The following is a 57,671-nucleotide window of genomic DNA, read 5'->3' as shown; positions in this document are numbered from 1 at the left end:
CTATCTAGCTATTGCACCAACCAAATAGTCTGAAAAAAAGGGGGAGAAAAACCACCAACTAATCGCCTTTTTAGAGAACGGATTAATCCAGTTAGTTCTGATTAATAGTCTGTATTTGGCTGACAATGATGAGGCTATTAGAGACATGCCACTTAATATCATAATGGTAGAGTTCGATCGCGTATTCTTTATCGTCAGTACTATCTTTTTTATATGCTGGGCGAGGATCTTGCGCTAGGATTTGCTCAATTAATGCTTGTAGCTTTTCGGAGTTGGGTTGCTGCGCTAATGTTACTTGTGCTTGCTCACTAAATTGTACTTGCATTAACTGTGTCGGGGGCTCTTGAGCATAACCTCCACTAGCCTGAGTCAAACTGTCAGAGTAGGGGATATAGGGTTTGATATCAAAGATAGGTGTGCCATCGAGTAGGTCTATGCCGCTTACTTCAATACTCGCTCGATTGTTTTTTATAATGACTCGCTCCAACTTGACTGCTGACATACCTAAACCGTTGGGCCTGAACGTTGAGCGTGTAGCGAGTACTCCAGTTTTTTTATTACCGCCAAGGCGTGGGGGTCTAACTAGCGATTTCCAACCATGAGTGATGTTTTGATGAAATTGAAATATTAACCAGAGGTGAGAAAATTGCTCTAAATCGCGAACCATATTTGGTGAATCATAGTTAGGCTGTAGTTCAATAATGGCAGTAACGGCTGAAGCAAGGCTTGGCTGGCGTGGAATACCAAATTTTTGCTTAAAAGGAGAGTGAACGATACCAATAGGCTCAATGGTCGTCGCTAAATTGCTATTAGTCATGACTTGTTTGTTTAAGTGATATTTATGACGGGCAATAAAAAAGGGCAAGAAAAATTCTTACCCTTAATATCATGCTGTTAGTTTAAAATTAAACTACAGTGATGTTCTCAGCTTGAGGACCTTTTTGACCTTGAGTTACAGTGAACTCAACTTTTTGGCCTTCAGCTAATGTTTTGAAGCCTGAACCAGTGATTGCGCTGAAGTGAGCGAAAACGTCTGGACCTGATTCTTGAGAGATGAAACCGAAACCTTTAGATTCGTTGAACCATTTTACTGTACCAGTAGTAGTAGACATATTAATATCCTATTTATTCAAGAGTAATTGAAGCCTATTGTTAGGCTAAGTATTGCTGTAAGTGTTGCTATTACTTATGAAAACAAGGCGAGGTCTAAGGTACTTAAAAGTAGAATAGAACATCGGATTTTGAGCATAAATATAAGAAGTACTTGCAAGCTAGAAATCATTATATAGGGCTTTGTAGGTGAGTCAAACTTTATTCTTTAAATAAATGCTGTTTTTTTGAACTAAAACGAGATTAAAGGGGACTAAGGCGTAAAAAAGCCAGTAACCACAAGGGATACCGGCTTATTTTAAACTTTAGTTTAGTATCAAAAGTAAGACTACTTTTGACCTTTTTGTTGATATTTATCATAAAGCTGGCGATGGCGGTTATTCAAGTCAACCACTCGCCCGTCGATAAACATTTTTTCGACATGGTGAGTTTGGTAATCAAGAACATCACCAGCACTAATAATCACCGACGCTGACTTTCCAACATCTAACGACCCAAGCTTATCACTGACTCCTAAAACCTTCGCTGGGGTTAATGTGATGGCCTCAAGTGCTGCTGCTTTACCCAAACCATATTTTGCTGCCATTCCCGCTGCAAAAGCAAGGCTGCGGCTATCCCATGCACTTTCGTAACCGATAACCGTTGTTACACCTGCTTGCTTTAATAGATGAGGGGTTTTAAAGGCTTGATCAATATCTTCATCACCACGTTGTGGTAAACCAAAGGCGTGAGTGTAAATCACAGATACATTCTGCTGAGCTAGTTCCTGAGCTGCCATCCATGCATCACTGCCGCCAACGATAACCATTTTAAAACCGTGTTGTTGATTAAAGCGTAGCGCTTGCTCAATTTCATTGATGTCTTCAGCATGAACATACAGTGTTTTTTCACCTTGCCATAAGCCAAGCATTGCATGCCATCGAACATCTTGAGGAATACTTGAGTCGGCTTGGTAAGCTGTATAATAACGCTTTGACTGCTCGACTAAATCATTTAATCGTGTAAGTTTTTGGTGATAGCGCTTCATGGCTTTAGGTCGGCGCTTTTCTGACACCCACGAAGGTGGCTGCGATGGCCAGAATAAATGCACACCGACGGTACTTTTAACAAGACCGTCTTCAATGTTCCACGCATCTAGGTTGATCACCGACGATTGTCCACCAAATAAATGACCTGCTGGTGTTACTTGAACGTGAGTAATACCGTTAGACCGAATAGTTGGAATGATTTCAGAGTCTGGATTATAAGCCGCTTCAGCTAATAAGTGAGGGTTATCATCACCGACCTCTCGGATATCAACCGTTGCTTTAACTGCTTCTATTTCACGTAAGCCTAATTGGCTGACTGTTGAAATTAGCCCCGGGTAAACATGCTTATTGGTGCCGTCGATGATTTGACTATTTTGTGGGATCGTAATGTTTTGTCCAATCGCGGAAATTTTACCATCAACCATTAATAAGTCACTATTGGTTAACACACCATTGGTGACCGTATGTAAGGTCGCGCCTTTAATAACAATTGGCTGACTTTGCTTTGCACCCGGCACCATATCATGGGCCAATGCAGATTGACTGAAAGCCAAAGCACAGGCCGATAAGGTCAAAAGGGTCTTTTTAAATGTTGTTAGTGAACTCATTAGAAATGTACTCCATGGTCGATATGTTGTTGCCATGTGTCATGGTTGTCATCACAATGCCAAGCGGGTTGGATCATTTTGTCGCTGGCACTTAACGCAGTTGAAGAAGAAGGTGCTGACTTGTCGGCCATTAGTTTATTCAATAGGGCCGCTTTTTCGATGCGTTGACTTTCACGTCGCTCTTTATCGATAGCTAAGTCGAAATATTTCTTGCCCGAAATCCATGTTTGCTCGGCACGTGCATATACCGATAATGGGTTATGATCCCACACAACAAAGTCAGCTTGTTTACCTTTTTTGATACTGCCAATTAAGTGATCAACTTTTAATTGCTTCGCAGGGTTAAGTGTTACCATTTTCCAAGCTTCTTCAGGGCTCATGCCACAATAAGTAATAGACTTAGCAGCTTCTTGATTTAAGCGGCGCTGTAAATCATTACTGTCAGAGTTGATACTGGTTAACACACCACGCTGGGCCATGAGACAAGCGTTTTGTGGAATGGCGTCATAAACTTCAAATTTGTAGCCCCACCAATCAGCAAATGTTGAGCCACCCGCGCCATGCTTAGCCATTTCATCTGCTAATTTATAGCCTTCTAAAATGTGAGTAAACGTCGTGACTTTAAAGTCGAAAGACTCTGCTAAACGTAAGAACATTAAAATTTCAGATTGTACGTACGAATGTATATGAACATGACGTTCTGAGTTTAAGATTTCCACTAGGGTTTCTAGTCGGTAATCACGGCGCAGCGGCGCCGCTTTTCTTTTCTCACTTCGACTTAAGTTCTCATAATCACGTTTTGCTTGAGCATATTCACGAGCGTGTTGAAAGGCATCTTTCATTACCGCTTCGACACCCATACGTGTTTGCGGGTAACGAGTGGTAAAACGGGCACCCCAGTTACTTTGTTTTACGTTTTCACCTAGCGCAAATTTAATTGTCCCAGGCGCACGCTGTAACTTCATTCCTTGGGCTGATTCACCCCATTTAAGTTGGATGGTTTCACCTTGTCCACCAATCGGGTTGGCTGAACCGTGTAATAGCTGCGCTGTTGTTGTACCACCAGCTAATGAACGGTAAATATGAATATCATCAGGGTTAACTACATCACCAATGCGCACTTCAGCTGTAATGGCTTCCGAGCTTTCATTGACTCCACGAGAAATGGCAATATGAGAATGCTCATCAACGATGCCAGCAGTAATGTGTTTTCCTGTAGCATCTACCGCTTGGTAACCTGATGGTGTATTGAGGTTTTTACCAATCTTAACAAACTTGCCATTGGCAATTAACAGGTCGGTCTCTTCCAACGTTCCACGCGCTTCTGACGTCCAGACAGTGGCATTTTTAAAGTGAATTTTTTGTGTTTTCGGGAGTGTTGTTTGGCCAAAAGCACGATTAGGCCAGCTCAGTGTACTGACAAATTCAATGTCGTTAGCTGGGTTCTTTTTACTTTTTTCTGCGGTTTTAATTGCTGAGGCACTAATTAACTGCTGCTGTTGCTGCACATCGATTTGACGACCGCTTAACCCACTTTCATCGGCTGATTTCCAAAATTGATAACGAACCGGTTGACCTTTTTCAGTAATGACGAAACTAAAGCTATCAGTCTGTTTAGTTACTTGAGAGGCCTTGAGCTTTTTGTCACCTTGCTTCACAACAACCTTTGCGTTTTTGCCTGTAAGGTCAACGTTTAAGGTTAAATTTTCATTGCTAGTCGTGCTCGTGAACTGATAATTGCCACTTAAGTCAAGATGAGCTTTATTAATTAATTGATGACGCTGACCTTGAGTCCAAACTGAAACAACTTGACCCTGTTCGAAGATGTTGCCTTTAGTTACAATAAAATCAGCCATATAACCTGACTTTAATTGACCTGCTTTATCGCTGATCCCAGCAATTTTGGCTGGAGTCGTTGTTAATGCTGCTAAAGCTGCTTGTTGACTTAAACCATACTTAACCGCTTGACGTAAGTTTGTTAAAAACTCGCTCCCTTTTACACCATGGCTAGTAATGGCTAAATTTAGGTTTGCATCTTCAAGGGTGGCTAAATTTGCAGGACTACGTTCCCAGTGACGCAAGTCAGCTAGTGAAATATCACGACCTTGAGATTCACCTAAATTAGGCTTTTTAGCAAAGCTTAGTGGCATTACAATGTTGCCTTTAAGCTGATTTATTTCATCTAAACGCGCGTATTCAAAACCTGAACCCAAGAACGTTGACTTAATATCAAAGTCATTAAGTAGTCTTGCTGCACGTAATAGTGATTGTTCATTTTGGGTAGCAAAAAGCACACCTTGCTTTTCGATATCGCCAATTGCACCTAGTGCTGCATTAAATTCAACTTTTTCGCCCGCAGGAGTAACTGCTTTGTCTTGTGCTTTTTCATACCAGTTAGCATCTGAAAAGGTTTGACGTAATAACGCTAAACTACCCATTAATGAGGTTGGGTAGCTTTGTGCTGACGTTCCTTTATTAAAAGAAGCAAAGTGTTGACTATGACTATTATAAACAAGGTCGTTAGCAATAAAATCTGCTAAAGAAACCGTGACAGCACGGCCACGTAAGATACCATCAAGATTAGCAGTTTGTACTGAGGTGAAACCATTTGAACGATACGATTTTGCTGCTTTCTGATCTGGAGCAAAGTGCTCTATCCAGTTCATTTGCGAATGAATCGCAGCATTGGCAGCATTACCTCCAACACGGTCTATACGATAAACGGGGCCTTTAGACTCCTGTTTAGGGTATTTATGCTCAATACCATATTGTGAGTAGGTATCAATGAACCCTGGGTAGATTGAGTAGCCATTAAGATCGATTACGGTCGCACCCGTTGGTGTTTTTCCGCGTTGGCTAACGGACTTAATGTGTCCGTTTTCAATGATTAAAGTCGCCCCTTGGAGGACTTTGGTTGGTGTTTGGTAAATGGTCGCATTGGTAAATGCGATTAAACTTGGCGTTTTATGATGCATCCCTAAGGTAGGAGATGTTTGATCTGCAACGGCAGAGTGGCAAACAACACTACTGAGTAAAGTGATACTGAGCGCTCTTTTTATCATGGCTGACTCTCTTAAAGTTAATGATGGTGATACGCGTTTCATTATTATAGTTTCTTATCACAAAATGATTGTTAAACATCGCGATAACGGGCTACTTTAATTGAAATGTTATAAACTGTCATACGAAAGTGTTTTAAGCTTATAACTCAAATGTAAGTAAATGTTTCACCTTAACTTTACACTAGGAAGTCAACTCTATGGCACACACAATCTATGAATATTCACCCGTTTTGTTAAGTGGAGAGGTTCAATCGCTTTCGCAGTTTCAGGGGCAGGTATTATTGATTGTTAATACGGCAAGCGAATGTGGATTTACTTATCAATACCAAGGGTTAGAGAAACTATATCAACAACTAAAAGGGCAAGGTTTTACTGTGTTAGGGTTTCCTTGTAATCAGTTTGGTGAGCAAGAACCAGGAGACAGCAACAGTATTGCTTCATTCTGTCAGGCCAATTATGGCGTGACATTTCCAATGTTCCATAAGGTCGATGTTAATGGCGAGCAGGCCGAACCATTATTTACCTTTCTAAAAGAGCAGGCTAGAGGCTTGTTGTTTACTAAGCGTATTAAATGGAATTTTACCAAATTTTTAGTCAATCAACAGGGGCTAGTGATTAGGCGTTATAGTCCGACGACAAAACCGCACACAATCGAAAAGGATATTAAAGCGTTACTCGAAAAACAGTAGAGAGGAGCGGTCTAAAAATAACCATTGTTATTTTATAAACGATCGGTCTATAATCATTTATGAATAATAAACGTACAAATCAGCAAGCGACTGTTCGGCGCGGAAGACCGCCTAAACAACCGCACCGTGATACTCGGACCGAGTTAATTCGCCAAGGTTTAATAATGGTAACAGAGCTAGGTTTTGTTGCCTCTGGGGTTGAGAAAATCTTAAAACAAGCCAAAGTACCTAAAGGTTCTTTTTATTATTACTTTGATAGTAAAGAGGCGTTTGGCTTAGCGGTGATTGATAATTATCACAGTTATTTTAGCAACAAGTTATCAAAGCATTTACTACAGCAAGAAGCTTTACCATTACAACGCATTGAGAACTTTGTATTAGATGCGCAGCAAGGTATGGCTAAATATCAGTTTCGTCGTGGTTGCCTGATAGGTACGTTAGGGCAAGAAGTTGATGCGCTTCCGCTGAGTTACCGTGCTCGGTTGATTGACGTTTTTATCGCTTGGCAACAACAGTTGACAGAGTGCTTGGAAGAAGCAAAAAGTGCTGGTCAGTTGGCTAAAACTGCTGACTGTGCTGCATTGGCTGAGCTGTTTTGGATAGGTTGGGAAGGGGCTGTAAGCCGAGCTAAACTTGTGCAAAGTGAGCAACCGCTGCAACGGTTTTTAAATCATTTTATCGCTGGGTTACCGCGATAATTTTTTCTTTTATTAATAGACGATCGGTCTATATTGGAGGAGTTACAGATGTTCAAAGGCATACTTATCGAGAAAGATGACCAAGGGTATCGCGCTGGTTTGCAAGATATTGATGATAGTGTTTTGATGGCTGGTGATGTATCTGTTGATGTGCTTTACAGTACGCTTAACTATAAAGATGGCTTGGCGATCACAGGAAAAGGTCCGGTGGTTAGAAACTTTCCAATGATACCTGGTATCGATCTCGTAGGTGAGGTCACCAATAGTGATAGCGATAAATTTAGCGTTGGTGATAAGGTCTTACTAAATGGTTTTGGTGTCGGCGAAGTGCACTGCGGCGGGTTAGCCACTAAAGCGCGTTTAAACAGTGATTGGTTAATCCCTCTACCTGATGGATTATCACCACGTGATGCTATGGCAATCGGTACCGCAGGGTATACGGCAATGTTATGTGTCATTGCGTTGGAGCGTCACGGCATTACCCCACACAGTGGTGATGTTTTAGTTACAGGGGCAAATGGCGGTGTTGGTAGTTATGCTATCGCGCTACTTGCTAAATTAGGTTATCGCGTGGTTGCGTCAACAGGCAGGATTGAACAAGCTGAATATCTACGTTCGTTAGGTGCTGCGGATATAGTTTACCGTGAAATGTTAGCGGAGCCGGGACGACCATTGGCGAAAGAGCAATGGGCCGCAGCGATTGATTGTGCAGGAAGTCATACCTTAGCTAATGTCTGTGCTGGCTTAAAATATGGTGGTGTTGTCGCAGCTTGTGGCTTAGCACAAGGCATGGATTTTAATGCGACCGTTGCTCCGTTTATTTTACGCGGCGTCACGTTAGCGGGCATAGACAGTGTGATGCGTCCATTAGCAGACCGTATTGAAGCATGGGATCGCTTAACCACGTTATTAGATACCGGCGTTTTTGCAGAAGTGAGTGCTGAGATTGGTTTAGCTGATGTGGTTACAACTGCTGAGCAGTTGATCGCTGGCCAAGTTCGTGGTCGTGTGATTGTTGATGTGTCACGAGATAGCTAGACTTGGTTACTGCCGGAAAAGAAAATGCCGCTTAGTCTCGCTAAGCGGCATTTGGCTTCAAAAGGACTAGGGAGTTAAAGGCCTAACACTTCCTTACCTTGTTTAAAGTCAATATCTACTGGAATCGCCGCAGCTTCAAGTTTAGCTAAGTCAGCGGCAAGCTGTGGCTTGATTAAGCCTTGCTCTTTAATGAGTTGATCAACTTTTGCATAATCCCCTGTGCCCTGAATCGTGAGAATTAACTGTGATAAGCTGGTCATCGCTTGGGTCATCTTGTTGATGTTAACGCGGTACAAACCTTGTGCGTCACGCTCGAACGCACCTTCTTGTTGGAAGTAGTTAAAACGCATCATGTTTGCTTTTCCGTGAGCACTTGCTGCCCCAAAGCGTACTGAACGGAATATACCCGCCATAAAGGTCACGTAGTTATCTTCAATGGTTCCTTCACTAATTTGCCCTTGCTTAAATAACTCTGCAATCATGTATAGACCAAGAATATCCGCTTTACCTTCTTCAAGGGCTGAGGCGTGTTCTTTGAGGGCTTGGCGGACGGTTCCTTTATCGTTGATGGTATTCTTAATACCTAACCCATGAGCAACTTCATGAAACATGGTATTAGCGAAGAATGCATCAAAGGTTACATGTTTTTGCTGCTCTGGTGCGATTAGCACCGTTGCGATTGGCGCTAAAATATGATCAAACTTTGCTTGCATGGCATTTTTAAGTTGCAGACGTCGCGTCCCTTTTTCAAGCTGTACTTGCTCGTCATTTGGCAGGTTAATCGCGATGGTTTTACCACCCGCGTTAGAATGACCAGCGTAATAGATAACGTCGTAAGCATTTAAGTCAGCATCTGTGCCAGGTGTTTCTTGTTTAAATTTATTATCAACGGGCAAGCCTTTTTGCAGAGCAGGTAAAAAGCTAGCAAATTTCGCTAAGCGCTCAGACCAAGCTTGATCTTTCACTAAGACATAAGCTTCGAATGCAGAACGATAACCGACTAATTGATCTTCATAAGTTTCGATAGGACCTATAACCACATCAATTGGGTTATTCTTCATGTCCATCCATGCAAAATCAGAAGCTTGGTAATTATCAGATAAGAATGCTTGGCTGCGCATTGTTAGATAGTTGGCAAATTCTTTATCATCAGCTAATGCCGCTGCTTCAAGCAGTAATTTACTCGCGGCTTTAAGCTCTTTCTTATACATTATTGAATAAGGAATGCTTACAAGGTTTCCTGATTTATCGCGGCGAATTACCGAGTATAAACCTGTTGCGTCAATTGACTGTTCTGCTTGTTGTAATTGTTGTTTAGTGATGTCTTGAGGGTAGAACTGTGCTCCTAGCGCTTTTTCACTATATCCACTTAAAAATGGTTTATCAGCATCTAAGCGGTCCCAAGGACCATAATTTATCTCAGCAAATTGGCGAACCTTTTCGTTATCAATTTTAGCCAGAAAACTTGATTTATCCTCACCAAAAGATTGCTTCCAAAATAAGTCATCCATAATCTCTGCAACATCGATTAGTTTGCCGAGCATTGCTTTTTGGTTGTCTGATAAATGTGATAAATCAGTGTTGAGTGTTACTTGATGATAAATATCAAGGCGATCGTTAAACTCAGGCAGTAAGATGGTAACAACCTTTTGAGGCGCGGTTGTTGGCTCAGCTTTTTGTGTTGTGGCACTATCATTACACGCCACAAGTGTGGTCATTGCAGCAACTAATAATGCAAGTGGAGTCTTTTTCATCATAAATCTCTATTTATTATTATGGTTTGATGGGGTTGATTCTTCCGATTTTTCATCATTCTTTTCTGATGTTGTCTCTGAAGATTGCTTGAAATGTTGTTTTGTTTGCTCAGGTAATTTGAACTTATTACTGTATTTTAAGAGCGCGAGATTAGACCCAATCACGCCAAGAACCAAAGCGATGATTAAAATTATTTCAAACGTTGTCATTATACAATCACCTCTGGTTCGGCAATATTAAAAACATATTGGGACATAATTTCTTCGATATTGGCCAAAATTTGTGTCTTTAATTCAATGTCACTGTGATTAATTGCTTTGTAAAGCATTGCCCTGGTTAACTTGTCTGCAGCAACCTGAGCTGTACTAATATGGCTAAGATGCCACGGTTCAATAGCGACACCGCCTCTGTCTAGATTATAAGGCATAAAGAAGCCATGGTGGTGTGAATTTTCGCGTAACCACTGGCCTAACAGCGCCATTGGCCCATTCGCTTGATATTCCCATGGCTCAAGTTGTAACTGATCGATACTAAGCATAGATGGCGAATAGACATCAATGTCGGTGCCCCAGTGATGGCGACTCGCACCAGGAAGGGCTGACCATGTCAAAATACAGTCGAGTAATTGTTGTGGATTTAATGTGTGAGCATCGACACTCTGGTTATTACGGTTTTTTAATGGACGTTTACCTAAGGCTTTATTATTCCAAATTAATAGTTGGTGTGAGAAAGAGCGAAAACCACTGACAATTTCAATGTCGATACCATCATGTCGAGCGGCTTGAGTTAACTCAAGCCAATCATTTTTGATTGCTTGGTGGATTGCCGTCTGTTCATTGAGTTGAAACAAATGGCTGTCGCACTGACCAAGAACTTGCTGTTCGGTAAAAGAAACACGCATATTAATCTACTAATAATTCTTCCAAAATACGCTGATAAACATCAGTGAGTAATTCTAGATCGTTAAATTTCACGCATTCATTCACTTGATGAATGGTTGCATTGACTGGTCCTAATTCGACTAATTCCGCACCCGTTGGTGCAATAAAGCGACCGTCCGATGTGCCACCACTGGTTTGTGGGTCTGTGTCTGTGCCAGTCACATCCTTGATGGCCGTTTTAACTGACTCAAGCAGATCACCGTGATCGGTTAAGAAAGGTAATCCGTTAAACGTCCAGTCAATGTCATAGTTTAGCTGATGTTCGCTTAATATGTGATTAACCCGTTCGATGATGTCGTCACTGGTCAACTCAGTTGAGTAACGTAGGTTAAACTGAATTTTCAGTTCCCCTGGAATAACATTACCTGCACCTGTGCCACCGTTAATATTAGAAATTTGAAAGCTCGTTGGTGGGAAAAATTCATTGCCGTTATCCCACACTGTTTTACTTAGCTCATCTAGGGCGGCAGCGGCTTTATGGATTGGGTTTTCTGCTAGGTGGGGGTACGCCACATGCCCCTGTTTACCATGAACGGTTAGATCGCCAGTTAATGAGCCGCGACGGCCATTTTTAACGATATCACCGAGCGTGTTTGTACTACTCGGTTCGCCAACAATACAATACTGAATTTTCTCGTTTCGAGCTTCTAGGGTATCGATGACTCGTGTGGTCCCATTGATAAAAGGACCTTCTTCGTCACTGGTGATCAGAAAGGCAATCGATCCTTTGTGGTTTGGGTGTGCTTTGACAAAACGCTCAGTCGCAATAACCATTGCGGCAAGGCTACCTTTCATGTCGGCAGCCCCGCGCCCATGAAGCATGCCATCAATAAGTTTTGGCGAAAAAGGTGGGTTATCCCACCGGTCCGCATTACCAACAGGAACGACATCAGTATGACCGGCGAAACAAAATAGGGGGCCTGAACTACCTTTACGTGCCCACATATTAGTGGTGTCTTCAAACACCATCGATTCGATATTAAACCCTAAAGGTTCAAGGTATTGCGCCATTAGTTCTTGGCATCCTTGATCGAGTGGAGTAATAGAGGCACGACTTAATAGATCGCAGCTTAGATCAAACAGGCGTTGATCGTTAATTGATTCAGTCACAGTGATACCTTGTAGTAGTTAACGGTTATAGTTTGAAAAACGTTTGATATTGTTCCGGCTTAAAGCCAAGGTGAGACTCAGTGTCTTTGACAAGTAGTGGGCGTTTGATCAACGTTGGTGTCTCTAAAAATAATACTTTTAGCGATTCGTTATCGAGGGTCGCTTTTTGCTCATCACTTAGAGCGCGAAAACTAGTGCTACGTTTATTTAGCATTTGTTGCGGGTCTGCAAACTGACAAAGTTGTGTCAGTAACTGTTCGTCTAAACCGTCAACGCGATAATCGTGAAAGCGATATTTGATGTTGTTGTTATCAAGCCACTTTAATGCTTTCTTAATGGTGTCACAGTTTTTAATACCGTAGATTGTGGTGCTCATGTTTAGCTATCTCAATGAATAATTTGCCAAGTATTAAAGCATATTATTATTGTGATTTCAGTACCTTTAACGGTGTGGGAATAAAGGGAGCAGACTATGTATCACTTTTCTTTACAATGAGCTGTAGAAGGGGATCTTCTCCTGCGCGTTTTGTGCCTAATAGGGGAGTTAATTTCAGCGCACCTTTACTAATTAATACTGCAACGTCAACGCTTGGCAGCGATTGTTTTAATTTTAAGAGATCTAAATTAATCAATTCTTGCCCCTGAATTACTTGTTGACCGCTTACTACTTTTACTGTGAACCCTACACCGTGTGTTGAAATAGCGTTATCACCAATATAAATATCAATGATTACATTATGCTCGGTTAATAATGTCAAATGATGGCCTGTAGGAGCTATGTGTTTAACGATGGCGCGACAAGGTGCAGTGACTCTACTACCTACAGGTCTGATAGCAATACCGTGGCCAAGAAGTTGGTGACTAATAAGTGGGCAATGATGCTCGGTCAGCAGAATCGCTTCACCACTGATCGGCGCATTGACTGTTAAAGTGGCGAGCTTTAGTTTTGGTTTGGCTTTCACGGTTGGCATGTGGTTTAACTCAAAGTAACTATTGTAAGGTCTGTTAACTACTAGCTCTTAATATTACTATATTTAACAGTAATCACGGGAAAAAAAAAGGATGAGCTCTCACTCATCCTTTATCTGACTAATTAAAGTTAATCATTACATTGTAAATTTATTGTACGTTTTCTTGCTCAGTAAAGATGTCAGCGAAAAGTGCAGTTGACAGGTAACGCTCACCCGAGCTTGGTAAGATAACGACGATGTTCTTATCTTTAAACTCTGGACGTTCAGCAATACGGTTTGCCGCAACAACTGCAGCACCTGAAGAAATACCCGCTAAGATACCCTCTTCTTCCATTAAACGCTGAGCCATTTCAATGGCTTCATCGTTATCAACAAGCTCAACTAGGTCAACAAGATCCAAATCTAGGTTACCTGGAATGAAGCCAGCACCGATACCTTGGATTTTGTGTGGACCAGGCGTTAATGCTTCACCGGCTTTAGCTTGAGTAATGACTGGTGAGTTTACTGGTTCAACAGCAACGGTAGTAATTGCTTTACCTTGTTGGTTTTTAATGTAACGGCTAACACCTGTGATAGTGCCACCGGTACCAACACCTGCAACGAATACATCAATTTCGCCATCGGTATCGTTCCAGATTTCTGGACCTGTTGTTTTCTCGTGAATTTCAGGGTTAGCAGGATTCTCGAATTGTTGTAGCAATACGTATTTTTCTGGATCGCTGCTTTCAATTTCTTGTGCTTTAGCGATAGCACCGCCCATGCCTTTAGCGCCTTCAGTTAATACTAAGTTAGCACCTAACGCTTTTAATAATTTACGACGCTCAAGGCTCATTGTGTCAGGCATCGTTAACGTTAGTTGGTAACCGCGTGAGGCAGCAACGAATGCTAGCGCGATACCTGTGTTACCACTGGTTGGTTCGATGAGTTCTTTTTCTTTCGTTAAACGACCTGACTTCTCAGCATCCCAAATCATATTGGCACCGATACGACATTTAACGCTGAAACTTGGATTACGGCTCTCAACTTTAGCAATCACGTTGCCGTTTGAAACTCTGTTAAGACGAACTAGAGGGGTATTACCTACTGTGAGTGAATTATCTTGTGCTATGTTAGCCATAATCATTCCTTATCGTTTATCAACACACGTCAGCCACTTGGCTTACGTGCTATTATTTGGTTATAAAAATATCTATCTTCCCTAGCTTAAAGCAAAGAAAAAAGAAGTGAAGTGACATTTTGTTATATCGTTATGTAATAAAAAACTAAGTTCTTATTCCAATATGTCACAGGAGGAAGCGGGATAATGTGGTAATGTTAAAACATCTGTTTAAACTGAAAAAAGAAATGCTATGCCTTTTGATACTACCACTAACTATGTTGTGAGTGACGAGCTAAAACTAGCGGTTGAAGCTGCGGTAACTCTTGAGCGTCCATTATTAATTAAAGGCGAACCAGGCACTGGCAAAACCATGCTTGCCCAAGAACTTGCCCAAGCGCTCAATGCGCCACTTATTCAATGGCACATAAAATCGACCACCAAAGCACAGCAAGGCTTGTATGAATATGATGCGGTATCAAGACTGCGTGATTCACAATTAGGTGATGATCGAGTGAAAGATATTGCAAACTATATCGTTAAAGGGAAAATGTGGCAGGCCTTTGAAAGTGAAGTGCGTCCAATTTTACTCATTGATGAGATTGATAAAGCTGATATTGAATTTCCAAATGATCTGTTACAAGAACTCGATAAAATGGAATTTTTTGTATATGAAACACAGCAACTTGTGAAGGCGAAAGTCAGGCCCATTGTTATCATCACTTCAAATAATGAAAAAGATTTGCCCGATGCGTTCTTGCGCCGTTGTTTCTTTCATTACATTCAATTCCCTGATGCAGTGCAAATGCAACAGATTGTTGATGTTCATTTTCCTAACATCAAACCGCAACTGTTAGAGCAAGCATTAACACGCTTTTTTGAAATGCGTCAGGTTAATGGTTTGAAAAAGAAACCATCGACTTCAGAATTACTTGATTGGTTGAAGTTATTACTTGCTGAAGATATTGCTCCTGAGGTGTTACGTGATAAGCAACACGATAAGTCACTCATGCCACTGTATGGCGCGTTATTAAAAAATGAACAAGATATGACGTTATTTGAAAAAATTGCTTTTTTGGCTCGTAGGCAGCAATAGGCATGTTAGTTGATTTCTTTTTCACATTAAGAAAGCACGAGCTGAGCGTCAGTGTCCGCGAATTACTTGACTTGCTTAATGCATTAGAACGACAAGTGGTGTTTGCTGATATTGATAAATTTTATCAGCTCGCCAGAATCGTGATGATAAAAGATGAGAGCCAGTTTGATAAGTTTGATCGAGCTTTTTCAGAGTATTTTAAGGGTATTAATGAGCTTGAACTTTTCTCGAAAGATATCCCCCAAGACTGGTTACGTAAAGAATTAGAAAAAATCCTTTCTGATGAAGAAAAGGAGCAGCTTAACGCCCTAGGCTCTCTTGATGAGCTGCTTGATACCTTACAACAACGCTTGAAAGAGCAAAAAAAACGTCATCAAGGTGGTAACAAATGGGTGGGCACAGGTGGTACATCACCGTTTGGAGCTTATGGTTATAACCCTCAAGGGGTCCGTATTGGTCAAGAAAGTAACCGAAATAACCGAGCCGCTAAAGTATGGGATAAACGTGAGTTTGCTAACTTAAGTGAACAACAGCTATTAAGTGCTCGCAATGTTCAAGTCGCGTTAAGGCGCTTACGTAAGTTTGCACGAAGTGGCGCTCAAGATATCCTCGACCTTGACCACACCATTAAAGCGACGGCCAATAATGCAGGTTACTTAGATTTAAAGATGGTCGCTGAGCGCCATAATGCCGTTAAAGTGTTAATGTTTTTTGATGTGGGTGGCTCAATGGACCCCTACATCGAACAAGTGGAACAACTTTTTAATGCGGCGCGTGGTGAGTTCAAACATCTAGAATACTTTTATTTTCATAATTGTGTATACGAAGGCGTGTGGCAGGACAATGCAAGGCGTCACCATGACAAAAAATTAGTGTGGGATATTCTTCGTACCTATGGCAAAGATTATAAGGTGATCTTTGTCGGTGATGCTTCAATGGGCCCCTACGAAATATCTTACCCCGGTGGCAGCGTTGAACATTGGAATGAAGAGTCTGGTGAAGTGTGGCTGACACGCCTAATAAGTCATTTTGACCATGTAGTCTGGCTAAACCCAATAGAGCAACAACATTGGCGCTACACCATGAGTATTGACTATATTAAACAGTTAGTGAATCAAAATATGCATGAAATGACCGTAGCTGGGTTAGAACAAGCAATCAAATCACTCAAGTAATAGTGAAGTAATTAAAAACGAACACGGTAAATAACCTGTGTTGGTCTGTCATTAAAAAAATCAACATCATGTTGATGGAGCAAGGTATGTCAATCGTAATTAGTGGAACGGGCTTATATACGCCTCCTTATACTATCTCAAATGATGAGTTAGTCTCGGCGTTTAATGAATATGTCGCAAAATATAATAGCGAACATGCAAAAGCCATTGCACAGGGTGAAATTGAAGGGTTAAAACCCTCAAGTAGTGAGTTTATAACCAAAGCATCAGGGATTGAAAACCGCTATGTAATGTCTAAAGATGGTATTTTGGATACCGATGTGATGATGCCATTAATCGCAGAACGTGATAACGAACAAGTGTCTATTCAAACTGAAATGGCGGTTGCCGCAGCCCGCGAAGCGATGGCTTCGGCAAATAAAACGAGTGATGATATCGACTTAATAATTGTTGCTTGTTCTTATACTCAGCGTGCTTACCCTGCTATAGCTATTGAAGTTCAGCAGCAGTTGGGGTGCAAAGGGTGGGCGTACGACATGCTGGTGGCTTGTTCATCAGCAACCTTTGGTATCATGAATGCCTCTAATGCATTGTTGGGTAATACGGCAAAAACAGTCTTGGTGATTAGCCCTGAGATTGCCTCTCCTCAAATCAATTACCGCGACCGTGATAGTCATTTCATTTTTGGGGATGTTGCTACGGCAGTAGTCGTTGAAAAGCAAGAAACAGCAACCGCACAACATTGTTTTAAAATTTTATCGCAGCAGCCGATGACCAGCTTTTCAAACAACATCCGTAGCAATTTTGGCCACCTTAATCGTTGTAACCCTGAGACTGCGGATAGCAGTGATAAACTATTTGTACAGCAGGGGCGTAAAGTGTTTAAAGAAGTACTCCCTATGGTCTATGCGCTAATTGATCAAGAAATGGCAAAAAATAATTTACAAGCCAGTGACCTTAAACGTTTATTCTTGCATCAAGCTAACATTAATATGAATACCTTTGTGGCCAAGAAAGTACTCGGACGAAACCCACAAGGTAATGAGGCACCTATTATCTTAAATGAGTTTGCAAACACGGCATCTGCGGGCTCAATTATTGCCTTTCATCGTCATCATGATGATATGGTGAGTGGTGATAAAGCGATTATTTGTTCATTTGGTGCCGGTTATTCAGCAGGATGCTTAGTGATAGAACATTTATAACGATAAACTGGTATCATACTGAGTAATTAAAAGCTGCTTTATCATATTAAAGCAGCTTTTTTATTGTTATCTGAAATATTTGCTATGGTTAAAGTAACAACATGAGATTAGATCGGTTTTTAAGTGAGAACACAGCCTTAACTCGAAAGACGGCGAAGCAAGCATTACATCGCGGTGATGTGCTGGTTGATGGCGTTGCCGTGAAAAAAGGTGATATAAAAATAAAAGATCAACAAGTGAGCTATTTAGGTCAGATTGTTAGTGAAATAGGTGATCTTTATATCATGCTGCATAAGCCTCAAGGTTATGTTTGTTCAGCGGTTGATGATGATGGTTTATCGGTACTGCATTTAATTGATGAACCTTTTAAGAATGATTTACACATTGCAGGTCGCTTAGATAAAGACACAACTGGCTTAGTATTGCTAACCAACGATGGGCAATGGTCTCACCGAATTACATCGCCTAAATCACAATGCTCAAAAGAGTATATTGTAGGGGTGAGTGAACCATTATTGCCAGAGTTAATTGAGCAGTTTGAACATGGCGTTCAATTGAAAAGTGAAGAAAAGCTAACTCGACCTGCATTGTTAGATATTGTATCTAGCCACCAAGCTAGGTTAACCATATCTGAAGGTAAGTATCATCAAGTTAAGCGAATGTTTGCTGCTGTAGGTAATCATGTCGCTACTTTGCACCGGTCTAAAATAGGGGCTGTTTCATTAGAAAGTAGCCTAGAAAGTGGCCAGTGGCGCCATCTAACTAAGAAAGAATTCTTAAGTTTGGGCCAATAGTAGTTTTTTTTGTTCATATTCTATAGTAAGTTATGAATATAATTTTGATTGTGAATGCTCTAGGGATAATAAATAAACGATGTCAAAATTGTTAATCATCGAAGACAGTCAATTAATTCGAAAAATTATCAATCATTTAGCGACTTCACAGTTAAATTGTGAATTTGACTTTGCTTGTGATTTAGCTGAAGCAAAAGGGCTTATTGATAATCCTGGCAATGACTACTTTATGGCGCTTGCCGACCTTCATCTACCTGATGCACCTAACGGTGAAGTTGTAAAACTGACTCTCGATGCGGGTATATCAACCATTGTTCTAACAGCGTCTTTAAATGAAGAGTTGCGTGATAAAATGCTCAAGATGGGCGTGTTAGATTATATCTTCAAAGAAAATCGTGATTCTTATGTAACAGCAATTAAATTTGTTAATACGCTATTATTAAATCGAGATATTAAAGTTATTGTTGCTGATGATTCACCTTCATTGCGTGCTTATGTTTCAGCTCAAATGAGCAGTTTGTTATATCAAGTGATAGAAGTTGAACATGGGCTAGCAGCGCTCCAAGCCTTAAAAGATAACCCTGAAGTAGGTTTGCTGGTTACGGATTATAATATGCCAGAAATGAATGGTATCGAATTAATCCGTAGCATTAGACAAGAACGCTCTCGTGAAGACTTTCCAATTATTGGGTTATCTTCGTTAAAGGACCCGACGCTTTCTGCTCGCTTTATTAAGCATGGCGCTAATGACTTTTTACCAACTCCCTTTATTCAAGAAGAGTTTCAATGGCGTATTTTGAAAGCCATGGAGCAGATAATGCTGATTGCTGAAATTCGAGATGCAGCAAATCGTGATTATTTAACTAAGTTATATAATCGACGTTATTTCTTTCATAATGGTGAAGATTCTTTTAATCAAGCGGTCAAAGATAACAGCCGTCTAACCGTTGCACTACTTGATATTGATTACTTTAAAAAAATCAACGATAACTACGGTCATGATAGTGGAGATGCCGTACTTAAATTGCTGGCTGAAAAACTGCGGTATTGGTTTAAAGATATGACTGTGGCACGTTATGGTGGCGAAGAGTTTATTATTCTGATCCCTGGTTTATCACAAGAACAAACGGATAAGATACTCAATACGTTCAGAGTCGATATCGCAGAAAGTGAATTTGATACTAGTAAAGAGGTCATTAACTTATCGGTGAGCATTGGTGCTGCAACGCGTGCTGCTGATTCTAAGTCGTTAGAGGCTATGATTAATGAAGCCGATATCGCTCTTTATCAAGCGAAAGAGGCAGGGCGTAATCAGGTGGTGTGGCAAAAAAATTGACCTATTTAGAGACTGAAAAGTTGATATAAAAAAAGCTATTCAAATGAATAGCTTTTTTTTATTCTGGAATCAACGGGTTGCTTAAAGCACTCCGCGGCGTTCTTGATCTCGCTCGATTGATTCAAATAGCGCTTGGAAGTTTCCTTCGCCAAACCCTTGGTTTTCTTTACGCTGAATAATCTCAATAAAGATAGGGCCGAATAAGTTTTGAGTGAAGATTTGTAATAGATAGCCTGACTCATCACCGTCAACTAAAATTTGATGATGCTTAATGCGATCACGGTCTTCAGTCACTTGCGGTACACGATCGTAAATAGTGTCGTAATACTCTTCGATGATGTCTAGTGTTTTTATGCTAGTGCCTTCCATTGCATCAAGAGATGCAACGATATCACGACTTTCAAAGGCTAAATGCTGAACACCAGGACCATTGTATTCATTTAGGTACTCATCAATTTGGTTCTTATCATCATCTTTACCCTCATTAATTGGGATACAGAAACTGCCATCAGGTGAACGAAGTGCATAAGAAATCAGGCCAGTTTTAGCACCATTAATATCGAAGTAACGGACTTCACTAAAGTTGAAAATATCTTTATAAAAGTTAGCCCAATGCTCCATCGTCCCTTTATAAACATTATTGGTTAAATGGTCGACTCGTAAGAAGCCTTTTTCTGTTACTACCTGAGGCTCGGCGAGAGGCACGAAGTCACGGTGATAAATATTGTCATTGTCAGTAAAGCGGTCAATGAAGTAGATAATGCTATCACCAATACCGTAGATAGCCGGGTAAGGCATATCTTTAGCATCTTCAGCTACGGCTTTTGCCCCGCGATTAACCGCTTCAGTGAATGCGGCCTCTGCGTTAACAACGCGCCAACCCATTGAACAAATAGCAGGGCCGTGAGATTTAGCAAAATCACGTGAGAAGCCTTGCTTTTCGCTATTAAGTAGGAAGTTGATATCGTTTTGTTGGTAATGAAAGATGTCTTTACTTTGATGCTTATTAATTTTAGAAAAACCAAAATCGATAAACACTTGATGCATAAAATTCTGATCTGTTGTTGCAAATTCAGTAAATTCGATACCACATAGTCCAATCGGGTTATTTTGATCAGTCATATTGTTACACTCTTCTTAATTTATTTGTTATGGTGCTGTCTGTTGTAATTTATTATTAGAACAACACTGTTAGTAAATTAACTTTACTACCAATCTTGTTCTAAAAATATAATTATGTTTTAATTAACTCCATTCAACTTTTAGATGGTTATGAGATGCGGTTAGATATAGAAACCCTTAAGATATTAGATTTAATCGTTCGTTTGGGCAGCTTTGCTAAAGCAGCTGAACAATTAAATAGAGCGCAGTCAGCGATTAGTTATCAAATTAAGAAGCTTGAGCAACATCTTGGTGTTGCACTTTTCGATCGTAGTAAGTACCGCGCTGAGTTAACTGCTGAAGGTAATGCAATCTTGACTGAAGGGCGAAGGCTGCTTCAGCAGGCACATAATCTAGAAGTGTTGGCAGAGCGTTTCAGTCAAGGCTGGGAGCCACGCTTGGAAATTATTATTGATGGCGCGCTTCCTATGGAGCCTGTGATGCGAGCACTCAAACGTTTATCTGAAATGGACGTGTCTACAAGAGTGCAGCTGCGCACTGAATTTTTAAGTGGTGTTCAGCGCTGTTTTGAAAAAAATAGTTCAGACTTAATGTTGGTTAAAGATTTTCAATCTAACCCTTACCTTAATGCAAAGCCGTTAAAGCCGATGAGTACACGCTTAGTGGTTGCGGCAGGGCATCCTTTAGCATCGATAAAAGGGATTGAATTGAAACACCTCCATGAGTATATCGAACTAACCATTGCTGATTCAGGTGAGGTCGATCTTCATTATCAAGATGATTTACAGTTTGGTGGTGAGCGAGTGTTTTACCTTAATGGCTTTATTGCGAAGAAAAACTCAATCTTATTAGGGCTTGGTTATGGTTGGGTGCCTGACTACTTGATTGAAAAAGAACTAGCCAATGGTGAGTTGGTTGAACTTGATTTTGTTGGGGGAGCTAGTCATAGCTTTACTCCTAAATTGGTTCATTCTTCAGAGCGTCCTTTAGGTCGAGCGGGTCAGTTATTGAGTGACTTAATTATTGCAGAATTTGGGGCCTAATTTAACCTCCTTGAGCTACAGCGCCAATTAGTTGTGACGCTGTAGCTTTGACCGGCTTTACTCTTCGGCCCCAAAGCTGATTAATGCACGGTTCTTTTCTAACAACTTCTTACCTATTCCTTTGACTTGTAATAATTGCTCATAGGAGTTGATTCGGCCATGCTGTTGGCGGTAAGCCACAATCGCTTGAGCTTTCTTCTTGCCAATACCGTGTAATGTTTTGACAAGTTGTTGACTCGAAACTTGATTAATATTGACTTTGATAGGTTGCTGATTTTGCTCAACAACGATGTTTTGTTTGACTGTGGGGTCATCGATGACCATTGCCATCACTGGTTTGTGCATTAATAAAAGTGCAGTTGCGGTGATACTTAGTAAGTAAAATTTTAGCTGAGTGAATGTTTTCATAGATAGATTCCTTTCAAAGGTTATTAATAAAAAAGCATCAAGGGTTCTAGATGCAGCGGAAAGTATAGTCATGATTTTGAAATTGGCGTTAAATTAATCGAATAAATTAAATTTTTAAAAAATTGCCAGTAAAGACTTGCCTAATGCCAAGTGTTTAATAGATAATGCGCCTCGGTGACTAGTTGGTCCCCTCGCAATGATAGATAGTGAACTCGGCCAGGCCCGGAAGGGAGCAACCGCAGCTATCGACTCGTGTGCCGAGGTGTTGGCTGGCTAGTCGCCACTCATTTCATACTTCTATAATGCCCTCTAAACATTTATTTCTATTAAAATAGAACTAGCCCGATAATCGGCGCAGCTTTTATTAATCCTGTTGCTATTTCCTTATTACTCTCAAGTTTAGTTTGTCCCCAAATGACTACACTGGTATGTGTATTTACCGCAGGAAGTCATAAATTATTATGATCCACAACACGCTACTTTTAGTATAAAATATTCTAAAAGAAGTATTTATACCAATTCCATTAATGAAGTGATCAATTTTGTAACGAGGATTAGCGGATTAAAGCTCAGTTCTACGTTTCAATTGAACCTAAGTACGGACATCCATGCCGGCAAGGCATTTATTATATAGTTGTTAGATATAGATAATAAATAACGCTGCTATCATCCGTTTAGACTGCGAACAGTGCTCAGGTCATTAATGTAATTAGTATAACCTCTAGGTTTTTAGCCGGCGGGCTTAGAGCGCTATTGATTGTATTAAACAATGAGGCTAATGTTGTTTTAATGCTAACGTTATCGCAACAATTCATCATTAACTATTGAGTTTGTTTATGGAAGTAACACAGAAGTTTTTATCACTACACCAGTCACTCACCGATATTGGCCATCATAATGGCACGCTAAGTGAAGATACTGATGAATTGATCGAGAAGGTGCTAAAGACGTGTGCTGACAAGCTAGCGGTAGGTCGAGTGAGTTTATGGTATTTGTCACCGAGCAATGAGCAATTGATTTGTCAAAAGCTTTATGCGCTAGAGAGTCAACACTTCGACGCTGGTCATGTCATTGAACGAGACTATTGCCCAAAATATTTTCAACGATTACTCGAGCAAGAGATTTGTTACTGTGAAAACGTTGAAGAATATGACTTTCTTAGCGAGCTACTAAGCTTCTATTTTCAACCGCTTAATATCAAATCAATTTTAGAGGTTCCAATCTTTGCCGAGGGTGCGTTCAAAGGCGTTCTCTGTATAGAGCAAACTGCAACAACGCGTCACTGGGACGTTGCGGATATGGCCTATGCTGCTTCAATTGCTGAAATCCTCTCCCTTACTCATGTTAAGAAGTCTTGGCGAGCAGCTTTGCGTCAATTAAGTCACCTTGAGCAAATTGATCCTTTAACTAATTTAGAGAATCGCTTGTTTTTTGATAAGCGAATTCGCCAGTCATTAGCGTCGGCCGGTGAGGATTACCCTTGTGCCGTGATACTTATTGGCATCGATAACTTTACCGCTGTTAATGATAACTTTGGTTATCTGTTTGCTAATAATGTGTTGTGTAAAGTGGCTAACCGTATGGAAAACCTAAAGTCTAATGAGGTGTTTTTTCCTGCGCGTGTTGATGGTGATGTCTTTGGTGTGTGGTTGCCAAATCAACATAACGAACTCAAGCTAGAGCCTTTTTTGTTGCTGCTTAAAGCGCTATTTTTAAAGCCATTTATGACCCCAGGTGGTGAACTTGTCAGCTTGAGTGCCAGCATAGGCGTAATGGTTAGTAATAAGTCTGACCTAGTTGAACAAGACCCTATCAGACGTGCAGAGCAAGCAATGGTAAAAGGTAAAGAAAATAACCCAGGTGTCATTACTTATTTTAAACCTGAGTGGCTAGAGCAACATCAGCAAACCTTAAAGTTTGAGCGGGAATTTAATGATGCACTCACATCTGGCCAAATAGTACCTCATTATCAACCCATCCTTAACCGTACCTACCAACAAGATGGCATTCGGTTAGAAGCGTTGGTTCGTTGGGTTCACCCGATGGATGGTTTGATTGCGCCTTTTAAATTTTTACCACTGGCTAAACGCCTTGGGTTAATGCAAGAGCTTGGCGATGTGGTCATTGAGCAGGTGTGTAAAGATATAAAAATACTTATAGCCGAAGGTCTCCCTTTATTAAGTGTGGCGGTGAATGTGTCATCTGAACAGTTACTGTCACCGACATTTTGTCAACGAGTGGAGGAGCTTTTAACTGAATACGAGATAGCACCTTCGCTAATTGAGATTGAAATTGTCGAAGAACTCATCGCTGGGGATTCAACAGCCATTAATAAGCAACTCGATAGTTTAAGTGAACTGGGCTTAAAGCTTTCGATAGATGACTTTGGAACAGGATATTCATCGCTATCTCGACTTAAGAACTTTAATATCTCAAAGCTAAAGATTGATAAGTCTTTTGTTGATGGGATCCTAACCAGTGAAGAAGATATCTGTATTGCTCGCTCTATTATTGGACTAGCGAAAGGTATGAGAATAGAAATTGTTGCTGAAGGGGTAGAAACTAAAGCTCAGGCAGAGTGGTTGCTAGAGCATGGGTGTGACTTTTTGCAAGGGTATCTGTTTTCTAAACCTATTGCGCCCAGCGAGCTCTTTAACTTCTTTAGCGCTGAGTCTGCTTTTCCAACGTTTGAGCCGGCAACGTATCACATTGATAATCAATCGAGTGTGATGGCGGTTAAAGCAACAGGTATTTGGGAGGAGCAAATTACTCAACGCTGCTTTAGAGAAGTGGAAGCTGAGCTCATTAAAGCGCCTCAGCCCAAATGGGCCTTCTATATTGATGCTACGGAAATGGATGTAGGTACACTAGACTTTCAGTATGGGGTTAAGCAAGGCATTGGTCGATTAAAACAACATAACTTGCGTGCGACCGTTTTTTTAGTGAGTAACAATGATCTTGTTCGTTATCAATTAGAGATCCTTAACGTTGAAACCCCTGATTACCAACGCCGTATATTTACCGATGCCAATTTGGCGCATGAGTGGCTAGTTAATCATGGCTATATCCATGGTTCTGAGAGCTGATAATGCGAAAAATTAATACTATCGGGGTCTTAACCAGTGGCGGTGATGCGCCAGGGATGAATGCCGCTATTCGTGCCATCGTCTTAACAGCACAGCATCACGGAATTTCAGTGACTGGATTTAAACGTGGTTTTAATGGACTGCTAAATGGTGAACATTTTCAGTTAACCGAATGCTATGTTAGAGATATCATTCATCATGGCGGTACGGTATTAAAAAGTGCACGTTGTCAGGCTTTTACGACCGAACAAGGGCAGTTACAAGCCTCTGAAGTTTTAAATCGGTTAGCGATTGATTGCTTAATCGTGATTGGTGGTGATGGTTCATTGCGCGGTGCTGAGTTGCTAGCGGATTATTGGAGCGGACAAATAATTGGGTTACCAGGTACCATCGATAATGATGTTGCAGGAGCGGATAAAACGATAGGCTTTGCGACTGCAGTTAACACTGCAGTTGAAGCGATAGATAAAATACGTGATACAGCTGATGCATTCGAGCGTACTTTTCTCGTTGAAGTGATGGGGAGGGAGAGCGGTTATATTGCAATGAGTGTTGCCATTGCTTGTGCTGCGGAGCAAGTGCTTACTTTTGAATCGCGTCAGCTCCCTTCGCAACAGCTAGCAAGTATTGTTAATCATATTACGAATGCACAGAAATCACGGGGTAACTCCAGCTATATTATGGTCATTGCAGAAAACCTATGGCCAACCGGAACGATTGAGCTAGCAAAAGAATTAACCGAACAATCAAATATTGAATGTCAGCCATGTATCCTTGGCCACATTCAACGTGGTGGACGGCCGGTATTTGAAGACCGAATATTAGCGACAAAACTTGGCGTAGCTGCAGTCGAGGCAAGCGTTGATGGCGCTCATTTAGTGATGCTAGGTGAGGTTAATCAATCGATTACAGCAACACCACTGTCAAAGTTGGCATTAGAGCATAAAACTATTGATACGTTTTTATTTAATGCCCAACAACAAATTTTTGAATATCACGACTTTCACGATTAACGGCTTTAAATCGTGACCGTTTCATTGAGCTCTGGCACACGAACGTTGCAATGAAATGCCCTTTCTACTTTTAATCGCATACAGTCAGCAGCACAGCTTTCACCATGAGTAATGTAGACCTGTTGTGGTCGTTGCTTGATTAGCCCTAACCAATGAATAATTTCAGCATAATCCCCATGAGCAGATAAACTACCTATGTTATGAACTTGGGCTTTAACTTGAAATGTTTGGCCATGAATTTTTGTTTCTTTAGCACCGTCAACAATCGCTTGACCACGGGTGCCAGCCGCTTGGTAGCCTGCAAAAACCAAGCTATTGCGATGATTGGGTAAAATGTTCTTCATATGATGAATCACTCGCCCACCACTTGCCATTCCAGAAGCACTGATGATAATGGCAGGATAGGTACTCTCATTTAACCTAATTGATTCTTCTTGAGTTCGAACATAGCGCGTAATATTATCGATTTCGGCGCAGTCTTGCTGTGATAATTTTAATTGCCGGTTAAACTTTTTATAAAGATCGGTCGCGCTGATAGCCATTGGGCTGTTTAGGTAAACAGGGATAGTGGGTATTCGATGCTCTTTTAACAGTTGTTTAATATGATAAAGCAATAACTGAGCTCGGCCGACAGCGAAGGATGGAATAAGCACGGTGCCACCACGATTAACCGTTTCGTTAATTATATCGGCTAATGCTTGCTGAGTATCTAGTTGCTGGTGGCGTCTGTCACCGTAGGTGGATTCGACGACCATTACATCGGCGTGTTCGATGGCGTCAGGGTTATGCATAATAGGGTCGTCGTATCTGCCAATATCACCACTAAAGACCAAACGTTTATGGCCATCATCAATATGAACCGCACAGGCGCCTAAAATATGGCCAACGGGAGTAAACATAAATCTACAACCTAGCTGGTTATGCTCGCGATTTGACTTGATAGAATGAAATTGATTCTGAGTCATTGGCTTAAATTGCTTAAGGACTTGCCGAGCGTGCTGTTCTGTATACAGGGGCTTAGCAGGGTGGTGTCGGCTATATTTATGTTTATTAGCAAAATTTGCTTCTTCTTCTTGCAAATAGCCAGCATCGGGTAAGAGAATTTGACACAATTGGCTGGTTCCTTTACTCGCGTAGACTGGGCCTTCATACCCTTGTTTCATTAACGCAGGAAGATAGCCGCTGTGATCAATATGGGCATGCGTTAGGATGACTGCATCGAGCTTTTTTACCTCGATGGGAAAGGATTGCCAGTTGCGACTGCGTAGCTTTTTAACACCTTGATAGAGTCCGCAATCAATAAGGATAGTTAACCCATTGCATTGGAGTAAGTATTTTGAACCAGTGACAGTATCTGCTGCGCCAAGAAAAGTTAACTTCATCATCATTACATGCCATTCACAAAGGTTGTAACCTTTAGTATTGACGCAAATGATTGAAAAAGAAATTTTGACTCAAATATAATTAGCTAAATTAATTATTTTCTTCCCGTTGCAAGTCGGTTAAAACGATATGTAAAGCTTTAATTGCAACCTCTTTATTAACCTCGGACTCTTCGAGTATTTGAATAAGATCAACCGCAAGCTTTATATGGTCAGGGGCTTGTTCAAGGGGGGAAGTATCGCTCATGTTGACGGCTCCTTATGTAAATCTTTTGCCGCTCTAAACAGCTGGCTATGTAGTGGAATAAGTTTTGTTTGATCTTTATGATAGCCACCGCCCGTGACACAACACAGGGGAATCTCTGCCTGTTGTGCCGTCTCTATCACCAAACGATCACGCTGATACAGACCTTGGGTAGTCACATCAAGTAGGCCTAAGACATCTTGTTGGTGAATATCAACTCCCGCATCATAAATAATTAAATCCGGTTGGTAGAGATTGATGCAATAATTGAGCATCGACTGGCAAACGGTTAGATATTCGGCATCTTGAGTGTTGGGTTCGAATTCATGATCGATAGTCGAAACCATTTTATTGGCCGGAAAATTTTTGGCGCAATGTAATGAGCAAGTAATCACATCATCACGGTGCGAAGTCAGTGCAGCAGTTCCATCGCCTTGATGAACATCGCAATCGAAGATCAGCACTGTTGATAAATTGTATTTTTCAATAGCTTCAACAGCAGCAAAAGCTAAATCGTTGAATAAACAATAACCGCTGGCAAAATCAAAGTGAGCATGATGGTAGCCTCCACTTAAATGGAGCGCTAATCCTTGCTCAAGCGCCAGTTCGCAGCCTAACAGTGTTCCACCCACAGAAGTTAATGAACGAGCAACTAGTTGCGGGCTCCATGGAAAGCCTAATCGGCGTACTTCCTTAGGGGTTAACGCTCCACTAACGACTCGATTGATATAATCACGACAGTGTAAAGGAGATAACTTATCAGGAGCAACGGCTTGTGGTGTGACCCATTGAGTTGGTGCTACTAGTTGATCTTGGCGTAGCAATTGTTCAAGTAATTGATATTTTTTTATTGGGAAACGGTGTTTGGGTCCTAGCGCTAAGCTTGAATATATAGGGTGGTAGATAACAGGATAGTTCATCGTGTTTTACCACTTTCGATTCGTTCAATCTTTTGCTCAATAAAGTAAATGGCTTTATTACACTGGCCTAATCGCTTTTGTTGTCGTAGGACTTCTTGTTGGAGCGCAATTTTCTGCTCCATCGCACATTGATTCAACTGGGTGTTCAATTGTGTGATGCGCAGTTCCAATTTTTGTTTGTAGCCATGGTGTTTCGATAACTCATGATATAACTGTTGGCTATTCCCCATGATACGTTGAGCAAGCCACGCAAAGTCATTACTTTTTTGTTGCTTATTGGCAAAGGTTTTACTTTTGAACGCTTTATCTTGACGATAAGATTTGGTTCGTTGCGATTGACTCGATAGTGCCTTTTTAATTGCCTGACATTGGTCAACTAATTTATCACATTGAAATTGAATTAACGTGTTGGCTGATTTACTACTAATAGAATGTTTTACGTGGCGTAGTAATTGTTGGCTTTCATTCACATAATCCATTAACTGGCGTGACTGTGTTTTAAAAAGCTGAGGATCGAACAAAGTATTATCAGCCAAAGGGGGAATTTTATTATGCTGATCATAAGACTGTGCTTGCTTAGCGAGTTGCTTAAGTAGCTGATCAATTTTATTTAATTGATTCAAAACCAAGCCCCCCAGGCTAATTTACAGCTAATGATAAGCACTACACTAATAAATAGTGGTCTGATAAACTTAGCACCAAAGCGAATCGCCGTTTTAGCACCAATTAATGATCCAGTCATCAAGCAGCAGGCCATCAATAATCCAGTTTTATAATCAACTTGGCCTAAAATAGCAAAAGTTACTAAGGCTGTGAGGTTACTGACAAAGTTCATTGAGCGCGCCACACCACAGCTAACTAATAATTCAACCTTGTAAAGTATCTGACTTGATACTGTCCAAAATGCACCCGTACCAGGCCCCGCGAAACCGTCATAAAATCCAAGAAAACCGCCTTGCATGGCTTGTTTAACTGTGCATGGTTCAAAGTTGTCATCAATTTTCTTATGAATAGGAGGGCGTTGGAATAGTGTGTAGATGGCTGTGCTGATAATTAATAAAGGAAGTAACTTTTCGAGAATGTCACCGGATACCAAATAAACGGCTATAGTACCAATCAAGGCACCAATAAAGGTTGAAATGATACAACTACGCCAAAGTGCAGGCGAGAAAAGTTTATTTCGATAAAAAGTATAGCTAGCAGTTGCAGTACCAAAGGTTGATGCAAACTTATTGGTGCCAAGTACCATGTGGGGTGGCATCCCTGTGCTTAACAGAGCAGGCACGGTAAGAAGACCACCACCGCCAACCACAGCATCAATAAAGCCAGCACATAATGCGGTTAATGCAAGCAATAACCAAACCGGTACGATGTCAAAAATCTCAAGCATTAACTAATGTTCTATTGTTAAGTCGTAGGGTGGAAGTGAGTCAAGTAGCGACTGACCATAGCGTTTGGTGACCAGACGGCGATCCAAGATAGTAATTGTACCACTGTCTTGCTCGTTGCGTAACAAGCGACCACAAGATTGAATGAGCTTTCGTGAAGCATCTGGAACGGTCAATGTCATAAAGGGGTTACCATTTTTACTTTTTACATACTCCGCTAGGGCTTGCTCAATGGGCGATGTGGGCACTGCAAAGGGTAATTTAGTGATGACTAGGTTAGTTAAATACTTTCCTGGTAAGTCAAGACCCTCTGAAAAGCTACTGGTTCCAAAGAGGATGCTTCGTTGTTGGTTATCGCATTTATCTTTGTGTAGGGTGAGCAATGCATTACGTGAGGCTTCGCCTTGTACCAGCAATGATAATTGATGACGGTCTCTTAAAGCCTTGGCAACTTGATTCATTTGTCGGTAGGAAGAAAACAAAACTAAATTAGCCTGTTTATTATCAACAAGGGCAGGTAAACGCTTAATTAATTCTTCAGTAAATTTATCGTTGCTTGGCTCTATCTGTAGTGCAGGGATTATTAGTTTAGCATTATCTTTGAAATTAAAAGGGGAGTTTAAACGAACATACTGTGTGCCATCATTCGTTTGCAAACCGACACTGCGTCTAAAGTGATCGAATGAATTAAGGGCTGTTACAGTGGCGGAACAAAGTATAACCCCTTGAGCTTGACTCCATAATTTATCCTCAAGAAAATACCCAATATCTAGCGGCGCTGCATGAATGAGATATTCTCCGCGTTCTCTATCCGTGAGTTCAACCCAGCGCACTGTCGGAGCGCCATGCTTTGAGTCTTGGCGTTTTAACATATGCCACAACTTTTGTTGATTTTCCATGCGGTTAAGGTTATTACCGATATCACTAAGTACCGCTTCAATTTTCCAAGGGCTAATTAAGCCGTCCTTGTAGGCCTCGAGGATAATCTGATGTACTTTATTCAATTGCTTCAGTGCAGCTTTACTGCTAATAGCGTTATTCTCAATAAGAGCCAATAAAGAATCAGGTAAAACGCCGTGTTCAAATCGATGGCGCATATCATCATTAGCAAAGAGCTGACTGTTTGCATTGAGCCATTGACTCACTAAGGTCAGATCACTGCTTAGCTCATTACAGTGATCACTGAGACTCATTAATGGTGAGATTAATTGTTGGCTATTTAGCGTAGAAGAAATTTTCTTACCAAGTAAATCCATTTTCTTGAGCCAATCAATGGTTGCTTGCAATGAAGAGAAAGCACTCGAGAAATCGCGTGTTTTTTCTGGCAAGTGGTGGGCCTCATCAATCACGTAGAACATATCTGCAGGCTCGGGCAAAATTTTGCCGCCGCCGAGTTCCAGATCGGCCAGCAATAAGCTGTGATTTACAATCAAGACATCGAGCTTATCAATAACCTCACGTGCTTTATGAAATGGACATTGCCGGTGTGCTGATAGTTGCTTATTACAAGTAAACTTATCACATTGAATTTGAGCCCATAATAAGGGGCTAATTGGCGTTGGCCAACTATCACGTTCACCATCCCACTCTTTATCTAGCCATGCCTGCCATAATTTTTTGACTAACGTTAAGTCATCTTTTGACGGTGCTTGATGCCATAGCGCATTATCATCAGAGGATTGAGCGTCGGCGACTAACTCCAACTTGCTGGCACAGATGTAACGTTGCCGTCCTTTTACAACTGCAAAGTCAAACTCGAGACGACTGTATTGCCTAAATAAAGGAAGGTCTTTATTTAATAGTTGTTCTTGTAGGGCGACTGTTGCTGTCGATATACAAAGTTTTTTCCCTTGAGATAAAGCCACAGGAATCGCACCTAGGCAATAAGCAAGGGATTTACCTGTACCTGTACCTGCTTCAATGACACCGATTCGCCTTGTTCGATCATATTCACCCGCAAGTATTTTTGCTGTCTGGGCGACCATATAGTTTTGTTCTCGACGGGTAACAAAATTTGGTATTTCTTGTTTGAACTGCTTAAAACAGTTTTTAATTGTTTGTTGAAGCTGTGGCGATAGCATATGAGTGTGTCGATGGGAAGAAGGAACTAAATAGTAGCAACGACGTGGGGTTTAATCTATTAATGAATAGCTAAATCCGGATGATTTTGTTGAAAAATTAAAGTTACCTTTGTTTGAATACTTTAGATACAGAAGATTTAATTATTGTAATAAGGTTATTCTATTTTGTTATATGCGGGGTATTGTGAATCTATCTTTATGTTTTTTAAGTGTAAAGTGTGATTTTTTACTGATTTTACTAGAGAAAAAACAATATTTGCCAGTGTTACAAAATGTTAACAAAGCAGGTGGGTGTGAATCATGTGTTTGAAATGTCCGATAAATAAACAATCAGGCTGTTGGGCTCCAATAAAAAGTCATTGCATTGATGAATATGGCGAAGAAATAATATTACTCTAGTTAATGTGTTAATACCTTTGAGCCCTTAAATGTAGGGCTTTTGGTGTCAATTCTACTATTCTTAATTAACCCGAAAATACTCAGGTTAAGACATATAATGTCGCTCAAACTTTAGGATGAAGAAAAAAGCTATTTTATAAGAATACCTATAACCACAAAATATTTTGTTACAAAAGCCAGTTTTTGACTTACAAAGGATGTATCTAACGTGTAAATGTAATGTTAACAGAGTGTTTAATCTCTTTTGTTTCAATGGTTTGTTTGGGTGCTGATCTTGCTGTTTACGAACTGTTTTTATGTTGACAGCATTTCGCTATGTGTGAAATGATGATATCGATTTTGCCTCTCTTTTGTGGTGCAAAATACAATTAATATAAATATTAAATCGAAAGACGTTCTGTGAGTGCGCTAATCATTTGTAAGATTTATGAGCAGTCACTTCAGCAGTTTCCACAATAAATTTGGTTAGGAACTATGTCCAAGTTAAGTAAAAAAAATAAAATCGCTATGGCAATAGCGGGAGCCGTTGCTCTAACAACAACTTTCACGGCATCTGCCAATACTGAAGTTAAGAAGCTTCAGGCTGCAGATACTGCCATTCAAAAGGCTGCAGAGAAGTCACAAGAAAAAGTGAACAAACTGTACGATCAGGCGCAAAACTTAGTTTTTGATTACCGCCAAGTTATCGATGATACTGACAACTTACGTTCATACAATGATTACGTAGCTACATTGGTTGCTGACCAAGAAGCTAAAATCGCTGGTGTTCAAGCTGACATCGATAGCATTGATAAGACTCGTCAAGGTCTTGTGCCACTAATGTTCAAAATGATTGATACAATTGAAGAGTTCGTTTCACTTGATCTACCATTTGAGAAGAAAGAACGTGCTGACCGTATCGCTTTCCTTAAGGAAATGATGGTTGATTCAAACGTTTCGACTGCTGAAAAATACCGTAAAGTATTAGAAGCATACCAAATCGAAATGGATTCAGGTCGTACTTCTCAGGTATATCAAGGAAAAGAAAGTATTGGTGGTGTTGAGTTAACCGTTGATGTTCTTCAAGTTGGTCGTGTAACACTAGTTGCTCAAACACTTGATTCAAAACGCTCTTGGGTTTGGAACAAAGAAGCTAAAGGTTGGGATGAGTTAGGTGAAGAATGGCGTCGTCCAATTCGTAACTCTATCGATATCGTTCGTAAAGATAAATCTCCAGATCTAATTAAACTTCCGGTACCAGCTGTAGGGAGCGCTAAATAATGAAAAAGTTATTTAAAGGTTTAGCTATTGCTTCAATTGCAATGACAGCGACTTTCGCACAAGCGGCAGACTCTTCTGCTACTTTAAGCCAACTGTTAGAAAAAATTAAGCAAGAACGTGTTTCTGAAGCTCGCATTGATAAGAAGCGTGAAGCTGAATTCCGTTCAGAGCGTGCTGACAAGCAAGCGTTATTACGTAAAGCGAAAGCTCAACGTGAAGCTGAAAAAGCACGTGGTAAAATGCTTCTTGAAAAGCATGCTGCAAACGAGCGCCGCATGTCACAACTTGAAGCTGACCTAGACGCTGCACAAGGCGATTTAAAAGAAGCATTCGGTGTTGTACGTGGTGTTGCTGGTGATGCTACTGGTATCGTTGCTGCATCTATCATTTCTGCTGAATTCCCAGGTCGTGCTGAAGAGTTAGCAGCAATTGGTGCACTTAAAGGTTTACCAAGCTTAAAAGAATTAGAGAACTTATGGTTCGCACTTCAAACAGAAATGACTGAATCTGCTAAAATCTCTACTTTTACTACACAAGTATCAAGCGTTGAAGGTCAAACTTCAGAGCGTACTGTAACGCGTGTTGGTTCATTCAACTTATTAGATAGTGATAAGTACCTAGTTTACCGTGATGACGGTGTTGCTGAGCTTGCTCGTCAACCTGACGCACGTAACGTAAGCTCAATTGCTCCTTACCTATCTGCTTCTTCTGGTTACACAGCTCTTTACGTTGACCCTAGCCGTGGTGGTCTATTAAGCCTACTTACTGGTCAAGCAACACTTGAAGAGAAATACCACCAAGGTGAGACTGTTGGTTACATCATCACAGCAGTATTAATCTTAGGTCTATTAATTGCTCTTGAGCGTATCGTTACTCTAACGCTATTAAGCGGTAAAGTTCGTGCACAGCTTAAGAACCCTAATACTCCTACTGATAACCCACTAGGTCGTATCCTTAAAGTTTACCATTCAGCTAAAGGTACTGATGTTGAAACATTAGAACTTAAGCTTGATGAAGCAATCCTGAAAGAAGTTCCTCGTCTAGAACGTGGTATCTCAATCATTAAAGTACTTGCTGCAATTGCACCGATGTTAGGTCTATTAGGTACAGTTACAGGTATGATTGGTACGTTCCAAGCGATTACTTTATTCGGTACTGGTGACCCTAAAATGATGGCTGGCGGTATCTCTACTGCACTTGTAACTACGGTTCTAGGTCTAGTAGCTGCATTACCTCTAATGCTTGTACATGCTGTTGTTTCTGGTCGTTCTAAATCACTTCTACACGTTCTTGAAGAGCAAAGCGCTGGTCTTATCGCTGAGCACGCCGAGAAGGAGTCTAAGTAATGATTTATTACCTGATGGGCCTTTGGGAATCTATCAGGGACTTCATGGCCACGGGTGGCGATGTATTATTGCTAGTAGCAATTACATTGTTCCTAATGTGGAGCTTGATGCTTGAGCGTTATATGTACTTACGAGTCGTATTTCCAAAAGAGCGCAAGCGTATTATTGAAGCTTGGCATGCCCGAGAAGATACAACTTCTTGGTATGCACAGCGGATCCGTGAGGCCTGGATTTCCCAAGCCAATGAAAAATTAACACAGCGGATGATTATCATCAAAACGCTAGTAGCAATCTGTCCTATGATCGGGTTGTTAGGTACTGTAACCGGTATGATTAGCGTATTTGAAGTCATGGCTACTGTTGGTACCTCTAACGCCCGTTTAATGGCTGGTGGTATCTCGATGGCTACAATGCCTACTATGGCTGGTATGGTTGCCGCACTTTCTGGCGTATTCTTTAGTGCACGTTTAGCTGGACAGCTAAAAGTTGCTAAAGAGACACTAGTTGACAGTATGCCACATCATTAGAGAGAGAATTATTTATGGCACGTAGACGATTTCATGAAGATGAAGAAGCTGAAGTAGACATGACCCCGATGCTTGACATCGTATTCATCATGCTGATCTTCTTTATCGTAACAACTTCGTTTGTAAAAGAGTCTGGTTTTGATGTTAATAAGCCTAAAGCTCAACAAGCGAGTAAGAAAAAATCTGCCAATATCTTTATTGCAATTGATGGTGCAGGCCGAGTTCACATGGAAAAACGCGTTGTTGATATTAAACGTGTTCGTGCGAACGTTGAGCGTATGCTTGCGGAGGCACCTGAAGCTGCTGTTATGATCCAAGCTGACATCGACACTAAACATGGTGTTGTTGTTAAAGTAATGGATCAGGTTAAAGCGGCAGGTATCGATAAACTTATGGTTGCAGCTGAGGAAGAATAATATGATAAGAGCATTGGTCGCCTTAATACTTGGTGCCGTTGTTACTTTCGCATTATTCGCATTTATGGCCTTTTTGGTAAGCTTTGGTGGTGAAAGACTTCAGAAGTCTGAGAAAACACCACCATTGGTTATAAATCCAGAAAAGCAGGAAAGTAAAACGCAGCAAAAAGCTAGATTTAAACCTAAACCACCACCGCCGCCTGATCAGCCGCCACCACCTGCGGAAGTTCAGCCGGACACTAACGATGCCGACACGGGTATGTCTTTTGACTTACAAGGTGTTGATGTTGGTGGTGTATCGTCGTCAATGGACGGCCCAGGTGCTGGTATGGCGCAAGACGGTGATGCAACGCCTATCGTTCGAATTGAACCACGTTACCCGATTAAAGCGGCGCGTGATGGTAAAGAAGGGTACGTAGTACTAAGCTTTACTATCAATGAGATTGGTGGTGTTGAAGATGTGAAAGTTATCGAAGCTCAGCCTAAACGCTTATTCGATAAAGAAGCACGTCGCGCACTGAAACGCTGGAAATACAAGCCTAAGATGGTTGATGGTAAAGCAGAAAAAATGCTTAACCAAACTGTACGCTTAGACTTCTCTTTAGACAAACAGGGGAAATAGATGATGAAACACTCAAATAAATTCGCTGCGGTTCTATTGAGCACTGTTATTGGCTTTTCTGCTTTAACAACAACGTCAGTAGTGGAAGCTGCTGAAAAAAAACGTAAGACTTACACGCTTTCTGAGCGTGTAGGTAAAAAAGTTGGCACCATCTATGATTTGTATTCTTCGGATCAAATTGATGAAGCGATCAAACTTGCGTTAGAGTTAAAGCCGAAAAAACCATACGACAAAGCGTATATTAATAAGTTCTTAGGTAGTATGTATGCTGGTAAGCAAGGTAAAGGTAAGGAGGCGATTAAGTATTTAAAAGCCTCTGTAGAAGCCGATATCTTAAGTACAAATGAGCATGCTAGTGCTATTCGTACTGTTGCCGATTTACAATTGCAAGAAAAAGAGTTCAATGGCGCCATCAAGTATTACAAGATGTGGATGGAGTTTACTGGAAAACAAGATCCTGCAATTTGGGTACGAATTGGTAACGCTTATACTCAATTAAAACAGTATGCTAAGACTATTGGTCCTGCCGATAAAGCGATTGCTTTATACAAAGAACCGAATAAAAACCCTTACTTACTGAAATTGGGTGCTTATTATGAGCTTAAACAGCCTGCTAAAGCGATTGGTGTATTAGAAACATTAGTTGAAACGTTCCCTGAAGAGCCAAAATTCTGGGGTCAATTAGGTCAGTTTTATATGCTTAATGAGCAATATGAAAAGGCCCTTGCGACAATGCACATTGCCTACATTAATGGTTATTTAACCAAAGGTAGTCAAATTCGTGTGTTAGCTCAATTATATGCTAATAATAACATTCCACATCGCGCAGCCAAAGTATTAGAGAAGCATATTAAATCCGGTGAAATCGACCGTGATGAAAAAATGCTAAAAGTCGTTGCTGGTTCTTGGCATCAAGCTAAAGATATCAAAAAAGCGATTAAATACTATGGTGAAGCAGCAGCAATTGCTCAAAATGGTGAGTTATACTACAAGCAAGGTCTGTTAGCCTTTGAACTAGAAGATCATAAAGGTGCAATCAAAGCGCTTAAATTAGCATTGAAAGATGAGAGTTTAAGACAGCCAGATAATGCATTATTTACGATGGCACAAGCACACTTCTACAATAAACAGTACAAGTCTGCTTATGCGAAGATGGTTCAAGCCTCTCAAGGCAAATCAAAGTCTGTAGCTAAAAATGCTAAGATTTGGATTAACTACATCAAAGATACAGCGAAGCGTAAAAAAGTAGCTTATCGTTAAGCCACTTTCTTATAACACTCTGTTATACTAAAGCCCCGCCTAGAGCGGGGCTTTTTTTTGCCATTCTATTTTCAATTCGATGTGAGCACTGTTATGAACAAAAAATTATTAGTAAGCCTCTTATTTCCACTGGCTTTGATGGGCTGTGATGATGGCTTTAAAGCAGTGCAAAAGCACCAAGTAAAAGAAATGGTTAAAACATCGACTGATGAAAATGTTAACTTTACTACGCTTGCAGACCAACTATTTGAAGAGCAATTGCAACTTTATCCAATGGCTGCTGTATATAGCGGTGATTACCGTTATAACGATTTATTTGTTGATAACCTTAGCGATGACTTTTTAAAGAAAACACACAATCTAAATGTGAAGTATACGGCATACCTAAACAGTATTGAGCGTGATAAATTGAGTGCAGAGCGAAAGATTAGTTATGACATTTTGCAACGTGAACTAGAGCGAGCGCTCGATGAAGAATCATTTCCTGGGCGTTTTATTCCTTTTACTCAGTTTTCTTCATTAATGAGTACGATGGCCCAACTTGGTTCAGGCCAAGGGGCACAGCCATTTGAAAGTGTCGAAAACTATCAACAGTTTTTGCGCCGTTTAACCGGTTATCTTGCTTGGTTTGATAGTGCAAAAGCGCGTCTAAGCCAAGGCGCAAATAGTAAGGTTGTGTTGCCTCGGGTGTTAGTTAACCGTATCTTACCACAGCTTGAAGCACAGATTGTTGATGACGTGACTCAGAGCACCTTCTATCAACCGATTAACAATATGCCCGAATCATTTAGTGCGGAAGATAAAGCTGAGATTACAAAACAATATCAAACATTCATTAATACTCAACTTATCCCAGCTTACCAAGATCTTTATCAGTTTATTGAGGAAGAATACTTGCCTCACACTCGCGCAACTGCGGGTTACTCTTCCTTGCCAAGCGGTTTGCCTTGGTATCAGTTTTTGGCTAATGGCCATACAACGACTGACATGCCAGTCGAAGATATTCATCAGTTAGGGCTATCAGAAGTAAAACGTATTTTAACCGAGATGGATAAAGTGCGTCAGCAAGTTCAGTTTGATGGTGATCTTAAAGAATTCTTTGAACATTTAAGTAGTGAACCTCAATTTTTCTTCAGTGAAAAACAGCAGCTGATAGAAGGTTACAATCTATATAAGGAACGTATTGATGCCGTGTTGCCTCAGTATTTTGATGTGACACCCAAAACACCTTACGTAGTTAAAGCCGTTGAAGCATTTCGCGAGCAAAGTGCAGCAGGCGCATCATATAGCCCGGGCAATCCTGATGGCAGTCGTCCAGGAACGTTTTATGTTAATACCTATAACCTTAAAGCTCAGCCTAAGTGGGGGATGATGACTTTGTCTTTACATGAGGCAGCTCCTGGACACCATTTCCAAATTTCGATACAACAAGAGCTAGAGGGACTCCCAAAGTTTCAACGCTTTGGAATGCAAACGGCTTTCATCGAGGGATGGGCATTATATTCTGAGCAGTTAGGGATTGAGATGGGCTTATTTGACGACCCGTACCAACTTTTTGGTAAGTTAGCCGATGAAATGCTGCGCGCTATGCGTCTAGTTGTTGATACGGGTTTACATGCCAAGGGCTGGAGCCGTGCCCAAGCAATACAATACATGTTAGATAATTCTGCGATGGCAAAATCAGATGTTGTTTCTGAAGTCGAACGCTACATGGCACTACCTGGTCAAGCGCTCTCTTATAAAATAGGCCAGCTTAAAATTATGCAACTGCGCCAATACGCTCAGGAACAATTAGGTGAACAGTTTGACATTAAGCAGTTCCATAACCAAGTGTTGTTAGATGGTGCATTACCCTTAGCTATTCTTGAGAATAAGATTAACGACTGGGTTCAACAGACTAAACAGGCACGGCAGGCTAATTAAACAATGAGATTAACTTTAGCACCGCTAGAGGGGGTCATTGACCACCTTGTTCGCGATATGTTAACCGAGCTTGGGGGATTTGATTTATGTATCACCGAGTTTTTACGTATCTCTGATGCGCTAATGCCGGAACGTAGTTTTTACAAACTGTGCCCTGAACTGCATAACAACGGTTATACGCCGGCAGGTGTGCCCGTACGCTTGCAGTTGTTAGGACAGTGCCCAGATTTACTCAGTGAGAATGCAAATCGTGCTATCGAACTAGGCAGTCATGGGATTGACTTAAACTTAGGTTGTCCGAGTAAAACCGTCAATAAGCATCGTGGCGGTGCGGTGTTACTTAAAGAGCCTGAGCGTATCTATCATCTAACTAAAACAATGCGTGAAAACATCGCAAGTGATCATATCTTTTCAGTGAAAATACGTTTAGGTTGGGATGACCCTATCGCCGTTCATGAAATTAGTGATGCGATAGTACAAGCGGGGGTAAGTGAATTAACCATTCATGCCCGCACAAAAGTGGACGGCTATAAGAGTGATGCAATTAAATGGCCTGCGATTACGCCTATTCAAGCAAAGCAAGCGATTAAAATTATTGCCAATGGTGAGATTTGGAGCCGTCAAGATGCACTCAATTGCCAAGCGGTTACTGGCTGTGATGATTTAATGATTGGCCGAGGTGCATTGGCTATGCCTAATTTGGCCGCTGTTATTAAAGGTCAACAGGAACCGATGGACTATCAGCAGTTACTCGCATTGTTAGCCAAATACTCTCACTTTGAGATTGATGGTGACAAAGGGAAATATTACGCCAACAGAATCAAGCAATGGTTAAACTACCTGCGTCGTCAATACCCAGAGGCAAAAGCGTTATTTAGCCAAGTACGAACTCTACACAAAACGGACGATATTCTTGCAATAATTGAAAATCAATTATCAGCTGCCTAATATTACAACGGAAAATAAGTGATTTAACGCACTAATTTTCCGTTCCCTTTCCTCTTCTATTGTTTTTTTTGGACTAGCAGTTCCCATCCATGCGACATTCCCTTATAATGTCGCGTCACTAAAAGAACCCCTATGGGAATGACAGGACGAAAACGGCGCTAAGCCCTTGGTATACCGTCGTTCCTCATAAATTTTTGAATAAAACTTTAATAGAGTAAAACAATGGCAGATTTATCAAAATACAGAAATATTGGTATCTTCGCTCACGTTGATGCTGGTAAAACAACAACAACTGAACGTATCTTGAAGCTTACCGGTCAAATTCACAAAACTGGTGAAGTACATGACGGTGAGTCAACAACTGACTTCATGGAACAGGAAGCTGAGCGCGGTATTACTATCCAGTCTGCTGCTGTTACTTGTTTCTGGAAAGATCATCGTTTCAACGTAATCGATACTCCAGGACACGTTGACTTCACAGTTGAAGTATACCGTTCTCTTAAAGTACTAGACGGTGGTGTTGGTGTATTCTGTGGTTCTGGTGGTGTTGAGCCACAATCAGAAACTAACTGGCGTTACGCTAACGAATCTGAAGTAGCACGTCTTATCTTCGTAAACAAATTAGACCGTTTAGGTGCTGATTTCTACCGTGTTGTTAAGCAAACACAAGACGTACTAGCTGCTAACCCACTAGTAATGGTTCTTCCAATCGGTACTGAAGATGAGTTCGTTGGTGTTGTTGATCTTCTAACTCGTAAAGCATGGGTTTGGGATGATTCTGGTCTTCCAGAAAACTACGAAATCCAAGATGTTCCTGCAGACATGGTTGACAAAGTTGAAGAATACCGTGAACTGTTAATCGAAACTGCTGTTGAGCAAGACGATGACCTAATGGAAGCGTACATGGAAGGTGAAGAGCCTTCTATCGAAGACATCAAACGTTGTATTCGTAAAGGTACTCGTACAATGGACTTCTTCCCTACGTACTGTGGTTCAGCATTTAAAAACAAAGGTGTTCAATTAGTACTTGACGCTGTTGTTGATTACTTACCAAGCCCTACTGAAGTTGACCCACAACCGTTAACTGATGAAGAAGGTGAAGCAACGGGTAACTTTGCACTAGTTTCTCCAGAAGAAACTTTCAAAGCGTTAGCATTTAAAATCTCTGATGACCGTTTCGGTGCTCTAACTTTCGTTCGTATCTACTCAGGTACTCTTAAGAAAGGTGATACGATTCTTAATGCTGCTACAGGTAAAACTGAGCGTATTGGTCGTATGTGTGAAATGCAAGCTGATGATCGTAACGAATTAACTAGCGCACAAGCGGGTGATATCATCGCTATCGTTGGTATGAAGTCAAACGTTCAAACAGGTCACACATTATGTGATCCTAAAGATCCTATCATCTTAGAAGCAATGGTATTCCCTGAGCCAGTAATCTCTATCTCTGTTAAGCCTAAAGATAAAGGTTCTACTGAGAAAATGGGTATCGCTATCGGTAAAATGGTTGCTGAAGATCCAACATTCCGTGTTGAAACTGACGAAGATTCAGGTGAAACAATCCTATCTGGTATGGGTGAGCTTCACTTAGATATCAAAGTAGATATCCTACGTCGTACATACGGTGTTGAGCTAGAAGTTGGTCAACCACAAGTTGCTTACCGTGAAACTATCACGCAGCCAATCGAAGATTCTTACACGCATAAGAAACAATCTGGTGGTTCTGGTCAGTTCGGTAAAATCGATTACCGCATCAAGCCAGGTGAGCCGGGTACAGGTTTCGTATTCAACTCTTCTGTTGTTGGTGGTAACGTACCTAAAGAATTCTTCCCTGCTGTTGAGAAAGGTTTTGCCTCAATGATGGACGAAGGTGTTCTAGCTGGCTTCCCAGTATTAGACGTTGAAGTTGAATTATACGATGGTGCATTCCACGCAGTTGATTCATCTGCAGTAGCATTTGAAATCGCAGCAAAAGGCGCATTCCGTCAATCGATTCCAAAAGCTGGCGCACAGTTAATCGAACCAATCATGCACGTTGACGTATTCACTCCAGATGATCACGTTGGTGATGTTATCGGTGACTTAAACCGTCGTCGTGGTATGATCAAAGACCAAATGGCTGGCGCAACTGGCGTTCGCATCAAAGGTGACGTTCCTCTATCTGAAATGTTCGGTTACATCGGTTCACTACGTACAATGACTTCAGGCCGTGGTCAGTTCTCTATGGAGTTCTCACACTACATGCCTTGTCCGCAAAACGTTGCAGACCAAGTAATTGCTGACGTTAAAGCAGAAAAAGCTAAGAAGTAATCTAACTTAGATTGCAATTAACTTTTTAAAAGCCCCGCTAGGTAACCTAGCGGGGCTTTTTGTTTTTTAAACAACCGTCATTGTGCAAAGCCCGACGGTGTCAGCCCTGCCTATTTATAACCGTAGCCTAAATGTTAATCATAAAACGAGATCCTGAATAAAACACTTTCAGGACGACGATATGTGGTATTACTAAAGGCTTCTTTGCGGTATCTTTTAGCTGGCATCTGTGAGTTAATCATAAAGCGAGATCCTGAATAAAAACACTTTCAGGACGACGATATGTGGTATTACTAAAGGCTTCTTTGCGGTATCTCTTAGCTGGCATCTGTGAGTTAATCATAAAGCGAGATCCTGAATAAAACACTTTCAGGATGACGATATGTGGTATTGCTAAAGGCGTCTTAGCGCCACCTTGTAGCTGGCATCTATATGTTAATCATAAAACGAGATCCTGAATTAAACACTTTCAGGACGACGATAAGTGGTATTACAAAAGGCGTCTTTGCGGTATCTCTTAGTTGGCATCTGTGAGTTAATCATAAAGCGAGCTCCTGAATAACACACTTTTAGGACGACGATAAGTGGTATTACTAAAGGCTTCTTAGCGCCACCTTTTAGCTGGCATCTGTGAGTTAATCATAAAGCAAGATCCTGAATAACACACTTTCAGGACGACGAAATGTAGTATTACTAAAGGCATCTTAGCGCCACCTTTTAGCTGGCATCTATATGTTAATCATAAAGCGAGACCCTGAATAAAAACACTTTCAGGACGACGATATGTGGTATTGCTAAAGGCGTCTTAGCGCCACCTTGTAGTTGGCATCTATGTGTTAATCATAAAGCGAGATCCTGAAAAAACACTTTTAGGACGACGATATGTGGTATTGCCAAAGGCGTCTTTGCGGTATCTTTTAGCTGGCATCTGTGAGTTAATCATAAAACGAGATCCTGAAAAAACACTTTCAGGACGACGATATGCGGTATTGCCAAAGGCGTCTTTGCGGCATGTTTTTAGCCGGAATCCCTGCTTAAAAATATTCAGCAGTACTAAAACTACGGCGGTATGCTTGAGGTGATAAGCTGACCTGTTTTGTAAATGCACGTCTAAATGCACTAATATCATCATATCCGACTTGTGTAGTTATTTGCTCTAAGCTCTGGTTAGTGTTTTCTAATAGTTGCTTTGCTTTATCTATCCGTAAGCGTTGTAAATAACTCGCTGGAGTTACTTTAACAGCACTTTTAAAGCGGCGAATAAAGGTTCTAATACTTAATCCGCAGTAATTGGCCATATCTTCCACGCTAAGGGGCCTGTTTAAGTGTCTTGTCAGCCAATGCTGACAATCGGCTATCTCTTTGTCCTTGTGTCTCAGCGTATGCTGTAGGCTCATATATGGAAGCTGAGATGAGCGGTTCTGGTCAACTAACATGATCCGTGATAGCTGAGCAGTAATTTGGTGATTGGTATAACGCTCAATGAGCTCCATACAGAGCGTTGTATAGGCGGTGGTGGCCCCAGTTGTCCAAATGTTGTCATTTTTAACGACTAATTGATCCATAATTAAGTCTACTTGAGGAAAACGCTGTTTGAAAATGTCGCTTAGCCACCAACTTGTCGTGCACTTCATTCCGTCGAGTAGTCCAGCTTGTGCAAGAAAAAAGCTCCCAGTACAAAAAGTACAAATCAACGTATCACTAGTAAAAGCTTCTTTTAGCACTGGAATAAATTGGCTTAATTGAGTGTGGTGATGTTTTAAACTTAAATCCTTATCATCATGATAACCACCAATTAAAATAATGTCGGCACGATGCAATGACGATAGTGCTAGGGTAGGGCTAAAGGTTAATCCTGATGAGCTAATTACATCTTGATCAGACACAGAAACTAACTCCACATTAAATAAGTTAAATGTATCTGTGGCACTGTAATAACGGTGCACTGAATTGCATATATTAAAGAGATCCATCGGGCCTGTAATGCTTGAGGCCATGCAATGGTCAAAAATAATAATCGCGACTGTTTTCATATGTCTCCTTATGTTGTCACTTAAGGCACTTAATGTGTCATTTTTGCCACTTTATCTCAGTTGGTGTCGGAGTACAATAGTGACCGTTCAAGGTGAGGACAGTAAAAAGGGGAAAGAACATGGGACATATTAAGGAATTAACTGGGATTACTTTGCTAATAGTGAACCTAATGGCAATCGGCTACCTAAGCCTATCTAATGATTTATCAATCGCAAGTCAGGTGATTGTTTTACCTTGGCTATTGATTCAATCATTAATATTTGTATTAGTATTTAAGAGGGAGAGGAAATAGGATGAAATCAAGTCAAACAGTGTATGCAATGGATGCATTAATCTATCCAGTGATAGCGTTATTGTGCTTAATATTACTAGTGCTGCTACTTACCGTTACGAGAAGAGTGAGAGGAGCGAAGCGTAAAGCTGTGCCTGTTAAAGTCTTTAGAACCATGCAGATGACTAATGTCGATGAATATTATGTCACCCCAGGAAATAACTTTAATAACCTCATGCAGTTGCCATTATTGTTCATCCTATTTGTACTGTTTTGTATCGTGACGAATGAAATCGATATGTTCTATGTTGTCGCGAGTTGGCTATTTGTCGCAAGTCGTTATATTCATTCTCTGATACATATCACGGTCAATAATGTTTTGTGGCGAGTAGTCAGTTATGCCGTTGGTACGGTAGTGTTATTTATCTGTTGGTTTAGGTTACTTTTTAGTTTAACCAATTAAATAATAAATAATAAATAATAAATAATAAATAATAAAAAAAGCCCGCTGAAAACTTTCAGCGGGCTTTTAGTTTCTATACATATTTAGTTGTAACAACTAATGTATGGAATTATTTTTCGTGTGGCGTAAAGTCACGTGCTGCTTCACCAGTGTAAAGCTGACGAGGACGACCAATTTTGTGTCCTGGTTGGCTTAACATTTCGTTCCAGTGAGATACCCAACCAACTGTACGTGATAATGCGAAGATTACCGTGAACATTGAAGTAGGGATTCCCATTGCTTTCATGATGATACCTGAGTAGAAATCTACATTAGGGTATAATTTCTTCTCAACAAAGTATGGGTCTTCTAGTGCGATGCGCTCAAGTTCCATTGCTACGTCTAACAGCGGATCTTTAACGTTTAATTCGTCTAGTACTTCGTGACACGTTTCACGCATTACTGTAGCACGTGGATCGTGGTTTTTGTAAACACGGTGACCAAAGCCCATTAGGCGGAATGGGTCTTCTTTGTCTTTTGCTTTAGCAACATACTCTTCGATGCGATCAACACTACCGATTTCTTCTAACATGTTTAGACATGCTTCGTTAGCACCACCGTGAGCAGGGCCCCAAAGAGACGCGATACCCGCAGCGATACAAGCGAATGGGTTAGCACCTGATGAACCCGCTAAACGTACAGTTGACGTAGAAGCATTTTGCTCGTGATCTGCGTGAAGCGTGAAGATACGGTCCATTGCACGTGAAAGAGTTGGGCTTACTTTGTATTCTTCTGTAGGTACAGAGAACATCATATGTAAGAAGTTTTCAGCGTAGTTTAGGTCATTGCGTGGGTAAACAAATGGTTGACCGATGCTGTATTTGTAGCTCATAGCTGCCAAAGTAGGCATCTTAGAGATTAAACGGAATGCAGCGATTTCACGGTGACGTGGGTTAGCTACATCCATTGCATCATGGTAGAACGACGATAACGCACCAACAACACCACACAGGATTGCCATTGGGTGAGCATCGCGACGGAAGCCTTTGAAGAAGTGTACTAACTGATCGTGAACCATGGTGTGGTTTTTAACGATGTGTACAAATTCTTCGTATTGAGTTTTAGTAGGGGCTTCACCGTATAATAGAATGTAACAAACTTCTAAGTAATCAGCGTTTTTCGCTAATTGGTCGATTGGGTAGCCGCGGTGTAATAAGATGCCTTTCGCACCATCGATGTAAGTGATTTCAGACTCACAAGATGCTGTAGCCATGAAACCAGGATCGAAAGTGAAATGTCCTGTTCCGCCAAGCTTGCTGATATCGATTACATCGTGTCCAGCGGTACCTGAGCTGATTGGTAGTTCAATCAGGTCCTGGCCGTCAACCTGTAGGGTGGCGTGACGCTGTGTCATACGATTTGCTCCTCTTTTATTTTTAAAGTTTTATATTACTTCTATGCACAATTTATTCAGCATAGATAAATAATTGCCCGTATTTAACCTAATAATTGCATAACTTGTCAATTTAAATGGCCGTTTTAACCGAATAATGCTGTTTTAATGCACATCTTATGCTTAATTATTGTGCTTCGCGTGTTCGGGCTAATACATTCAGTCAATTTTGTCTATATTGAGTGTTTAAAAAGTCTATAAAAAGACTGACAAATAACAATAACTTTTAGGTTATTTAGACCACTAGGTTAATTGTATTTGTGCATGAGTCCCAGTATACTTTTGTCGGATTTATTGGGGAGTTAAGATTTGACACAATCCGATAAGATCCAAAGGAGAGGAGGATAGATTATTAACGGGTGTTAATAATTGAATTTTTTCTTGTCGAAGTCCGAGAGGCTTCCTCTTTTATAACAATAATGGGCTTCAATAAGTAGAGCTAAGTGAGCACAATCGTGAAAAAGCAAAGACCTGTAAATCTAGACTTACAGACCGTTAGCTTTCCATTAACTGCAATCGCATCTATCTTACACCGTATTAGTGGCGTCATCATGTTCGTCGCAACGGGTATTTTAATGTGGTTCCTGGCTGAATCATTATCAGGACCTGTTGGTTTTGCAAATGTACAGGAGTTAATGGGTAGTTTTCTGGCTAAGTTCATTTTCTGGGGAATCCTAACGGCATTGGCCTATCACCTTGTAGTAGGTGTGCGTCATATTGTCATGGACATGGGATACGGCGAAGAATTAGACCAAGCGACAGCATCAGCGAAATTTACAATGATTGCATCTGGTGTACTATCGTTTTTAGCAGGAGTTTGGGTATGGTAAATAATGCAGCAACATTAGGACGCAGTGGCGTTCATGATTTCATTATCATCCGTGTAGCCGGTATTAATCTAGCATTATACGCTATTTTCTTATTAGGCTTTTTCCTAACAAACGATGTTAATTACCTTTCTTGGAAATCTTTATTTTCAAATCTAGGTATGCAGGTATTTACTATTATCACCTTATTGTCATTACTAGCTCACGTGTGGATTGGTATGTGGCAGGTGTTAACAGACTACGTAAAACCTGTAGGTCTTCGTTTCATTCTTCAGTTGGCATTAAACGCAGCAGCATTCAGCTACGTTATCGCTGGCCTAGTTATTCTATGGAGAGTCTAAGGTGAGTATTCCTGTTTTAGAATTTGATGCAGTAGTAATTGGTGCCGGTGGTGCTGGTATGCGTGCTGCATTACAGATCTCACAAGAAGGTAAAACTTGTGCATTGATCTCAAAAGTTTTTCCTACTCGTTCACATACCGTATCTGCGCAAGGTGGTATCACCGTTGCTCTAGGTAACAGCCATGAAGATAACTGGCACTGGCACATGTACGATACTGTTAAAGGTTCTGATTTTATCGGTGACCAAGACGCTATCGAATATATGTGTGAAGCGGGTCCTGAAGCTATTATCGAACTAGAGAACATGGGTTTACCTTTCTCTCGCTTTGAAAACGGCAAAATTTATCAACGTCCTTTTGGTGGTCAATCAAAAGAGTTTGGTGGCGAGCAAGCAGCACGTACTGCGGCCGCAGCTGACCGTACTGGTCACGCGTTATTACACCTGCTTTACCAACAGAACGTTAAAAACAAAACCAATGTATTCAGTGAATGGTATGCCCTAGACCTCGTTAAAAATGACGAAGGTACAGTTGTTGGTTGTACTGCAATGAACATTGAAACTGGTGAAGTTGTTTACTTCAAATCTCGTGCAACAGTATTAGCTACTGGTGGTGCGGGTCGTATCTATGCATCAACAACGAATGCTCACATCAATACTGGTGACGGCGTTGGTATGGCAATCCGTGCGGGTTGTTCAATGCAGGATATGGAAATGTGGCAATTCCACCCGACAGGTATCGCAGGCGCTGGTGTTCTAGTGACTGAAGGTTGTCGTGGTGAGGGTGGTTACCTACTGAACAAAGACGGTGAACGTTTCATGGAACGTTACGCACCTAACGCAAAAGATTTAGCATCTCGTGACGTTGTTGCTCGTTCGATGATGAATGAAATCCGTGAAGGTCGTGGTTTAGATGGTCCTTTAGGTCCACACTGTTTATTAAAACTTGATCACTTAGGAAAAGAAACGCTTGAGTCACGCCTTCCAGGTGTTTGTGACTTATCTCGTACTTTTGCTCACACTGATCCAGCTGATGCGCCGATTCCAGTATTACCAACATGTCACTACATGATGGGTGGTGTTATGGCTAACATTCACGGTCAAGCGTTAACACGTGGTGAAGACGGTGAAGACAAAATTGTTGAAGGTTTATTCGCTGTTGGTGAAATTGCTTGTGTATCTGTACATGGCGCAAACCGCTTAGGTGGTAACTCACTACTTGATTTAGTGGTATTTGGTCGTTCTGCTGGTAAATACTTAGGTGAATACCTAAATAACGATTTATCACACAAAGATGCTTCTGAAGCAGACATTGATGCAGCACTAGCGCGTCTGAACCGTTGGGAAAATAACAAAGACGGCGAAGACCCTGTACAAATCAAGAAAGATATGCAGCTTTGTATGCAGCTTAACTTCTCTGTATTCCGTGAAGGTAAAGCGATGGCTGAAGGCCTAGCTGAGCTTAAGAAGATTCGTGAGCGTCTACAAAACGCTAAGCTGTCTGATAACTCTGCTGAGTTCAACACGCAACGTATCGAATGTTTAGAATTAGATAACTTAATGGAAACAGCTTACGCAACTGCAATGGCTGCTAACTTCCGTGAAGAATCTCGTGGAGCTCACTCTCGTGAAGATTTCCCTGAGCGTGATGATGACAACTGGCTATGCCACAGTGTTTATCACCCAGAGTCTGGAACGATGACTAAGCGTGAAGTTAACTTCTCGCCTAAGACACGTGAAGCATTCCCACCTAAAGCTCGTACATACTAAGGAGAGAGTGATGAAAAAAGTATTCTCAATTTATCGCTACAATCCTGATGTTGATGCGAAGCCGTACATGAAGGATTATACGTTAGAGTTAGAAGATGGCTCTGATATCATGGTTCTTGATGCACTTATCTTGTTAAAAGAACAAGATCCAACATTATCATTCCGTCGTTCATGTCGTGAAGGTGTATGTGGTAGTGATGGCGTAAACATGAATGGTAAAAATGGCCTTGCATGTATTACTCCGTTATCTCACTTACAAGGTGAAAAAATCGTATTACGTCCATTACCTGGTCTACCGGTAATTCGTGACTTAATCATCGATATGAGCCAGTTCTACACGCAGTACGAAAAGATTAAGCCTTACCTAATTAACGATGGTAAAGAGCAACCAGCACGTGAGCATCTACAGTCAATTGAAGAACGTGACAAGTTAGATGGTTTATACGAATGTATTTTATGTGCATGTTGTTCAACGGCTTGTCCATCATTCTGGTGGAATCCAGATAAGTTTATTGGCCCATCTGGTCTGTTACACGCTTACCGATTCTTAATCGATAGCCGTGATACAGCGACTGATGAGCGTTTAAGCGAGTTGGATGACGCATTTAGTGTATTCCGTTGTCACGGAATCATGAACTGTGTTAGCGTTTGTCCGAAAGGATTAAATCCAACAAAAGCCATTGGTCACATCAAGTCTATGTTGTTAAACAGAGCTGTTTAATATGGACCTTGACCTAGGGTTAATAAAAAAATAAGAATCTAAATAGCCATACTCTCATTGGAGGGTTGGCTATTTTTACGTTAGGAACATTTAAAATTTTTGATTAAATTTGGCTTTAATGATAACAATTCTCGATTGGGTTTTGTGTTTTAAAGCATTGTGACTAGATTTATTGTAGCGTTTGGCTAATTTAAAAAGGGCAAAAAATGCATGAAGGCATAATGAAGGCGTGGTTAGAATCATCACACCTAGCAGGTGCTAATGCTGGCTATATAGAAGACTTGTATGAAGCATACCTTGAAGATGCGACATTAGTTTCTGATGAGTGGAGAGCTGTATTTGAACAGTTACCACGCGCAGAAAGCGATGCAGCTGAAGAAGTGAATCATACAAAAATCCGCGATTATTTTCGCCGAGCTGCCAAAGAATTACGTGGTGGCGGTGCCAGCGAGATAGACCCGCAGACTGCTTCTAAGCAAGTAAAAGTACTGCAAATGATCAACGCCTACCGCTTTCGCGGTCATCAACACGCTAACCTAGATCCATTAGGGTTATGGCAGCGTGAGAAAGTGGCGGAGTTAAATCCAGCTTTTCACACTTTAGATAAAGACGACATGGAGACTGAGTTTAATGTCGGTTCTTTTGCTGTAGGCAAAGAATCTCTTAAGCTTAAAGACTTACATGCTGCTTTAGAAAAGACTTACTGTGGTAGTGTTGGTGCAGAATATATGCACATCACTGATACAGAAGAGAAGCGTTGGATTCAGCAGCAACTTGAGTCAGCTCAAAGTTCACCGTCTTACTCTAAAGATGAAAAACTACGTTTATTATCAGGATTAACTGCTGCTGAAGGTATTGAAAAATACATTGGTGCAAAATTCCCTGGTGCAAAACGCTTTTCATTGGAAGGTGGTGGTGCGTTAATTCCTATGCTTCGCGAAGTACTTTATCGCGCAGGTGAACACGGTTCGAAAGAAATCGTTTTAGGGATGGCGCATCGTGGTCGACTTAATGTATTAGTCAATCTGCTCGGTAAAAAACCGTCAGAATTATTTGATGAGTTTGCTGGTAATCATGATGAAGTTCATGGTTCGGGTGATGTTAAATACCACCAAGGTTTCTCATCAGACTTTGAAACGCCAAGTGGTGCGCTTCACGTAGCAATGGCCTTTAACCCGTCTCATCTGGAAATCGTAAATCCAGTGGTTATTGGTTCTGTTCGTGCACGTCAAGACCGTCTTAACTGTAAAGATGGTGGCTTAGTTATGCCAATCACTATTCATGGTGATAGTGCAATTGCGGGTCAAGGCGTTGTGCAAGAAACATTTAATATGTCTCAAGCACGTGCATTTAAGGTTGGTGGTACAATTCGTATCGTTGTAAATAACCAAGTTGGTTTTACAACAAACAACCCAGAAGATACACGTTCTACCATGTACTGTACTGATATCGCTAAGATGGTACAGGCACCGATTTTCCACGTGAATGGTGATGATCCAGAAGCCGTTGCTTTTGTTTCTCGTATTGCCGTTGATTATCGAAACAAATTTAAACGTGATGTTGTAATTGATTTAGTATGTTATCGCCGTCATGGTCATAACGAAGCGGACGAGCCGAATGCGACTCAACCGTTGATGTATCAAAAAATCAAACGTCATCCAACCCCACGTAAGATTTATGCTGATAAGTTACTCAGTGCGAATGTTTTAGAGCAAGCTGACTTATCAAGTATGATCAATGATTACCGTGACCGCTTAGATCATGGTGACTGTGTGGTTGATGAGTGGCGTCCAATGACATTACACTCAACTGATTGGTCTCCTTATATCGGTCATGATTGGGATATTAGCTATGATGCAACACTGCCGCTGGAAACAGTGAAAGCGTTGGGTCACAAAATGTGTGAATTCCCAGAAGCACATAAATTGCATTCACGTGTTGCTAAAATCTATAACGATCGTGTCACGATGGCCAATGGTGAAAAACCTGTTGATTGGGGTTTCGCTGAAAATCTAGCTTATGCAACGATTCTTGATGAGGGTGCGAATGTTCGTATTATCGGTCAAGATAGTGGACGTGGAACCTTCTTCCATCGTCACGCTGTGCTACATAACCAAGAAGATGCTAGTACTTACGTGCCATTGAAGAATTTATCTGAAGAACAAGGTAAGTTCCGTCTGTTTGATTCTGTGTTATCTGAAAACTCAGTCGTTGCATTCGAATATGGTTATACAACAGCAGAGCCTGCGGGTCTAAACATTTGGGAAGCTCAGTTTGGTGATTTCGCTAACTGTGCCCAAGTTGTTTTCGATCAGTTCATTTCATCTGGTGAGCAAAAGTGGGGCCGTTTATGTGGCTTAACTATGTTGTTACCACATGGTTATGAAGGGCAAGGCCCAGAGCATTCATCTGCTCGTTTAGAGCGTTTCTTACAGCTGTGTGCTGATCACAATATGCAAGTTGTTATACCATCGACGCCTGCGCAAATTTATCACATGCTGCGTCGCCAAGTGGTTCGTCCTATGCGTCGTCCGTTAGTGGTAATGACACCTAAATCATTGTTACGTCATCCGTTATGTACATCATCGCTAGAAGAATTAGCGAGCGGTACATTCCAAAACGTAATCGGTGAAATAGATGACATCGACTCAAGCAAAGTGAAACGTGTTGTATTTTGTAGCGGTAAAGTTTATTACGAGCTATTACAACAACGTCGCGACAGCGGACAAGATGATATTGCGATTATTCGTATTGAGCAGTTATACCCATTCCCGCATGAAGAAGTGACTAACTTATTAGCACAATATGCTCATGTAACTGATTTTGTATGGTGTCAAGAAGAGCCGCAAAACCAAGGCGCTTGGTACTGTTCACAACACCATTTCTGGAATGCAATTCCAAATGGTGCTTCGCTGACCTATGCTGGCCGTGAAGCGTCTGCTGCACCTGCTTGTGGTTACCCAGCAATGCACAAACAACAACAAGAAGCGTTAGTAAACGCTGCGTTGACGATTAAATAAATTATTAAGGGAAAAGTCGATGAGTGTCGAAATTAAAGTTCCTGTATTACCAGAGTCAGTTGCTGACGCTGGTGTTGCTACATGGCACGTAAGTGTTGGTCAAAGTGTTTCTCGTGATGAGAACCTAGTTGACATTGAAACTGATAAAGTGGTTTTAGAAGTTCCTTCGCCAGTTGATGGTGTGATTGTTGAAATCCGTGAAGAAGAAGGCGCAACGGTTCTTGGTGAGCAAGTCATTGCAATCATCAAAGAAGGTGCAGTTGCAGGCCAAGAAGTTTCTAAAGAAGAAGCTGCTCCGGCACCTGCTGCTGAAGCTGCTCCAGCTGAAGAAGAATCTTCTGATGCGTTAAGCCCATCAGTTCGTCGCCTACTTTCAGAGCATAACTTAAACAGCGATAACATCAAAGGTACTGGTGTTGGTGGTCGTTTAACTAAAGAAGATGTTGAAAAGCACATTCAAAGTGCTGGCGCTGCGGCTCCAGTTGCTGCGGCTCCTGCATTAGGTGCACGTGATCAAAAACGTGTTCCAATGACTCGTTTACGTAAAACTATTGCTAACCGTCTGCTACAAGCAACAAACGAAACAGCAATGCTAACGACGTTCAACGAAATCAACATGAAGCCAATCATGGATTTACGTAAGCAATACAAAGATGTATTTGAAGAGCGTCATGGTTGTCGTCTAGGCTTTATGTCTTTCTACGTGAAAGCGGTAACTGAAGCATTAAAACGCTTCCCAGAAATCAACGCGTCTATCGACGGTGATGATATCGTTTATCACAACTTCTTCGATGTGAGCATTGCGGTTTCTACACCACGCGGTCTGGTAACACCAGTATTACGTGATACTGACCAAATGAGCATGGCAGACATCGAAAAGAAAATTCGTGAATTGGCTATTAAAGGCCGTGATGGTAAACTAAGCGTCGACGAAATGACTGGCGGTAACTTCACAGTAACCAACGGTGGCGTATTCGGTTCACTTATCTCTACACCAATCATCAACTTACCACAAAGCGCTATCTTAGGAATGCACAAAATCCAAGATCGCCCAATGGCTGTTGACGGTAAAGTAGAAATCTTACCGATGATGTATCTAGCCTTATCATACGATCACCGTATCGTTGATGGTAAAGGTTCTGTTGGCTTCCTAGTAACAATTAAAGAGTTATTAGAAGATCCAACTCGTCTACTACTTGATGTATAATCTCAAGCCATAGACATTTTGGCATGCTGCAAAGGCAGCATGCCGATTGAAAAGCATTAAAATTGGCCCTTGTTATAGGTGCTATTTGGTTGTCGCTAAACGTAGAACGACAACTGTATTTTAACTAACGTGACGGAAAATCATCATGAATTTGCATGAGTATCAAGCGAAACAATTATTCGCAGAATATGGTTTACCAGTATCTGAAGGGTTCGCATGTGATACCCCTCAAGAAGCTGCTGAAGCTGCTGACAAGATCGGCGGAGATATGTGGGTTGTTAAAACTCAAGTACACGCCGGTGGCCGTGGTAAAGCTGGCGGTGTTAAGCTAGTAAAAACAAAAGAAGAAATCAAAGACTTTGCACAACACTGGTTAGGCAAAAACTTAGTTACTTATCAAACAGATGAAAATGGTCAGCCAGTTGCTAAAATTTTAGTAGAAAGCTGTACAGACATCGCTAACGAGTTATACCTTGGCGCTGTTGTAGACCGTGGTACACGTAAAGTGGTATTCATGGCATCTACTGAAGGTGGTGTTGAAATCGAAACTGTTGCTGAAGAGACTCCTGAGTTAATTCACAAAGCAGAAATCGATCCACTAGTAGGCCCACAAGCTTACCAAGCACGTGAGTTAGGTTTCAAATTAGGTTTAAACCCTACTCAAATGAAACAGTTCGTTAAGATCTTCATGGGTCTAGCTAACATGTTTAACGATCATGATTTCGCTCTATTAGAAATCAACCCGCTAGTAATCACAGACGAAGGTAACCTTCACTGTCTAGACGGCAAGATCGGTATAGATGGTAACGCACTTTACCGTCAACCAAAAATCCGTGAAATGCACGATCCTTCACAAGAAGACGAGCGTGAAGCTCACGCTGCACAATGGGAACTAAACTACGTTGCATTAGACGGTAACGTTGGTTGTATGGTTAACGGTGCTGGCCTAGCAATGGGTACGATGGATATCGTAAACCTACACGGTGGCAAGCCAGCTAACTTCCTAGATGTTGGCGGCGGCGCGACTAAAGAACGTGTTTCTGAAGCATTCAAAATCATCCTATCTGACGACAACGTTAAAGCTGTTCTAGTTAACATCTTTGGCGGTATCGTACGTTGTGACATGATTGCTGAAGGTATCATCGGCGCAGTTAAAGAAGTTGGCGTTGAAGTTCCTGTTGTTGTACGTCTTGAAGGTACAAATGCTGAAGCGGGTCGTGAAGTATTGAAAAACTCTGATGTTGCTGTAATCGCTGCTGAATCACTAACTGACGCAGCACTTAAAGTTGTTGCTGCTGCGGAGGGCAAATAATGTCTGTATTAATTAACAAAGATACCAAAGTAATCTGTCAAGGTTTCACTGGTGGTCAAGGTACTTTCCACTCAGAGCAAGCGCTTGAGTACGGAACTCAAATGGTTGGTGGCGTAAGCCCAGGCAAGGGTGGTCAAACTCACCTAGGTCTTCCAGTATTTAACACAGTTCGTGAAGCTGTAGAAGCAACTGGCGCAACAGCTACAGTTATCTACGTACCAGCTCCTTTCTGTAAAGATGCTATCTTAGAAGCAATCGATGCTGGCATCGAGCTTATCGTAACTATCACTGAAGGTATCCCAACTTTAGACATGGTTGACGTTAAAGTTAAGCTTGAGCAAACTGGCGTTCGTATGATTGGTCCTAACTGTCCAGGTGTTATCACTCCTGGCGAAACTAAGATTGGTATCATGCCTGGTCACATTCACTTACCTGGTAAAGTAGGTATCGTATCTCGTTCTGGTACGCTTACTTATGAAGCAGTTAAGCAAACAACTGATGCTGGCTTCGGTCAATCTACTTGTGTAGGTATCGGTGGTGACCCAATCCCAGGTACTAACTTCATCGACGTTTTAGAAATGTTCCAAAACGACGACCAAACTGAAGCAATCGTAATGATTGGTGAAATTGGTGGTACTGCTGAAGAAGAAGCGGCTGAGTACATCAAAGCAAACGTTACTAAACCTGTTGTCTCTTACATTGCTGGTGTTACTGCACCAGAAGGTAAGCGTATGGGTCACGCTGGCGCAATCATCGCTGGCGGTAAAGGTACTGCTGATGAGAAATTCGCTGCTCTAGAAGCTGCAGGCGTTAAGACTGTACGTTCACTAGCTGACATCGGTGTTGCACTTAAAGAAAAGACTGG

At 41.2% G+C, this 57,671-nt stretch carries 50 protein-coding genes and 1 other RNA gene; 30 read left to right on the top strand and 21 right to left on the bottom strand.

Going from position 1 to position 57,671, the window contains the following annotated elements; translation table 11 throughout:
- Positions 1 to 91: 91 nt before the first annotated feature.
- The 4 genes from tsaA to Q8W26_RS02280 form a co-directional block, all read right to left on the bottom strand.
- On the bottom strand, positions 92 to 817 hold the full coding sequence (gene tsaA, locus Q8W26_RS02295) for a tRNA (N6-threonylcarbamoyladenosine(37)-N6)-methyltransferase TrmO (protein WP_101214656.1): 726 nt from the start codon (positions 815 to 817) through the stop codon (positions 92 to 94).
- 88 nt (positions 818 to 905) lie between these two features.
- Positions 906 to 1,112: a cold-shock protein gene (locus tag Q8W26_RS02290; protein ID WP_101214581.1), complete on the bottom strand. Its 207-nt coding sequence runs from the start codon at positions 1,110 to 1,112 to the stop codon at positions 906 to 908.
- A 326-nt stretch (positions 1,113 to 1,438) separates the two neighbouring features.
- Complete coding sequence (locus Q8W26_RS02285; protein ID WP_305472126.1) at positions 1,439 to 2,746, bottom strand: amidohydrolase family protein; 1,308 nt, start codon at positions 2,744 to 2,746, stop codon at positions 1,439 to 1,441.
- On the bottom strand, positions 2,746 to 5,850 hold the full coding sequence (locus tag Q8W26_RS02280) for an amidohydrolase family protein (RefSeq protein ID WP_305472124.1): 3,105 nt from the start codon (positions 5,848 to 5,850) through the stop codon (positions 2,746 to 2,748). The genes Q8W26_RS02285 and Q8W26_RS02280 overlap by 1 nt, the downstream gene beginning before the upstream one ends.
- A 155-nt stretch (positions 5,851 to 6,005) precedes the next feature.
- On the opposite strand from Q8W26_RS02280, the gene Q8W26_RS02275 reads away from it, so the two are divergent.
- From Q8W26_RS02275 to Q8W26_RS02265, 3 genes are read left to right on the top strand one after another with little or no spacing between them, the layout of a single operon-like run.
- A complete protein-coding gene (locus tag Q8W26_RS02275; RefSeq protein ID WP_305472122.1) occupies positions 6,006 to 6,497 on the top strand; it encodes a glutathione peroxidase in 492 nt (163 codons plus the stop codon).
- Positions 6,498 to 6,556: 59 nt separating this feature from the next.
- Positions 6,557 to 7,195 (top strand): TetR/AcrR family transcriptional regulator, encoded by a 639-nt coding sequence (locus tag Q8W26_RS02270; RefSeq protein WP_305472120.1) that lies wholly within the window; start codon positions 6,557 to 6,559, stop codon positions 7,193 to 7,195.
- 48 nt (positions 7,196 to 7,243) lie between these two features.
- Positions 7,244 to 8,233 (top strand): MDR family oxidoreductase, encoded by a 990-nt coding sequence (locus Q8W26_RS02265; RefSeq protein ID WP_305472118.1) that lies wholly within the window; start codon positions 7,244 to 7,246, stop codon positions 8,231 to 8,233.
- 74 nt (positions 8,234 to 8,307) lie between these two features.
- Here the strand turns inward: Q8W26_RS02265 and Q8W26_RS02260 are convergent, their stop codons facing one another.
- The 7 genes from Q8W26_RS02260 to cysK all read right to left on the bottom strand — a co-directional run bounded on the left by Q8W26_RS02260 (position 8,308) and on the right by cysK (position 14,127).
- The gene (locus Q8W26_RS02260; RefSeq protein ID WP_370694253.1) at positions 8,308 to 9,990 is read right to left on the bottom strand and encodes a Zn-dependent hydrolase; all 1,683 of its coding nucleotides are present in this window, start codon (positions 9,988 to 9,990) and stop codon (positions 8,308 to 8,310) included.
- 6 nt (positions 9,991 to 9,996) lie between these two features.
- On the bottom strand, positions 9,997 to 10,197 hold the full coding sequence (locus Q8W26_RS02255; protein WP_101214587.1) for a DUF2897 family protein: 201 nt from the start codon (positions 10,195 to 10,197) through the stop codon (positions 9,997 to 9,999).
- Positions 10,197 to 10,889, bottom strand: a complete 693-nt coding sequence (locus Q8W26_RS02250) for a M15 family metallopeptidase (protein WP_305472116.1) — start codon at positions 10,887 to 10,889, stop codon at positions 10,197 to 10,199. The genes Q8W26_RS02255 and Q8W26_RS02250 overlap by 1 nt, the downstream gene beginning before the upstream one ends.
- A 1-nt stretch (position 10,890) precedes the next feature.
- Entirely contained in the window at positions 10,891 to 12,027 is a 1,137-nt protein-coding gene (gene dapE, locus Q8W26_RS02245; protein ID WP_370694255.1) for a succinyl-diaminopimelate desuccinylase, read from the bottom strand.
- A gap of 37 nt (positions 12,028 to 12,064) precedes the next feature.
- Positions 12,065 to 12,415 carry an ArsC family reductase gene (locus Q8W26_RS02240; RefSeq protein WP_305472113.1) on the bottom strand — a complete coding sequence of 117 codons (351 nt, stop codon included), beginning with the start codon at positions 12,413 to 12,415 and terminating at the stop codon, positions 12,065 to 12,067.
- 94 nt (positions 12,416 to 12,509) lie between these two features.
- Positions 12,510 to 13,010 carry a PTS glucose transporter subunit IIA gene (locus tag Q8W26_RS02235; RefSeq protein ID WP_305472111.1) on the bottom strand — a complete coding sequence of 167 codons (501 nt, stop codon included), beginning with the start codon at positions 13,008 to 13,010 and terminating at the stop codon, positions 12,510 to 12,512.
- A gap of 148 nt (positions 13,011 to 13,158) precedes the next feature.
- A complete protein-coding gene (gene cysK / locus Q8W26_RS02230; RefSeq protein WP_101214592.1) occupies positions 13,159 to 14,127 on the bottom strand; it encodes a cysteine synthase A in 969 nt (322 codons plus the stop codon).
- A 232-nt stretch (positions 14,128 to 14,359) separates the two neighbouring features.
- Between cysK and Q8W26_RS02225 the strand changes: the two genes are divergently transcribed.
- The 5 genes from Q8W26_RS02225 (at position 14,360) to Q8W26_RS02205 (ending at position 19,712) form a co-directional block, all read left to right on the top strand.
- Positions 14,360 to 15,202, top strand: coding sequence for a MoxR family ATPase (locus Q8W26_RS02225; protein WP_101214593.1), 843 nt, complete (start codon positions 14,360 to 14,362; stop codon positions 15,200 to 15,202).
- A 2-nt stretch (positions 15,203 to 15,204) separates the two neighbouring features.
- On the top strand, positions 15,205 to 16,377 hold the full coding sequence (locus Q8W26_RS02220) for a VWA domain-containing protein (RefSeq protein ID WP_305472107.1): 1,173 nt from the start codon (positions 15,205 to 15,207) through the stop codon (positions 16,375 to 16,377).
- Positions 16,378 to 16,463: 86 nt separating this feature from the next.
- Positions 16,464 to 17,582 (top strand): beta-ketoacyl-ACP synthase III, encoded by a 1,119-nt coding sequence (locus tag Q8W26_RS02215; protein WP_370694252.1) that lies wholly within the window; start codon positions 16,464 to 16,466, stop codon positions 17,580 to 17,582.
- A 101-nt stretch (positions 17,583 to 17,683) separates the two neighbouring features.
- Positions 17,684 to 18,376, top strand: coding sequence for a 16S rRNA pseudouridine(516) synthase RsuA (gene rsuA, locus Q8W26_RS02210; protein WP_101214596.1), 693 nt, complete (start codon positions 17,684 to 17,686; stop codon positions 18,374 to 18,376).
- A 79-nt stretch (positions 18,377 to 18,455) separates the two neighbouring features.
- Positions 18,456 to 19,712 carry a diguanylate cyclase gene (locus tag Q8W26_RS02205; RefSeq protein ID WP_305472105.1) on the top strand — a complete coding sequence of 419 codons (1,257 nt, stop codon included), beginning with the start codon at positions 18,456 to 18,458 and terminating at the stop codon, positions 19,710 to 19,712.
- 81 nt (positions 19,713 to 19,793) lie between these two features.
- Here Q8W26_RS02205 and hppD read toward each other — a convergent pair whose 3' ends face one another.
- On the bottom strand, positions 19,794 to 20,834 hold the full coding sequence (hppD, locus tag Q8W26_RS02200) for a 4-hydroxyphenylpyruvate dioxygenase (RefSeq protein WP_101214598.1): 1,041 nt from the start codon (positions 20,832 to 20,834) through the stop codon (positions 19,794 to 19,796).
- Positions 20,835 to 20,989: 155 nt separating this feature from the next.
- Here hppD and Q8W26_RS02195 point away from each other — a divergent pair, with 155 nt between their 5' ends.
- Positions 20,990 to 21,877 (top strand): LysR family transcriptional regulator, encoded by an 888-nt coding sequence (locus Q8W26_RS02195; RefSeq protein ID WP_101214599.1) that lies wholly within the window; start codon positions 20,990 to 20,992, stop codon positions 21,875 to 21,877.
- A gap of 57 nt (positions 21,878 to 21,934) precedes the next feature.
- On the opposite strand, the gene Q8W26_RS02190 is transcribed toward Q8W26_RS02195, so the two are convergent.
- Complete coding sequence (locus Q8W26_RS02190) at positions 21,935 to 22,285, bottom strand: helix-hairpin-helix domain-containing protein (protein ID WP_305472102.1); 351 nt, start codon at positions 22,283 to 22,285, stop codon at positions 21,935 to 21,937.
- 180 nt (positions 22,286 to 22,465) lie between these two features.
- On the opposite strand from Q8W26_RS02190, the gene ffs reads away from it, so the two are divergent.
- The 3 genes from ffs to Q8W26_RS02175 all read left to right on the top strand — a co-directional run bounded on the left by ffs (position 22,466) and on the right by Q8W26_RS02175 (position 26,384).
- Positions 22,466 to 22,563: signal recognition particle sRNA small type (gene ffs, locus Q8W26_RS02185), an RNA gene on the top strand.
- A 558-nt stretch (positions 22,564 to 23,121) separates the two neighbouring features.
- Positions 23,122 to 25,371 carry a sensor domain-containing phosphodiesterase gene (locus tag Q8W26_RS02180; RefSeq protein WP_305472100.1) on the top strand — a complete coding sequence of 750 codons (2,250 nt, stop codon included), beginning with the start codon at positions 23,122 to 23,124 and terminating at the stop codon, positions 25,369 to 25,371.
- Between the two features lie 2 nt (positions 25,372 to 25,373).
- A complete protein-coding gene (locus Q8W26_RS02175; RefSeq protein ID WP_305472099.1) occupies positions 25,374 to 26,384 on the top strand; it encodes an ATP-dependent 6-phosphofructokinase in 1,011 nt (336 codons plus the stop codon).
- Between the two features lie 5 nt (positions 26,385 to 26,389).
- Here Q8W26_RS02175 and Q8W26_RS02170 read toward each other — a convergent pair whose 3' ends face one another.
- From Q8W26_RS02170 to dinG, 6 genes are all read right to left on the bottom strand, one after another.
- Positions 26,390 to 27,772, bottom strand: coding sequence for an MBL fold metallo-hydrolase (locus Q8W26_RS02170; RefSeq protein ID WP_305472098.1), 1,383 nt, complete (start codon positions 27,770 to 27,772; stop codon positions 26,390 to 26,392).
- Positions 27,773 to 27,857: 85 nt separating this feature from the next.
- Positions 27,858 to 28,013, bottom strand: coding sequence for a DUF2496 domain-containing protein (locus Q8W26_RS02165; protein WP_305472096.1), 156 nt, complete (start codon positions 28,011 to 28,013; stop codon positions 27,858 to 27,860).
- The gene (locus tag Q8W26_RS02160) at positions 28,010 to 28,930 is read right to left on the bottom strand and encodes a histone deacetylase (protein ID WP_101214603.1); all 921 of its coding nucleotides are present in this window, start codon (positions 28,928 to 28,930) and stop codon (positions 28,010 to 28,012) included. Before Q8W26_RS02160 ends, Q8W26_RS02165 begins: the two co-directional genes overlap by 4 nt.
- The gene (gene priC / locus Q8W26_RS02155) at positions 28,927 to 29,553 is read right to left on the bottom strand and encodes a primosomal replication protein PriC (protein WP_305472092.1); all 627 of its coding nucleotides are present in this window, start codon (positions 29,551 to 29,553) and stop codon (positions 28,927 to 28,929) included. The genes Q8W26_RS02160 and priC overlap by 4 nt, the downstream gene beginning before the upstream one ends.
- Positions 29,550 to 30,320, bottom strand: coding sequence for a TSUP family transporter (locus Q8W26_RS02150; RefSeq protein WP_101214605.1), 771 nt, complete (start codon positions 30,318 to 30,320; stop codon positions 29,550 to 29,552). Before Q8W26_RS02150 ends, priC begins: the two co-directional genes overlap by 4 nt.
- 3 nt (positions 30,321 to 30,323) lie before the next feature.
- Positions 30,324 to 32,399: an ATP-dependent DNA helicase DinG gene (gene dinG, locus Q8W26_RS02145; protein WP_305472090.1), complete on the bottom strand. Its 2,076-nt coding sequence runs from the start codon at positions 32,397 to 32,399 to the stop codon at positions 30,324 to 30,326.
- Positions 32,400 to 33,272: 873 nt separating this feature from the next.
- On the opposite strand from dinG, the gene Q8W26_RS02140 reads away from it, so the two are divergent.
- The 9 genes from Q8W26_RS02140 (at position 33,273) to fusA (ending at position 43,410) form a co-directional block, all read left to right on the top strand.
- On the top strand, positions 33,273 to 34,058 hold the full coding sequence (locus Q8W26_RS02140; protein ID WP_101214607.1) for a DUF3450 domain-containing protein: 786 nt from the start codon (positions 33,273 to 33,275) through the stop codon (positions 34,056 to 34,058).
- Positions 34,058 to 35,404: a MotA/TolQ/ExbB proton channel family protein gene (locus tag Q8W26_RS02135; protein WP_305472087.1), complete on the top strand. Its 1,347-nt coding sequence runs from the start codon at positions 34,058 to 34,060 to the stop codon at positions 35,402 to 35,404. Before Q8W26_RS02140 ends, Q8W26_RS02135 begins: the two co-directional genes overlap by 1 nt.
- Entirely contained in the window at positions 35,404 to 35,931 is a 528-nt protein-coding gene (locus Q8W26_RS02130) for a MotA/TolQ/ExbB proton channel family protein (RefSeq protein WP_370694251.1), read from the top strand. The genes Q8W26_RS02135 and Q8W26_RS02130 overlap by 1 nt, the downstream gene beginning before the upstream one ends.
- A 14-nt stretch (positions 35,932 to 35,945) precedes the next feature.
- The gene (locus Q8W26_RS02125; RefSeq protein ID WP_101214609.1) at positions 35,946 to 36,347 is read left to right on the top strand and encodes a biopolymer transporter ExbD; all 402 of its coding nucleotides are present in this window, start codon (positions 35,946 to 35,948) and stop codon (positions 36,345 to 36,347) included.
- Between the two features lies 1 nt (position 36,348).
- A complete protein-coding gene (locus tag Q8W26_RS02120) occupies positions 36,349 to 36,969 on the top strand; it encodes an energy transducer TonB (protein WP_305472085.1) in 621 nt (206 codons plus the stop codon).
- A complete protein-coding gene (locus Q8W26_RS02115) occupies positions 36,970 to 38,229 on the top strand; it encodes a lipopolysaccharide assembly protein LapB (RefSeq protein ID WP_101214611.1) in 1,260 nt (419 codons plus the stop codon).
- Between the two features lie 93 nt (positions 38,230 to 38,322).
- Positions 38,323 to 40,152 carry a DUF885 family protein gene (locus tag Q8W26_RS02110; protein WP_305472082.1) on the top strand — a complete coding sequence of 610 codons (1,830 nt, stop codon included), beginning with the start codon at positions 38,323 to 38,325 and terminating at the stop codon, positions 40,150 to 40,152.
- Positions 40,153 to 40,155: 3 nt separating this feature from the next.
- The gene (dusC, locus tag Q8W26_RS02105; RefSeq protein WP_305472080.1) at positions 40,156 to 41,100 is read left to right on the top strand and encodes a tRNA dihydrouridine(16) synthase DusC; all 945 of its coding nucleotides are present in this window, start codon (positions 40,156 to 40,158) and stop codon (positions 41,098 to 41,100) included.
- A gap of 222 nt (positions 41,101 to 41,322) precedes the next feature.
- A complete protein-coding gene (gene fusA, locus Q8W26_RS02100) occupies positions 41,323 to 43,410 on the top strand; it encodes an elongation factor G (protein ID WP_101214614.1) in 2,088 nt (695 codons plus the stop codon).
- 1,034 nt (positions 43,411 to 44,444) lie between these two features.
- On the opposite strand, the gene Q8W26_RS02095 is transcribed toward fusA, so the two are convergent.
- Positions 44,445 to 45,443 (bottom strand): GlxA family transcriptional regulator, encoded by a 999-nt coding sequence (locus Q8W26_RS02095; RefSeq protein ID WP_305472077.1) that lies wholly within the window; start codon positions 45,441 to 45,443, stop codon positions 44,445 to 44,447.
- Positions 45,444 to 45,737: 294 nt separating this feature from the next.
- Here Q8W26_RS02095 and Q8W26_RS02090 point away from each other — a divergent pair, with 294 nt between their 5' ends.
- Complete coding sequence (locus tag Q8W26_RS02090) at positions 45,738 to 46,178, top strand: MAPEG family protein (RefSeq protein WP_305472075.1); 441 nt, start codon at positions 45,738 to 45,740, stop codon at positions 46,176 to 46,178.
- Between the two features lie 109 nt (positions 46,179 to 46,287).
- Here the strand turns inward: Q8W26_RS02090 and gltA are convergent, their stop codons facing one another.
- Positions 46,288 to 47,571, bottom strand: coding sequence for a citrate synthase (gene gltA / locus Q8W26_RS02085; protein WP_101214617.1), 1,284 nt, complete (start codon positions 47,569 to 47,571; stop codon positions 46,288 to 46,290).
- Positions 47,572 to 48,053: 482 nt separating this feature from the next.
- Here gltA and sdhC point away from each other — a divergent pair, with 482 nt between their 5' ends.
- The 8 genes from sdhC to sucD all read left to right on the top strand — a co-directional run.
- Positions 48,054 to 48,440 carry a succinate dehydrogenase cytochrome b556 subunit gene (gene sdhC / locus Q8W26_RS02080; RefSeq protein WP_101214618.1) on the top strand — a complete coding sequence of 129 codons (387 nt, stop codon included), beginning with the start codon at positions 48,054 to 48,056 and terminating at the stop codon, positions 48,438 to 48,440.
- Positions 48,434 to 48,778, top strand: coding sequence for a succinate dehydrogenase, hydrophobic membrane anchor protein (gene sdhD, locus Q8W26_RS02075; RefSeq protein ID WP_101214619.1), 345 nt, complete (start codon positions 48,434 to 48,436; stop codon positions 48,776 to 48,778). Before sdhC ends, sdhD begins: the two co-directional genes overlap by 7 nt.
- Before the next feature lies 1 nt (position 48,779).
- On the top strand, positions 48,780 to 50,546 hold the full coding sequence (sdhA, locus tag Q8W26_RS02070; protein WP_101214620.1) for a succinate dehydrogenase flavoprotein subunit: 1,767 nt from the start codon (positions 48,780 to 48,782) through the stop codon (positions 50,544 to 50,546).
- 10 nt (positions 50,547 to 50,556) lie between these two features.
- On the top strand, positions 50,557 to 51,267 hold the full coding sequence (locus Q8W26_RS02065; RefSeq protein ID WP_101214621.1) for a succinate dehydrogenase iron-sulfur subunit: 711 nt from the start codon (positions 50,557 to 50,559) through the stop codon (positions 51,265 to 51,267).
- A 206-nt stretch (positions 51,268 to 51,473) separates the two neighbouring features.
- A complete protein-coding gene (sucA, locus tag Q8W26_RS02060; protein WP_101214622.1) occupies positions 51,474 to 54,287 on the top strand; it encodes a 2-oxoglutarate dehydrogenase E1 component in 2,814 nt (937 codons plus the stop codon).
- Positions 54,288 to 54,306: 19 nt separating this feature from the next.
- Positions 54,307 to 55,494, top strand: coding sequence for a 2-oxoglutarate dehydrogenase complex dihydrolipoyllysine-residue succinyltransferase (gene odhB, locus Q8W26_RS02055; RefSeq protein ID WP_305472069.1), 1,188 nt, complete (start codon positions 54,307 to 54,309; stop codon positions 55,492 to 55,494).
- 145 nt (positions 55,495 to 55,639) lie between these two features.
- Complete coding sequence (sucC, locus tag Q8W26_RS02050; RefSeq protein ID WP_101214624.1) at positions 55,640 to 56,806, top strand: ADP-forming succinate--CoA ligase subunit beta; 1,167 nt, start codon at positions 55,640 to 55,642, stop codon at positions 56,804 to 56,806.
- A partial coding sequence (sucD, locus tag Q8W26_RS02045) for a succinate--CoA ligase subunit alpha (protein WP_305472066.1) occupies positions 56,806 to 57,671 on the top strand: 866 nt, incomplete at its 3' end. The genes sucC and sucD, both read left to right, overlap by 1 nt.

Origin of the sequence: Psychrobium sp. 1_MG-2023, from assembly GCF_030689115.1 — a bacterium.
GTDB lineage: Bacteria > Pseudomonadota > Gammaproteobacteria > Enterobacterales > Psychrobiaceae > Psychrobium.
The sequence above is the reverse complement of the archived record's forward strand: the minus strand, read 5'-3'. Positions and strand labels throughout refer to the sequence as shown.

Excerpts from the sequence above, each read along its gene's own strand:
- tsaA (WP_101214656.1), bottom strand. The coding sequence starts at position 817 with ATGACTAATAGCAATTTAGCGACGACCATTGAGCCTATTGGTATCGTT.
- Q8W26_RS02290 (WP_101214581.1), bottom strand. The coding sequence starts at position 1,112 with ATGTCTACTACTACTGGTACAGTAAAATGGTTCAACGAATCTAAAGGT.
- Q8W26_RS02285 (WP_305472126.1), bottom strand. The coding sequence starts at position 2,746 with ATGAGTTCACTAACAACATTTAAAAAGACCCTTTTGACCTTATCGGCC.
- Q8W26_RS02280 (WP_305472124.1), bottom strand. The coding sequence starts at position 5,850 with ATGAAACGCGTATCACCATCATTAACTTTAAGAGAGTCAGCCATGATA.
- Q8W26_RS02275 (WP_305472122.1), top strand. The coding sequence starts at position 6,006 with ATGGCACACACAATCTATGAATATTCACCCGTTTTGTTAAGTGGAGAG.
- Q8W26_RS02270 (WP_305472120.1), top strand. The coding sequence starts at position 6,557 with ATGAATAATAAACGTACAAATCAGCAAGCGACTGTTCGGCGCGGAAGA.
- Q8W26_RS02265 (WP_305472118.1), top strand. The coding sequence starts at position 7,244 with ATGTTCAAAGGCATACTTATCGAGAAAGATGACCAAGGGTATCGCGCT.
- Q8W26_RS02260 (WP_370694253.1), bottom strand. The coding sequence starts at position 9,990 with ATGATGAAAAAGACTCCACTTGCATTATTAGTTGCTGCAATGACCACA.
- Q8W26_RS02255 (WP_101214587.1), bottom strand. The coding sequence starts at position 10,197 with ATGACAACGTTTGAAATAATTTTAATCATCGCTTTGGTTCTTGGCGTG.
- Q8W26_RS02250 (WP_305472116.1), bottom strand. The coding sequence starts at position 10,889 with ATGCGTGTTTCTTTTACCGAACAGCAAGTTCTTGGTCAGTGCGACAGC.
- Q8W26_RS02240 (WP_305472113.1), bottom strand. The coding sequence starts at position 12,415 with ATGAGCACCACAATCTACGGTATTAAAAACTGTGACACCATTAAGAAA.
- Q8W26_RS02235 (WP_305472111.1), bottom strand. The coding sequence starts at position 13,010 with ATGCCAACCGTGAAAGCCAAACCAAAACTAAAGCTCGCCACTTTAACA.
- cysK (WP_101214592.1), bottom strand. The coding sequence starts at position 14,127 with ATGGCTAACATAGCACAAGATAATTCACTCACAGTAGGTAATACCCCT.
- Q8W26_RS02225 (WP_101214593.1), top strand. The coding sequence starts at position 14,360 with ATGCCTTTTGATACTACCACTAACTATGTTGTGAGTGACGAGCTAAAA.
- Q8W26_RS02220 (WP_305472107.1), top strand. The coding sequence starts at position 15,205 with ATGTTAGTTGATTTCTTTTTCACATTAAGAAAGCACGAGCTGAGCGTC.
- Q8W26_RS02215 (WP_370694252.1), top strand. The coding sequence starts at position 16,464 with ATGTCAATCGTAATTAGTGGAACGGGCTTATATACGCCTCCTTATACT.
- rsuA (WP_101214596.1), top strand. The coding sequence starts at position 17,684 with ATGAGATTAGATCGGTTTTTAAGTGAGAACACAGCCTTAACTCGAAAG.
- Q8W26_RS02205 (WP_305472105.1), top strand. The coding sequence starts at position 18,456 with ATGTCAAAATTGTTAATCATCGAAGACAGTCAATTAATTCGAAAAATT.
- hppD (WP_101214598.1), bottom strand. The coding sequence starts at position 20,834 with ATGACTGATCAAAATAACCCGATTGGACTATGTGGTATCGAATTTACT.
- Q8W26_RS02195 (WP_101214599.1), top strand. The coding sequence starts at position 20,990 with ATGCGGTTAGATATAGAAACCCTTAAGATATTAGATTTAATCGTTCGT.
- Q8W26_RS02190 (WP_305472102.1), bottom strand. The coding sequence starts at position 22,285 with ATGAAAACATTCACTCAGCTAAAATTTTACTTACTAAGTATCACCGCA.
- Q8W26_RS02180 (WP_305472100.1), top strand. The coding sequence starts at position 23,122 with ATGGAAGTAACACAGAAGTTTTTATCACTACACCAGTCACTCACCGAT.
- Q8W26_RS02175 (WP_305472099.1), top strand. The coding sequence starts at position 25,374 with ATGCGAAAAATTAATACTATCGGGGTCTTAACCAGTGGCGGTGATGCG.
- Q8W26_RS02170 (WP_305472098.1), bottom strand. The coding sequence starts at position 27,772 with ATGATGATGAAGTTAACTTTTCTTGGCGCAGCAGATACTGTCACTGGT.
- Q8W26_RS02165 (WP_305472096.1), bottom strand. The coding sequence starts at position 28,013 with ATGAGCGATACTTCCCCCCTTGAACAAGCCCCTGACCATATAAAGCTT.
- Q8W26_RS02160 (WP_101214603.1), bottom strand. The coding sequence starts at position 28,930 with ATGAACTATCCTGTTATCTACCACCCTATATATTCAAGCTTAGCGCTA.
- Q8W26_RS02150 (WP_101214605.1), bottom strand. The coding sequence starts at position 30,320 with ATGCTTGAGATTTTTGACATCGTACCGGTTTGGTTATTGCTTGCATTA.
- dinG (WP_305472090.1), bottom strand. The coding sequence starts at position 32,399 with ATGCTATCGCCACAGCTTCAACAAACAATTAAAAACTGTTTTAAGCAG.
- Q8W26_RS02140 (WP_101214607.1), top strand. The coding sequence starts at position 33,273 with ATGTCCAAGTTAAGTAAAAAAAATAAAATCGCTATGGCAATAGCGGGA.
- Q8W26_RS02135 (WP_305472087.1), top strand. The coding sequence starts at position 34,058 with ATGAAAAAGTTATTTAAAGGTTTAGCTATTGCTTCAATTGCAATGACA.
- Q8W26_RS02130 (WP_370694251.1), top strand. The coding sequence starts at position 35,404 with ATGATTTATTACCTGATGGGCCTTTGGGAATCTATCAGGGACTTCATG.
- Q8W26_RS02125 (WP_101214609.1), top strand. The coding sequence starts at position 35,946 with ATGGCACGTAGACGATTTCATGAAGATGAAGAAGCTGAAGTAGACATG.
- Q8W26_RS02120 (WP_305472085.1), top strand. The coding sequence starts at position 36,349 with ATGATAAGAGCATTGGTCGCCTTAATACTTGGTGCCGTTGTTACTTTC.
- Q8W26_RS02115 (WP_101214611.1), top strand. The coding sequence starts at position 36,970 with ATGATGAAACACTCAAATAAATTCGCTGCGGTTCTATTGAGCACTGTT.
- Q8W26_RS02110 (WP_305472082.1), top strand. The coding sequence starts at position 38,323 with ATGAACAAAAAATTATTAGTAAGCCTCTTATTTCCACTGGCTTTGATG.
- dusC (WP_305472080.1), top strand. The coding sequence starts at position 40,156 with ATGAGATTAACTTTAGCACCGCTAGAGGGGGTCATTGACCACCTTGTT.
- fusA (WP_101214614.1), top strand. The coding sequence starts at position 41,323 with ATGGCAGATTTATCAAAATACAGAAATATTGGTATCTTCGCTCACGTT.
- Q8W26_RS02095 (WP_305472077.1), bottom strand. The coding sequence starts at position 45,443 with ATGAAAACAGTCGCGATTATTATTTTTGACCATTGCATGGCCTCAAGC.
- Q8W26_RS02090 (WP_305472075.1), top strand. The coding sequence starts at position 45,738 with ATGAAATCAAGTCAAACAGTGTATGCAATGGATGCATTAATCTATCCA.
- gltA (WP_101214617.1), bottom strand. The coding sequence starts at position 47,571 with ATGACACAGCGTCACGCCACCCTACAGGTTGACGGCCAGGACCTGATT.
- sdhD (WP_101214619.1), top strand. The coding sequence starts at position 48,434 with ATGGTAAATAATGCAGCAACATTAGGACGCAGTGGCGTTCATGATTTC.
- Q8W26_RS02065 (WP_101214621.1), top strand. The coding sequence starts at position 50,557 with ATGAAAAAAGTATTCTCAATTTATCGCTACAATCCTGATGTTGATGCG.
- sucA (WP_101214622.1), top strand. The coding sequence starts at position 51,474 with ATGCATGAAGGCATAATGAAGGCGTGGTTAGAATCATCACACCTAGCA.
- odhB (WP_305472069.1), top strand. The coding sequence starts at position 54,307 with ATGAGTGTCGAAATTAAAGTTCCTGTATTACCAGAGTCAGTTGCTGAC.
- sucC (WP_101214624.1), top strand. The coding sequence starts at position 55,640 with ATGAATTTGCATGAGTATCAAGCGAAACAATTATTCGCAGAATATGGT.